This is a genomic window from Streptomyces sp. NPDC054834 (assembly GCF_053611185.1).
The window spans coordinates 113,101-170,771 of sequence record NZ_JBSGZV010000008.1; the positions used below are offsets into that span (position 1 = coordinate 113,101).

The window sequence follows — 57,671 nt, forward strand, 5'->3', positions numbered from 1 at the left end:
GCTCGTGCTGTCGCTGGGTACGCTCGGATTCAACGCCACGTTCGACCTTGCGTCGGGGTCCATGCCCAAGACCAAGGAGTCCATGGTCGTCCAGGACGAGATGCAGAAGGCGTACTCGGCGGGTGCCGCGGCGCCCACCGACGTCTATCTGTCCAGTGCCGACGGCAAGCCGCTGGACAAGACCGCCTTCGACGCGTACGCGAAGAAGCTCGGTGCCGTGGACGGCGTCGCGAGCGCCCGTATGGCCCAGGTCAACAAGGACGGCACCACGGCGGACTTCACCGTCACGCTCAAGTACGAGGCCTCGACGGACAAGGCGATCGATGCCGTCGGCAGGGTGCGCGACGTCGCGCACTCCGACGCCCCTGACGGCACCGAAGCCGTCGTCGGCGGAATGTCCTCCATCTACAAGGACATCGACACCGCGGTCAACCACGACTACCGGACGGTCTTCCCCGTAGCCGCCGTCCTCATCATGGTCATCCTCGGGCTGCTGCTGCGCAGCGTGGTCGCCCCCTGGTACCTGATCGCCTCCGTGGGTCTTGGCTTCGGTGCCACCCTGGGTGCCACCGTGTGGATCTTCCAGGAGGGACAGGGACACTCGGGTCTGATGTTCATGCTCCCGGTGATCATGTATCTGTTCGTGGTCGCCATCGGCACCGACTACAACATCCTCATGATCGCCCGGCTCCGCGAGGAGGCACGGGAAGGCCGAGAACCGCGTGAGGCGGCCGGCATGGCGCTGCGGCATGCCGGGCCGACCGTGGCCGCGGCCGGCTTCATCCTGGCGGCGACCTTCGCCACGATGATGCTGGCGGGCAACTCGCTGCTCACGGAGATGGGTTTCGCCGTCTCCTTCGGCATCGCGGTCGCCGCCTTCGTCATGGCGATGTTCTTCACTCCGAGCCTCACCGCGCTCATCGGCCACGCGGCGTGGTGGCCGGGGCACGGGGACCGCGCCGAGGAAGGGGCCTCCGGATCCATCGGTTCCGGACGGGATTCCGACGAAGACCGGGACGAGACCGCCCACGATCCGTCGGTGCGCCGCAGCTAGGAACGTCACCGGCGCGCGTGCCGGAATCGCGGGCGCCTGCGGTCCCACACGGGACCGCAGGCGCCCGCGGTGCGTGGAAGGTCAGGACTGGGCGACGAGCCAGTCGTGGACGGCGACAGCGGTCGTGGCGGCGTGGTCCTCCAGGACGGTGAAATGGTCACCGGGCACGGTGACTTCGGTGTGCGGCAGGCCCCACGGCGAGGGCGGCTCCGTGCCGGGCAGCCCGTCCCTCGCCCGGACGAAGAGCGTGGGAGCCGACACGGCGGCCGGTGCCCAGCCGGAGTAGAGCTCCAGGTATCCGGCCATCGCGGTGAGCCGGTCGGTGTCGGCGGAGGCGAACTGTGCCGCCCTGTCGAGCATTCCGGCTGTCATCGCGGTGAGAGCGGGCCCGTCGTCGCTGCCGGACGGATAGGTGTCGATCAGGACGACGGCGGCCGGGCCGGCACCCGCGCGTTCCAGGTGTTCGGCCACGGCGTGCGCCACCCAGCCGCCGGCCGAGCGGCCCAACAGGGCGAACCGCTCGCCGTCCGCGCAGGCGAGAACAGCGGCGGCCTGTGCGGCCACGAAGGCGTCCAGCGTGGCCGGCAGCGGTTCGCGCGGCAGGAATCCCGGATGCGGCAGTACCGAGACCGGCCGCAGTCCCTGGAGGTCCCGGCCGAAGCGTGAGTACTCATGCGGTCCGGAGAGCGCGCTGAGCGCCGGGAAGCAGATCAGCCGGGGTCCGGCGCCCTCGGCCGAGAGCGTGACGGCCCTGGGCGGTGCCCCGAGGGCCTCGGCGCTGTCGAAGCCCCTCCGCAAGCGGGAGGCGATCGTCAGCAGCGCCATGCCGTCCCACGTCCTGCCGGCGGCGCACGCGGCACGGAAGAGCGCGGACAGGGAGTCGGAGGGGTTGCCGTTCCCCGTCGGCGCCTCCTGCGGCACGCCTGCCGCTGCCGCGTGGGCCTGGGACCATCGTTCCTCGAGGTGGGTGGCGACCGCACGAGGCGTGGGGAAGTCGAACAGCAGGGTGGACGGCAGAGACAGTCCCGTCACTGTCTCGAGGCGGTTGCGCAGTTCGACCGCCGCCAGCGAGTCGAGGCCCAGTTCGGTCAGAGTACGGTCCGCGTCGATCGCGGACGGCCCCGCGCTGTGGCCGAGCACAGCGGCCGCTTCGGTGCGTACCGCCGTCAGCAGCAGGGATCCGTGTTCGTCCGCGGGTGCGGCGGCCAGCCGTCGGTGCAGCGAACCACGATCATCGGGTGCGGCGGGTGCGGCGGGTGCGGCGGGGTCCCGGCGGGCGGGCGTCCGGCCCGGTACGCGCGACAGAGGCGCACCCGCCCCGCCCGTGGCGACGGAGGATGCCGGGTCCAGGCGGGCTGCCACGAGCACCGCCTCGCGGCTGTCGACGGCGGTGTCGAAGAGGGCGAGGCCCTCCTCGGTGCTCAGCGGGATGAAACCGGAACGGGCGATCCGGCGCAGATCCACGCTGTTCAGGTGGGCGGTCATACCGTCGCTCTGCTGCCAGGGTCCCCACGCGAGAGAGGTGCCGGCGAGGCCGAGGCTCCTGCGGTGCTGTGCCAGAGCGTCCAGGGTGGAGTTCGCCGCCGCGTAGTTGCCCTGGCCACCGGAGCCGAACACCCCGGCCACCGAGGAGAACAGGGCGAAGACCGCCAGGTCGTGCTTCCTGGTCAGCTCGTGCAGTGCGAGGGCCGCGTCCACCTTCGGCCGCAGCACGCGCGCCAGTCGGTCCGGGGTGAGCGCGAGGATCACTCCGTCGTCCAGGACACCCGCGGTGTGCACCACGCCGGTCAGCGGATGCGCCTCCGGCACAGCGGCCAGCAGAGCGGCGAGCGCGGCGCGGTCGGCGACGTCGCACGCCGCCACCGTCACCTGGGCGCCCAGTTCGGTGAGTTCGGCACAGAGTTCGGTGTTTCCCGGGGCCTCGGCGCCGCGTCGTCCCGCGAGCAGCAGGTGCCGCACACCGTGCCTGACGACGAGGTGGCGCGCGAGCGCCCTGCCCAGCGAACCCGAGCCCCCGGTGATCAGGACGGTGCCGTCGGGGTTCAGCCGACGGCCGTGGCCCGCACCCGTCACCGTACCGGCGGCGCGGACCAGCCTCGGAACGTACGCGACTCCCCGGCGCACGGCCGTCTGCGGCTCCATGCTCGCCACCACCTGCGCCAACGCTCGCAGGGAAAGGGCGTGTTCGTCCACGTCGACGAGTGCGAAGCGGCCCGGATGCTCCGTCTGCGCCGAGCGGACCAGCCCCCACACCGGTGCGTGGGCGACAGCGGAGATGTCCGCATGCGGCCGTTCGGCGACCCTGATGCCGGCCGCCCCAGAGGTGACGATGACCAGGCGCGAGCCCGTAAGCCGGTCCTCGGCGAGCCAGTCCTGCACGAGCCGCAGCGCCCAGGCGGCCGTACGGTGTGCGGCAGCGGCCGGGTCGGCGTCATCCGCGACCTCGGCGAGGGGCGGACACGGGGCGAGGACGACGGCCGGTGCGGCGGCGCTCGCCGCGGCCAGGTCCGCGTACCGCGTCGTCGTGACGCCGGAGGGGACGAGAGCGTCGAGCAGCCGTGGATCGGCGTCGCCGAGCACGCCCCATGCGGACGGTCCGAGCGGCGCGGCGGCGGAGGAGTCCGCCGGCCGTGTCCAGTCGACCCGGAACAGGGAGTCTCCGTGCACGCCGGCGGTGCTCACCTGTTCGCGCGGAAGCGGCCGCAGAGCCAGGGAACGGACTGTGGCGAAAGGCCTCCCGGTGTCGTCGCTCAGCTCCAGTCCCGCCCGGTTCGCCGCCCCGGGTGACATACGCACCCGCAGCCGGCGGGCACCGGAGGCGTGCACGCGCACACCGCTCCAGGCGAACGGCAGCGACACCGCCCGGCCGGTGCCGTCGTCGGGCGTGGCCCCGCCGAGCATCATGGTGTGCAGCGCCGCGTCCAGCAGGGCCGGATGCACGGCGAACCGGGTGGCGTCGGCGTCCCCCTCTGCCGGCAACACGACCTCCGCGAGGACATCGTCGCCGAGGCGCCAGGCGGCTCGCAGCCCCTGGAACACCGGGCCGTAGCCCAGCCCGCCGCGCGCGAGACGCTCGTAGAAGCCGCCGTCGCCGTCCTGCTCGGGCCCGCCGTCGAGCGGCAGCGGTACGGCGCCCGCCGGAGGCCAGTCGGGCAGCACGGCCGGTGCGGTGGACCCGCCGCCCTCGGGCGTGCCCGACGGCTCTTCACAAGCCAGGAAACCGGAGGCGTGGCGGCGCCACGGCCCGTCGGACGCGGGCAGGTGCGGCCGAGAGTGGAAGACCACGGCCCGCCGCCCGTCACCGTCCGGTCCCGACACCTTCACCTGCAACTCGACGGTCTCGGTGGTGGGCAACGGCAGCGGTGCCGTGAGGGTCAGCTCGTCCAGGACCTCGGCTCCCACCAGGCCCCCGGCGTGCAGGGCCAGCTCGACGAACGCCGTCGCGGGCAGGAGCACCGTGCCCAGCACCGCGTGGTCGGCCAGCCAGGGCTGGTCGCGCAGCGAGAGCCGTCCGCTCAGCAGTAGGCCGTCGTCGTCCGCCGTGGACGTGGCGGACCGCAGGAACGGATGGAGTCCGGCGCCCGGTGACGTCGCGGAGTCCGCTCGTCGGTCGGCGTCCAGCCAGTACCGCCCGCGCTGGAACGCGTACGTGGGCAGTGTCGTCCGCCGTGCGCCGCGTCCGGCGAACACCTCCCGCCAGTCGACGCCCACGCCGTGGGCGTGCAGCGCGGCCACCGTGGTGAGCAGCGCCTCCGCCTCGGGACGGGAGCCGCGCAGGGTGGGGACGACCAGGGGTGCCGGCGTGTCGGGGAGACAGTCCTGTGCCAAGGCCGACAGCACACCGTCGGGGCCGAGTTCCACGTAGCGTGTCGCGCCCCGTTCCCGCAGATGGCGCATCGAGTCGGCGAAGCGGACCGGGCGTCGTACGTGATCCACCCAGTGCTCCGGCGAGCTCACCTCCTCGTCCGTGACGGCCCGGCCGGCCACGGCGGTCACGAGGGGCAGGCGCGGAGGGGAGTAGGTGAGTCCCCGGGCCACTTCGGCGAAGTCGGCGAGCATGGGGTCCATGTGCGGGGAGTGGAACGCGTGGCTCACCCGCAACCTCGACGTCTCGCGGCCTCGTTCCCGCCAGTGCGCGGCGATGTCCAGCACGGCAGCCTCGTCCCCCGAGACGACCACGGAGGAGGGGCCGTTGACGGCCGCGATGTCCACCTCCTGCTCCCGGCCGGCGAGGGCGAGGAACTCGACCATCTCGCTCTCGCCGGCCCGCACGGCGACCATGGCCCCTCCGGCGGGCAGCGCACCCATCAGCCGGCCCCGTGCCGCCACCAAGGTGCAGGCGTCCGAGAGGGTCAGCACCCCCGCGACGTGCGCCGCCGCCACCTCGCCGACCGAGTGCCCCGCCACCATGTCCGGACGCACGCCCCAGGACTCCAGCAGCCGGAACAGGGCGACTTCCAGGGCGAAGAGCGCCGGCTGCGCGAACCGGGTCGTGTGCAGACCGGCGCCCGCCTCCGAGCCGTCCGGCGCGAACACCACGTCCCGCAGCGGCCGGGGCAGGAGCGGGTCCAACAGCGCGCACGTCTCGTCGAAGGAACGGGCGTAGGCGGGGTGGGCGTCGTACAGTTCCCGCCCCATACCGGCCCGTTGGCTGCCCTGACCGGTGAACAGGAAGACGACGGGGCCCTTCTGGCGGGGCCCGCCGGTGACAACTCCCGGTCGCTGCTGCCCTTCGGCCACCGCCTTGAGGGAGGCGAGCAGTTCTTCGCGGTCCCCGGCCACCACCACCGCGCGGTGCTCGAAGGCGGCGCGGGTCGTGGCGAGGGAGAATCCGGTGTCCAGCAGGCTCGTTCCGGGCTGCGCGGCCACCGTGGCATGCAGGCGCGCGGCTTGGGCGCGGAGACCCGCGGCGCTTCTGGCCGAGACCGGGAACGGCACGGCTGCCGCCGGGGCCGAGGACGCGGAGGCGCCGTCCTCGGAGGTTGCCGCGGCGGACGGCTCCGGCGCGGGGGCTTGCTCGAGTATCACGTGGGCGTTCGTCCCGCTGATCCCGAAGGAGGACACGCCCGCCCGGCGCCGCCGGCCGGTGCGTGGCCATGGCACCGGCCGGGTCAGCAGCGACACCGCCCCCGACGACCAGTCCACCCTCGGTGTCGGCTCGTCGGCGTGCAGGGTGCGGGGCAGCTCACCGTGTGCCATCGCCTGGACCATCTTCATCACGCTCGCCATGCCCGCGGCGGCCTGCGTGTGACCGATGTTGGACTTGACGGAGCCCAGCAACAGCGGGCGCTCCCGGCGTCCGTCCTGCCCGTAGGCGGCGAGGAAGGCCTCCGCCTCGATGACGTCGCCGAGCCGGGTGCCGGTGCCGTGTGCCTCGACCGCGTCGATCTCCTCGGGCCGCAGTCGCGCGTCGGCCAGCGCCTGCCGGATCACCCGCTGCTGAGCCGGCCCGTGCGGGGCCGTCAGGCCGTTGCTCGCACCGTCCTGGTTGACGGCCGAGCCGCGCACCACGGCGAGTACGGGATATCCCGCACGCCGTGCCTCCGACAGCCGGGTCACCAGCAGCATGCCGGCGCCTTCGCCCCACGCGGTGCCGTCGGCGCCCGCACCGAACGCCTTGCAGCGGCCGTCGGGAGCGAGCGCGCGCTGTCTGCTGAACTCGACGAAGGAACCGGGCCCTGACATCACCGTGACGCCTCCGACGAGGGCGAGGGAGCACTCGCCGCTCCTGAGAGCCTGGGCCGCCAGATGCAGGGCCACCAAGGACGACGAGCACGCGGTGTCGACGGTGATGGCGGGCCCTTCGAGACCGAAGGTGTAGGCGATACGGCCGGAGGCGACGCTTCCCGCGTTGCCGATGCCGAGGTACCCCTCGATGTGCTCAGGCGTGACCGCGAGACGGCCTGCGTAGTCGCTGTACATGACCCCGGCGTACACACCCGTCGCCGTTCCGCGCAGGGCGGCTGGATCGACCCCGGCCCGCTCGAAGACCTCCCAGGCGACCTCCAGCAGCAGCCGGTGCTGCGGATCCATCGCCAGCGCCTCACGGGGCGAGATACCGAAGAACTCGGGGTCGAAGCGGTCCACACCGGACAGGAAGCCGCCTTCACGTACGTACGTCCGTCCGGCCCGCCCGGGATCCGGGTCGAACAGCCCCTCCAGGCCCCAGCCCCGGTCGGCGGGGAACGGGGTGATCGCGTCGACGCCGTCGGCGACCAGCCGCCACAACTCCTCGGGGGACTCCACACCACCGGGGAAGCGGCACGCCATCCCGACGATCACGACAGGGTCGTCGGCGCTGTCGGCCTCTCCGGGGCTCGTGTGCGTGGTGCCCGTCAACTCCCCGGTCAGCCGGGCCCGGAGATGAGCGGCCATCTCGGCCGCGGTCGGAAAGTCGAAGGCGACCGCTTCGGACAGGGCGAGGCCGGTCGCCGTCGACAGCCGTCCGCGCAGGACCGTCGACGACAACGAGTCCAGGCCCAGATCCCGGAAGGCGGTCCCCGGCTCCACCTCGTCGGCACCGCAGCCGAGTACGGCGGCGGCCTCCGCGCGGACCAGAGCCAGCAGATCCGCCGTCGTGGGCCCGGCCTGCGGAGCGGTCTCCGCCTCCAGGAGCCGCGCGGGCCCGTCGGCGAGCGCGTACCGCTTGGGCTTTCCCGAGGCCGTGCGCGGGACAGCGATCACCTCGTACAGGTCGGCGGGGACCTTGTACGGGGCGAGACGCGCCCGGCAGGCGGCGAGGATCCGTCTCCGGTCGAGCCCGCCGGCCCGCTCGGGGACCAGATAGGCGACCGGCACTTCACCGAGCACGTCGTGGGGACGGCCGGTCACCGCGGCGTCCGCGATCTCCGGCAGATCCAGCAGTGCCGCCTCCACCTCGGACGGGTGGATGTTCTCCCCACCCCGGATGATCAGCTCGCTGACCCGGCCCGTGATGGTGATCTCGCCGGAGGCATCGATCCGGGCGAGGTCACCGGTGCGGTACCACCCGTCGCGCAGAACCTCTGCGGTGTCCTCCGGCCGGTTGTGATAGCCGGCCATGACACCGGAGCCGCTGATCCACAACTCGCCCTCACCAATGGGCTCGCCGTCGCTGCCGCCCCCGACCCGGGCCCTGAGGCCCGGCACCACACGGCCGCACGAGCCGGGCGTCCGGTGGGCGCCCGGCGCCGTCATGGTGGCGGGCCCCGTCTCGGTGGCGCCGTAGTGTTCGAGGAACGGCACGCGGCAGATCTCCTCGAAGGACCGCTGGAAAGCGGGTGTGACCGCGGCACCCCCGCTGACGCAGCCACGCAGCGCGGGCGCCCTCAGCCCCTCGCCGCGAACGGCGTCGAGAAGCTTCGCGTACGTCGTCGGCACACCGGCGAGCAGCGTGTACGGGTCGTCCGTCCGCCGCAGTTCGCCGAGCACGTCGGCCACCGAGAACCGCGGCAGGATCCGGGCGCCCGCTCCGGTCGCGGTCACCCCGATGACGCACATCAGCTGGCTCATGGCGTGATGGAGGGGAAGCGGCCACAGCAGACGGTCGTCGGCCGACAGCCCGAGGACGCCGACGATGCCCGACGCGACCGACCACAGACGGCTGCGCTGGGTCGACAGCACACCCTTGGGCGTGCCGGTCGACCCGCTGGTGTAGAGCAGCCAGGCCACCTCGTCGAGTCCGAGGTCGTCCGGCGCGGGCACGCGAGGCTCGATGGCGGCCAATTCCTCGTAACCGGCCGAGCGGTCCGTTCCGGTGCCGTCCACCGGCACGACGGTCACCTGAGGGCGCTCGGCCAGCAGGTGCCGCAGCCGGACCGACTGCTCCCGGTCGGCGAAGACCACCCGGGCAGCGCTGTCGTCCAGCATGTGCGCCAACTCCCCGTCGGAGCTCCGAGGATCGATCGGCACGCCGACCGCACCCGCCCTCAGGACGGCGAGGAGGCACTCGACCACCTCGACGCGATTGCCGAGCAGAACCGCGACGCGCTCGCCGTGCCGCAGACCGAGTCCGGCCAGATGACCCGCCAGCCGTCCGGTCCTGAGCTCCAACTCCGCGTACGTCACGCTGGTACGGGAATCCTGGAACGCGATCTTGTCACCGAAGTGCCGGGCGTTCTCCCGAAGCAGTTCCGGAAGCGGTCTGATGAGGTCTGTGCGTGCCGTCACGTGGTTGCGCTCTTCCTTTGGGCAGGGGGAGTTGATGGTGCCACGCCGCCGCCGCACAACTCGCCCGCGCCACGGCTTCCGCCCTGCCCGGTGTCAGCCGGCGCGGCCGAGCAGTACCTGGACGGTGCCGCCGACCGCGCGCTCGCCCGCCGTGTCCGAGGGGTTGTTGAGGAGCACGCCGTGGACGGCCATCGCGGTGGAGCCGCCGCCGTCGAGGCGAATGATCCCAACGGGCGAGTGGTGCCGCAGCGGCGCGCACCGGTGACGACTCGGGTAACAGTAGGAGAATTGCCGCGGTGTGGGAGCGGGGTGCGGCCGTCTGCCACGGGAGGCCCGGCCGTCCCTCCGCTCCCACGAACCGTCACTGGGTGTAGACCTCCGCCCGGTCCACGCTCACGAACGCCGCCTGCGACGCGGCGTCGCGCTCGCCGGTCACCCGCACGCGCAGGGTATGGCGGCCGTACGGCAGTCGCGGGCTGATGTACTGAACGGTCTCGCCGGTGCGGATGGCGCCGTAGAAGTCGATGCGCTGCTCGGCGCCTCCGTCGACGCTCAGGGCCGCGATCCCGTTACCGGTGTCCCGCACGGACAGCAGGGCGATGCGGGTTCCGGTGAAGGTGAACGTCGCCGTGTTCCCGGCCTGGTCGTTCCAGTGGTCGTCGCCCCAGAAGCACTGGGTGCCGCAGCCGGTGCCGGAGTTCCACGCGCCGGTGTACGTCACCGTGCCGTCGCCGCTCGAACGGCCGTCGTCGTTGATCCAGTACGTGCCGGAACCCGGGTCGCCCGAGGGCAGGTCCTGCGTGGCGCCCATGGCGAGCGGGGTGCCGAGGTTCGGGCTGCCGTCCGCGTTCCACGTGATCTTCTGGGCGCGGGTGGTGCGGTTCGTGTAGGTGAACGTCGAGGTCGTCTTGGCGTGGTAGACGATCCAGTCCTCCGTGCCGTCGGGCGAGCGGAAGAAGGCGTGGTGGCCGGGGCCGTAGACGCCGTGGTCGTCGGCGCGGGAGAAGACCGGGCCGGAGTGCTGCTCCCAGTTGGCGGCCACCAGCGGGTCGGCGCCGTCGGGCAGGGACATCATCCAGACCTGGTAGTCGGGCTTGCCCGTGTCGCAGGTCGAATACGTCATCCACGTACGGCCGTTGCGGCTGAGGAACTCCGGCCCCTCGCGGACCTCGGGGCAGCCGCCGGCGGCGTCGATCGCGACGGAGTCGCCCGAGACGGTGTAGGGGTTCGACAGGGGCGCGATGTTGATGCCGTTGTGCTGGTACTGGTTGATGCCGGCGTACGCGAGGTAGAGACGCCCGTTGTGCTGGAAGACGCCGGGGTCGATCGCGAAGTCGGAGGCGTGGTTGGGCGGGGCGAGCTTCGCCTTGAAGTGGTAGGGGCCCGCCGGGTCGTCGCGGTCCGACTCCAGTACGTAGATGCGGTGGTGGTCGTCGACGCCGTCGTCGGCGGTGTAGTAGAGGTACCAGCGGTTGCCGAAGCGGTAGAACTCAGGGGCCCAGATGTCACGGTTGCGTGAGGTGTCGGTGTCCGTCCACACGGTGACGGGGTCGGCGGTCAGCAGCGTGCCCAGGGAGGGCGAACGCCACATGCGGATGCTGTCGCCCTGCGTCGTGGTCAGGTAGTAGGACCCGTTCCAGTACGTCATGTAGGGGTCCGGGCCGATGTTGAGCGGATTGCGGAAGGTGCGCGTCGCGGCCACGGTATTGGCCGGTTTGTGTGGCTTGGTCGGTTTGGCGTTGGCCGGCGGCGCGGCGACGAGACCGAGCAGGACGACCAGGAGTGAGAGAAGAGCTGTGAGGGGTGTGATGCGCGTTCCGGCGCGCATGGGCGTCTCCTTTACCTTGTTGTGGGGCCAAGTCGTTGTGGGGCCGCGTCGTTGTGGGGCAGGGCGCGGGACGAGAGTGCCCCGGCGTTCTCACTGGCCGCCCAGGCCGGTCGTCGCCACGGATTTCACGATGTGCCGCTGGAAGAACACGAAGACCACGACGAGCGGGAGGGCGGCCAGCGCGGCGGAGGCCATCGTCTGGGCGTACTGGATCCCGTAGGCGTCCTTCACCGACGTGATGCCGACCGGCAGAGTCATCAGCGCGGGATCGGAGGTCGAGACGAACGGCCACAGGAAGTTGTTCCACGCTCCGATGAACACGAAGATCGACACGGCCGCCAGCATCGGCCGGGACAGCGGCAGCAGCACCGACCAGAAGATCCGCCAGTGCCCGGCGCCGTCGATACGGGCCGCCTCCTCCAACTCGTGGGGCAGCGAGTCGAAGTGCTTCTTCAGGATGAACACCATCACAGGCGCCACGGTCTGCGGCAGGATCACCGCCGCGTAGGTGTCGAGCAGGTGAAGGGTGAGCATCTGCCGGAACCACGGCACGATCAGCAGCTGCGGCGGCACCAGCACGGCGGCCACGGAGAGCGTGAACAGCAGCCGGCGGCCGGCGAACCGGGTGCGGGAGAAGGCGTATCCGGCCATCGCGGACACCAGTACGGTGATCACGGAGACTGCCGCCGAGATCAGCAGGCTGTTGAGCATCCACAACGGCAGGTCGCCGCGTTCCCACACGGTGCTGAAGCCGTGCAGGGTGAAGCCGTGCCGGGGCCAGAACCAGTGCGCCGGATCGCTGGCGTCCGCCTCCGACTTGAACGCGGTCAGCAGGGCCCACGCCATGGGCAGCAGCCACACCACGGCGAGGAGCGCGAGTGCGGCGAGCGCGAGCACACGGGTGAGGCGGCTGTCGCCGAGGGTGAGGTTCGTACGTCCGCGCGGAGCGCTTCGGTGAGCTCTCAGCTCTCTTGTACGGCCGGGCGTTCCCGGCGCCGGTGCGGTCGTGCGGACGGGTAGTTCGGTGGAGGTCATGTCACTTCTCCCGGCGGCGGAGGGCGGCGTACTGGACGGCGGAGGCGATCAGGACGAGGGCGAAGAAGATGTAGCTGATCGCCGAGGCGTAACCGAGCCGGTAGCCGGTGAAGCCGACGTCGTAGACGTACTCGACGACCGGGCGCGTCGAGCCGTTCGGGCCGCCCTTGGTGAGCAGGTACACCTGGTCGAAGACCTTCAGTGAGGCCAGGACCTGAAGCACCGTGATCACGACCGTGATGCGGGACAGCTGGGGGAGCGTGATGGACCACAGGCGCCGCCAGGCACCCGCGCCGTCGATGGCGGCGGCCTCGTAGAGGTGGTCCGGGATGGACTGCAACGCGGCCAGGTAGAGCAGGAAGTTGAAGCCGGCCGTCCACCACAGCGTGGTCAGGGCGATGGCCCACATGGCGACCGACTCGTCGCTGAGCCAGGCGATCTGATCCAGGCCGAGGACGTCGAGGAGATGGTTGTACAGGCCGAGGTCCGGTTGGTAGAGCCAGAGCCACAGCAGGCTGACGACACCGACGGGCAGCAGATAGGGGGCGAAGAAGGCCAGCCGCCACACCCACTGGCCGGGCAGACCGGTGTGCACGAGCAGGGCCAGGCCGAGCGCGACCACGACCAGCGGCACGGTCGAGATCAGGGTGAACCACACCGTGTGGCCGAGCGAACGCCACATCTCGGCGTCCTTGAAGGCCTCGGTGAAGTTGTCGACGCCGACGAAGCTCGGGTCGTGGGCCGACAGCGAGGTGTCGGTCAGGCTCATCCACAGGCCCTCACCCAGCGGCCAGAGCATGAACACGGCGAACAGGGCGAGGAAGGGGAGGGCGAACAGCAGGCCGGGCGGGATCAGCCGGCGCACGGACGGGACCCCGGGGCGGGGAGCGGCTTGGGGAGAGGACATCGTTGTGCCTCCTGCGCGGGTGGTACGCGGCCGGATCAGGCCGGGCTGGGCTTGGAAAGGAAGGTGTTCAGGCGCCGCACCATGGCGCGCGCCGCACGATCGGGGGCGAGGCCGTCGAGGAGGGCCTGCTGGAGCACCTGGGACATGGCGTTCTGGAAGTCCGAACCGGCGCCGGCGAACCACACCGCGGGGTCGAGGACGACATGGTCCTGGGCCGGGGCGTAGTGGGACTGGGGCTGAAGGCGTGCGTAGGCGCGGGTGCGGGTGACGGGCCCGTAGGCGGGAATGTGCCCGGCGGTGGCCCAGATCTGGCCCGCCTTGAGCAGGGCGGCGACCGCCCGGTGCGTACGGCGGCGGCGCTCGGGGTCCGGGTCGGGGTGGCGGGGGAGCACGAAGGAGTGCGAGTCGGCGTACACGGCCGGGGTGCCGAAGACCGTGGGGAAGGGCGCCGCGCTCACGTTCTTGTCCGCGGCGCGGAAGGTGCCGAGCTCCCACTCGCCCGACAGGATCATCGCCGTCTGCCGGTTGGCGAAGGCGGCGATGGCTGCGGCGTAGTCGAGCCGCTTGGGGTTGACCTGGCCGTCGACCAGCTTGGCCATGAACGCGATGACCTCGGCCATGCGGTCCTCGTCGACCTCCGCGGGTCCGCCCTCGGGCAGCCGGAAGGTGCCGCCGGTCTGCCGGTACAGGCCGTAGAACAGCCGCCAGCCCTGGGCGGAGTCGGTGACGTAGCCGAAGGCGATGCCCTGCTTGCCGGAGGCCTTGGCGAGTTCCCGGCCGGCGGACAGGAACTTGTGAGGGGAGGAGAACGCGTCGGCGTCCAGACTGCCGTCCTTGGTCAACAGCCCTGCCTTGGCGGCCGGTTCGGGGTGGAAGAAGACGATGAAGGGGTGGGTGTCGAGCGGGATGGCGTACGTGTGTCCCTGGTACTGGGTGCGTGACCAGACCGCGTCGGTGAAGTCGTCGCGGCCGACGCCGTACTCGGCCAGCACGTCCAGGTCCCACGGGTCGAGCAGCCCGGTGGGCGCGTAACCGGCCAGCCGGGACATGTGGGCCACGGCGACATCGGGGCCGCGGCCGCCGGCGGAGGCCATGGCGAGCTTGGTGTAGTACGGCGTACCCCACTCCAGGACGGTGCGCTCGATGCGCGTGCCCGGCATGTCGGGGCGCGCTTGGCGCACCATGTCGTTGAGCAGGCCGCCGTCGGCGCCGCTGAACAGGTCCCACAGGCGCACGGTCGAGCTGTCGGCGGCCTGCGCGGACCCGCAGCCGCTGAGCGCTCCGGCGCCGAGGAGTGCGGCCCCGGAGGCGAGCGCGGTGCCAAGCACGCGGCGTCGGGTCAGGTCGGGGGGACCGACCGGGACGGGTATGCCGGTCATGGGGGCTCCTTTCCACGGGCGACGGTGCGTCGAGAGAGAGGACTCTCGGGTACCGTCGCCACACGGATCGTTCTTACATCGATGTAAATCCCGGGCAGTGTGGACTGCTTCCTCCCGGGCGGTACGGGGGAGGGCGCTACGGCGTGCCCTCGTAGGCGGCCGGGCGGCCCTGGGCCCGGCGCAGCCGTTCGGTGTCGACCTTCTCGGTGCGGTCGAAGCGGTAGACGCCGTTGCGCTCCTGGAAGACGTCGGTGAGCTGGGTGTAGCAGTAGCCGAACATGTCCGGGTCGTCGAGCAGCACGCCGGTCAGACCGGTGAAACGGTCGACGAACTCCTCGTCCGTGCGCGGACGTTCGCCGTATCCCCAAGACGTCTCCGGCTCGTCGCCGGCCGCCGCCGCTGCCTCCGGGTCCCACCAGATGCCGCCGAACTCGCTACAGAAGTACGGCTGTCCGCGATACGGCACCGACCAGGACCACCCGTCGGGCGCCGCGTTCACATACGGCCGGTCCTCCGCCAGGCCGGCCATCGTCTTGGCGAAGGTGTCCGGGTCCTGTTCGTAGCAGTGGGAGTCGTAGACGTCCGTCTCCGGAACCCGGTGGGCGTAGCCGGAGGCGTCGATGACGGGGCGGGTGGCATCGGCCTGCTTGGTGGCCAGGAACATGCCGCGGGTGACGTCGTCCAGCTGGGTGATGCGGTCGTGCAGGTGCTGGTACGTCTCGTTCAGCGGGCACCAGCCCACGATCGAGGGGTGCGAGTAGTCCCGTTCCACGGCCTCCAGCCACTGGGTGACGTACGAGGCGTCGGGCCGCTGGTTGTCGTCGCGGACGCCGACCTCGCAGCCCCAGTCGCCGAACTCGCCCCACACCAGGTAGCCGAGCCGGTCGGCGTGGTAGAGGAAACGCTCCTCGAAGACCTTCTGGTGCAGGCGGGCGCCGTTGAAGCCGGCCGCGAGGCCCAGTTCGATGTCGCGGACCAGATCGGCGTCGCTGGGGGCGGTCATCAGACCGTCGGGGTAGTAGCCCTGGTCGAGCACGAGCCGCTGGAAGAGCGGTTCGCCGTTGAGCAGCAGCCGCTTGCCGTGGACCGAGACCGAGCGCAGACCGGCGTAGGAGCCGACGGTGTCGACGGCTTCGCCGTCGGCGTCGAGCACTTCCAGGACGAGGTCGTACAGGTGCGGGTCGGAGGGCGACCAGACGCGGCGCCGGTCCTCGGGGACGGGCAGCACCAGCCGGGGCGCGAGGCCCAGGTCGGCCCGGGACTCGGCGGTCGCGACCGGGCCGGCCGCGTCGCTCAGCGTGGCCCGCACCCGGTGGCCGGGCAGGTTGGCGGTGAGCGGCAGCTCCAGGTGGAAGGAGCCGGACGCCAGGTCGGGGGTGATGCGGGGACGGCCGAGGGCGACGGAGCGGGGGACCGGCTCGAGCCACACCGTCTGCCAGATGCCCGTCGTGCGGGTGTAGTGGCAGTGGGAGTTGGCGTACCAGGTGGACTGCTTTCCGCGTGCCTGGACGCCGTGTCGGCTGTCCCGGGCGCGCACCACCACGGCCACCTCCCGGCCCGGGGCGGCCAGGTCGCCGAGGTCCGCGGTGAAGGGGGTGAAGCCGCCCCGGTGCCGGGCGACCTCCGTGCCGTCGACCCAGACCGTGGTGTCGTGGTCGACGGCGCCGAAGTGCAGCAGCACCCGCGAGTCGGTCCAGTCGTCCGGAATCGTCACCGTGCGCCGGTACCAGACCGCCTCCAGGAAGTCGGTCTCGCCGATGCCCGACAGCTCCGACTCCGGGCAGAACGGGACGACGATCCGGTCGGCGAGCTCGCGGTCCCTCAGGCCGCGGTCCAGGCCGGTGTCGGACCGGTCGATCTCGAACTGCCACTCGCCGTTGAGATTCAGCCATGCCTCGCGGACGAACTGCGGCCTGGGGTATTCGGGGCGGGGAGGGGCCGTGAGGTGCGGGACGGGCATGCTGCTCCTTGCGTCCAGGGTGCTGGTCGGTGGCCGGAACATGGCACCATGGGATTACATCGATGTAAATACGTCGGGCAGAAGTTGGCTTCCGGCAGGTTTCGGCCCATCGGATCGGCCCGGGGTTCGTTCGTGCCGATCGGTATGATCCCGGCAGGCGGAAGGGTGATCAGCGTGGCGGCCAGACCGAGGATCAAGGACGTGGCGGAGTACGCGGGTGTCTCGCCCAAGACCGTCTCCAATGTGATCAACAACTTCGAGCACGTCTCGGAACAGACCCGGACCGCGGTCCGCGAGGCCATCGACGCCCTGGGCTACCGGGTCAACGTCGCGGGACGCCAGCTGCGCCAGGGCCGCACCGGGATGATCACGCTCGCCGTCCCCGAACTGGATGTGGCCTACTTCGCCGAACTGGCCAAACATGTGATGGCCGAGGCGGATCGCCGCGGCCGCACCCTCCTGTTGCACCACACCGGGGGAGCGCGCGAGCGTGAACTCGCCGCGCTGCACGGCTTCGACGCGCATTTCTCCGACGGTGTCATCCTCAGCCCGCTGTCGCTGCTGCCCCGCGACCTCGCCACCCGCGACCGTCGGCTCCCCGTCGTCCTGCTGGGAGAACGCCCCGCGGCCGGCGCGACCGACCACGTCGGCATCGACAACGTCGCCGCCGCCCGCGACGCCACCGAGCACCTGCTCTCCCGCGGGCGCCGCCGCATCGCGGTCATCGGCGGGTCCGTCCGGGGCCGCCAGGGCACCGACCGGCTGCGCACCGACGGCTACCGCGAGGCCGTCGTCGCCGCCGGCCTGCCCTTCGAGGAGGACCTCGTGACACCGGTGCACGCGTACCACTGGCAGGACGGCGCCCGCGCGGCCGCCGCGCTGATCCACCAGGACACACCCCCCGACGCCCTGCTCTGCCTCAACGACCACCTGGCGCTGGGCGCACTGCGCGCACTCCACGAGGCCGGCCGGTCGGTGCCGGGGGATATCGACGTCATGGGCTTCGACGACATCGAGGCGTCCCGTTTCAGCGTCCCCTCCCTGACGACGGTCGCCCCGGACAAGGAGCAGATCGCCCGCAGCGCGGTCTCCCTGCTCCTGGACCGCATCGACGATCCCGAATCGGGCGCGGCGCAGCACCATGTCGTCGGGCACAAGGTGATGGTGCGGGAGAGCACCGGGGGCTGACCGGACCGTTGTCATGACCCTGGACAGCGGCGAGTACGGCGGTCTCGGCCTCGCGGAACCGGGCGACGCCAGCAGTCGTACGTCGAGGTCGACCCCACCACCTACACCGACGACTACCTGAAGAAGCTGAGCGAGGTGCGCGCGCTGGCGTGCCAGGGCGGCAACGGCGCGGTGTACACACAGATCACCGACGTCGAGGGCGAGCTCAACGGCCTGATGACGTACGACCGAAAGGTGACCAAGCCCGACGTGGCGCGGCTGAAGGCCGCCCAGGCCGCGCTGATCGACGACGCGTCACGGGCGATTCCGGCGGACTGCGCCTGACTTCGGCGACGCTCCGCGGCCCGGTCCGCCCACCGCCTCGGCGGCGGGCGGACCGGGCCCTGCCGCCCTGCCGTTTCAGCTCGCGCCGGTGAGCAGGGGGAGGTAGCCGAGCGACTGCCCGGATGCCGTGGGGTGGTAGGAGTCGGTGAGGTCCAGCCAGTCGACGCTGTGCAGCCAGGGGCTGGACGAGCAGATCTCGTGCCCGGCGAAGGCGGTCCGCACGTCGGCGAACGTGAACCCGTGGGCGGCGGCGCGTCGGGCGATCACGCGGTCGAGGTGGTCCACGGCCTCGTTGAGCGCGGACCTCTCGGTGTCCTGGAGGCCGTGCGAACAGGAGCCGTGGAGCTGGTAGAGGTGGGGGTAGCCGAGCACCACCACACGGGCGGCGGGTGCCTTGCTTGTGATGGCCGAGTAGAGACGGTCGAGGTCGCCCGGGAGAGTCGCGTCCATGAAGGAGTTCGCCGCGGCTACGGCGGACAGGCACGCGTCATGGCCGGGCAGCGCGCAGGTCGCCATGACCCGGACGAAGCCCGCGTCGCTGCCGCCGACCGTGAGGGTCACCAGGCCGGTGAGGGGGGTGAGCGGGCCGAGCTGGCCGGCCAGGACATCGCCGGTCCGCGCATGGTCGCACGCCGTGAAGTCGAAGGACGACGGCGCATGGGCGGTGGCCCACAGCGCGGGATAGGCGTGGCTGCTGCGCAGGCAGTCCGTGCCGGAGGAGAGGTAGCTGCCGGCGCCGACACCGGCGGCGTAGGAGTCACCGAGGGCCACGTAGGCCGTGGCCGTTGTGCTCGGCGCCGCTTCCCCGGCCGCGGGACCGGCGAAGGCGGAGGCGGCCGCGAGGAGAAACGAGGACGCGCCGGACGCTATTCGGGACTGTCTCATGACTCTCGTTTATCGCGGCCCGGCTCGCCCCCACCCCTCGTGGCCGTCCTGCCCGCTCGGCCCTGTTGACGGATCCCCGCAGCGATGCCGCCGCCGAAGCGCCTGGTACCGGCGGGGACGCCGGCCGGTCCGAGGGGCGCGGCGGCGTGCCGTGGCCTCGGCGGGATTCACCCGGAGAGCTGTCACCCGTCCGGCGGTACTCGGAAGCCCGCCGGGCTCCGCCCCGGCACAGCACGGCCTGCCACCTCGCCTGCCCGTGGAGCCGGGGCGCGTCAGGGACGGACCAGGACCTTGAGGGCTTCGCGCCGGTCCGTCGCGCGGTAGCCGTCGGGGACCTCGTCGAGGCCGACGGTGCGGTTGAAGACGCGGCCGGGGTCGACCGTGCCGTCGAGGACGCCGGGGAGGAGCTCCTCGATGTAGGCGCGGACCGGTGCGGGGCCGCCGGTGAAGGTGACGTTCGGGCCGAACAGGCTGGTGAAACCGACCGGTGCCTCCTCGTACTGCGGGACGCCGACGCGGCTGATCACACCACCCGGACGCACCACGCCGGCCGCCGTCTCGTACGCGCCCCCGCCAGCGATCAGTACCCGCGGCGCGGTGAGACCGACGGCGCCGGTCTCGGTCGCGGCGAAGGTCATCAGCCAGGTGAGCGACGACGGTCCCGTCAAGGGCCCGCTTCGCGGAGTCCGGGTACGCCTCGCGGATCAGGGCCGGCGAGGCGGGCACGATCACCGCCGCGCCCGCACCCCGCACCAGCCGGGCCGCGACCAGCATGCCCAGCCAGGGGCGAGGCCGCAGGCCACCGAGGCGGCGGTGAACAGGGCCAGTCCGGCGCCGAACGCCTGGCGGGCGCCGATAGGGTCGGCGATCGATCCGGCGGACAGCGGCAGCGCCGCGAACCTTTCACCACCCAGAGGCCGGCGACATCACACCCGGCTACCAGTCCATGCAGATCCAGGGCACCCCAGGGCAGCGGTTCATCGCCTGCTTCGCCGAGCCCGGCACCGCCGATCACGACAAACTGGTCCTGCTGGACATGGCGACCCCTCAGGACACCTCGGTGAGAAGCCGGCTCGCCGACTGACCGGGTTCAGTAGCAGGTAGCGGGTCCCACGAGCCACAGCCTGAGCAGGGCAGTGGCCGCGATCTGCGGCTCCGGGCCGTCCGGGTTCATCCGGGTGCGTCGGCCTTCGGCGCCGAATTCCACCCTGCCCGCCGTACTGAACGATCTCGACGAGGCCGGCAGGCTCCGCCCCCGAAGTACTCTCAAGCCCAAGGCCTAACACCGTGCCGGGTGACGGCCGTCGGCCCCGGTTCGCGCTGCGGCGACCGCCACCGTCGCGTAGGGCATCGTGAAGCTTCCCCCCATCGCGTCGATGGCGGCCCCGACGCCGTCCAGTACCTCCGCCAGCTTGTCCGGGGGGAGCCGGGTGAAGGCGCCCTGCGTGGGCATCTGGTCCAGCCAGGCGTCGCGGCTGTAAGTGCACTCCCAGTCGAATCGCCACTGCTCGGGTTCGCTGTACCCGCCCGTCTCACGGATCCCGTCGGCGGCCTTGCCGAGCAACGCCTGGCACGAGTTCAGGGCTCCCTTGGTCATCGCCCGGAAGTCGAACGGTGCGTCGGGCATCACCCGTTGGCAGACCTCGGCGACTGCTTCCGCCAGGCCGGGCGGAAACTGGATGACGTTCCAGAACACGGCCAGCCGGCCACCGGGCCGCAGCGACTCGGCCGCCTTCGCCGCGCCCGCGACGGGGTCTATCCAGTGCCAGGCCTGGCCGGAGACGACGGCATCGTAGGCCCGGCCGGCGGGATCCCAGACTTCGAACGCGGCCACCTCGACCTCGAGCCCGTGCTGTCGCGCCCGCTCGGCCATGCGCGTGTCGACCTCGACCCCAAGGACCCTGCATCCGGCTGCCTGGAACTGCCGGGCCGCGATGCCGGTACCCGTGCCGACGTCGAGCAGGTCGGGTCCGGGACTGGCGGCGACGACCGCCTCCACCAGGGCCTCGGGGTAGCTCGGGCGGGTGCGGTCGTAGCGTTCGGCGTCCGACCCGAACGACTGCGCCACCTGTCGCTGCCGATGGGGCTCATTCCCGGAAATCGGTAAAGTGGTCATGCGCCCACTATGAGTGGGCGCTTGCCCACTCGTCAACGGGTGGGACCGGCGAAGGAAGAAGGCGATGCACGATGCCGACAGGCGTGGCCATCCGTGACGCGCGCGAGCAGCTGTTCGACGCCGCCGAGCGCGTCCTGCTCCGGGACGGACCGAGCGCGCTGACCAGCCGGGCGGTCACCACGGAGGCAGGCTGCGCCAAGGGCGTTCTGCACCGGCACTTCGCCGACTTCGACGCCTTCCTCGCCGAACTCGTGCAGGACCGTATCGCCCGGATCGACAGCCGGACCGCGGCCCTGCGCGACTCCGCCGGGACCGGCACGGTCGTCGGCAATCTCGTCCAGGCGCTGACCGACTTGTTCGGGCCGGTCGCCGTGGCGATCGTCGCCCTCGTCACCTTCCGGGACGAGCTGCGCGCCCGGCTGCGTCAGACCGGGTCGGCCGGCATCCCGCTCCTGACAGAGGCCACGGCCATGATCGCCTCCTACCTCACCGCCGAGCGTGAACTGGGCCGGATCGCCGCCGACGCCGATGTCGACACGCTCGCTCCCACGCTGATCGGAGCCGCGCACCTGCTGTTCGCCGACCGGGGAGGCGCCCCGCCGGAGGCTGGAGTCGTCGGCAAGGTCGTGAGCACGGTCCTCGCGAGCGCTGCGCAGGATCCGCTGTGAGATCCTGACCGCGAATCCGAGCCGCCGCCAAACCCTGTTGAGAAGCCGCGCCGTGTCAAGCACGGTCTGTGCACATGGAGTTCTTCTGTCACCACCGTGACCGGCCCGGCTCCGTGGCACTGCGCCACGAACTGCTGGAGGAGCACTGGTCCTACATGGACCGGTACGCGAAGGAGCTGATCGCCCGCGGCCCGACCCTCGCCGCCGATGGCGAAACCCCCACCGGCAGCGTGCACATCGTCGACCTGCCCGATCCCGCCGCCGCCCGCGCGTTCGCCTTCGAGGAGCCCGGTTACCAGGCCGGCGCCTACCGGGACGTGCTGCTGCGCCGGTGGCGCAACATGCTGGGGCGCACGATGTGGGAATTCCCCGGCGGCCGCACCGGTGGCAACAGGTACCTGGTGCTCGGCCTCGGCGAGGGGCGGACCCCCGATCTCGCCGTACCGCCCGACCAGGACGAGCTGATCGCGTACGGGCCGCTGCTGTCCGACGACGCCACGACCTGGGTGGGCACGGCGGCGCTGGTCCGGGCACCGGACCCGGACGCGGCACGAGCCGTTCTGATCGCGGACCGGTACGCGGACATAGAGGTCCACGACTGGCAGTTCGGCGGCCGGCGGTGAGGAACCAAGGGCGCGCCGCGCTGATGGCTGCCCACGCGACCGGAAACCGATGACCGGCATCAGTTACCGGTCAGTCGCTGGATGGCCTTGAGTGCCTGGCCCGATCCGTCCTCGGTCGCCATGTGCTGCGCGGCCGTCGCGGCGGCTCGTGCGTATGCCTGCTGCTTCACGACGTGGCCGAGGGCGTCGGCGAGCCGTTCGGCGGTGAGGGACGGGAAGGGAATCGGATCGGTGGCGGCGCCGACGGCGGCAAGGCGTCGAGCCCAGAACGGCTGGTCGGCGGTCACCGGTACGGTGACCGCGGGCACACCGGCCCGCAACGCCGCGGCCGAGGTGCCGGCCCCGGCGTGGTGGACCACCGCGGCCAGACGTGGGAACAGCAGGGCGTGCGGTACGTCACCGATGGTGAGAACGTCTTCGCCGTCGGCCGCGAGCCCGGCACTGCCGGCCTGGAGGACGCCGCGCAGCCCGGCGCGACGCAGGGCTCGCACCGCGATCTCGCTCAGCCGTTCCCCGTCACCGGCCGCCATGCTTCCGAAGCCGATGAACACGGGCCGGGAGCCGGCACGAAGGAAGTCCTCCAGGTCCGCGGGCAGCCGTTCCGTCGTGTCGAGATGGGGCCACCAGGTGCCTACGACCTTCAGGCCGGAACGCCAGTCGGAGGGCCGGGGCACGAGTGCCGTACTGAAGCCGTGCAGGACGGGCCAGCTGGCCTGTTCCTGCCGTCGGCGCGCCGCGGAGGCGGAGGCCGGGGGCAGCTCGAGGCGGTGGCGCAACTCCACGACCGCCTGCTCGTAGAGGCGGTCGACCATACGCAGGGCGAAGCGTCCGGCCATGCGGTTCGCGGGCCGGCCCAGTGACCGGGAGCCGGTGACGACGGGCGGGAAGTCGCCGGTCGGCGCGGTGGGTTGGAGGTACACGCCGAGGCTCGGTATGCGCATGGCCTCCGCGAGGTGCCAGCCGAGCGGGGCCGTGGTGGCCGACAGCAGAAGCAGATCCGCGCCATCGGCCATGGCGTCGGCGAACCCCTGGCCCAGTTCGGTGACGAACGCGGCGGCGGAACGCATCAGTTCACGCCTGCCCGTGACGCCACCGCGCGCCCGCGGGTCGGCGGGAAGGTGCCGGAATTCCAGCCCGGCGTCTCGTACGAGGGGTGCGAACGTGTCCGTGGTGGCGAGGGCGACGTCGTACCCCGCCCGGCGCAGTTCGGCGCCCAGGCCCGTGTAGGGCGCGACGTCGCCACGCGATCCGGCCGCGGCGATCAGGACCCTCATCGCTCCTCCTCCGAGTCGGTACGGCCGCCCGCGTGGCGGGCCGCGTTGGCGTGGACCGCCTTGCACGTGTAGGCGGCCAGGCCCGGGCGTTGCTGTGACGGCGGCACGACCAGGGCGAAGGCGCGCGGGTCGGCGGCGAAGTCGTCCGCGATACGCCGGTGCATGTCGGGCGGGCAGGAGGTGAACCAGCGTGCGATGTGCAGCCGGTGCTCCTCGGCGAGGTCCATGGCCCGCTCGCCGTCGCTGGGCTCCCTCTCGTCGAAGGCCGCGAGCAGCTCCGCGCGCCAGGCGGCGGCCTCGCCCATGAGCTGCCGCCAGTCGTCCTTGGTGTGGGCAGCCGCGCGCGCCATCGCCTCGCGCTGTCCCTGCGTGTGCGCCCACTTCAGCTCTGCCTGTGTGGCATAGCTCAGATCGAAGGTGATCTCACCGAAGACCTCGAAGCGTTCCTGGGGGGTCAGGGACACCCCGGTCTGCTGGACCTCGATGGCCCGTTCGGCCACCTCGGCCAGCCGTTGCAGCCTGGCGATCTCCTCACTCAGCTGCCGCTGCCGACCGCGTAGTTGCTCCACCGCGTTGGCCTGCGGATCCTTGAGGATCTCGGCGATCTCATCCAGGGTGAAGCCGAGTTCGCGGTAGAAGAGGATCTGCTGGAGACGGGCCAGGTCGGCGTCACTGTAGAGCCGGTAACCGCTGCGACTGCGGCCACTTGGCGAGAGCAGCCCCGCCTTGTCGTAGTGGTGCAGCGTACGCACCGTCACCCCGGCGAACCTCGAGACCTCACCCACGGAGTAGCTCATCCACCTGCCCTTTCGTCGGCATACAGCGTCGAGCCTGACGCAAGGGGAGGGTCAACTCGCTCCCGGGACGTCGAACGGTCCGGCCGGGCCGGTTGTGGGACGGTCCGGCGGTCCCCTGATGCTGCCCGCCGGCACTCCGCCCCCGACGGCCACCTGCTGCGCCGGCTGTCTTCTGGGAGTCCTGACCCACATCGGATGCGATGAGTTCGGTCGGCGAGCGCGGTCAGCACTACCGGGGGACCATGTGACGACCGAGGCCAAGAGGAGTCCGTGATGCCGGCACACGCGCAGACGCAGGAACCGCGAACAGATCTGGACACGCGCTACAGCTCTCCGGGCGCCACCGCCACGCCCTGGGCCGAGGCCGTCTCCCGTCTGGAGAAGGCCGAGATCTTCTGGCTGTCGACGGTCCGTCCGGACGGCCGCCCCCACGTCACCCCGCTGATGGCGGTCTGGATGGACGGGGCGCTCCACTTCGCCACCGGTGCGCGGGAGCGCAAGGGGTTCAACCTCGCGGCCAACCCCCATGTCGTCCTCACCACCGGCACCAACGCCTACGGCGAGGGCTGGGACCTGGTGGTCGAGGGTGAGGCGGTCCGGGTCACCGACGAGAAGCGGCTGGCCGAGCTGGCCGCGGCGTGGGAGGCGAAATACGGCCCGGGCTGGCACTTCGAGGTGCGGGACGGGGCCTTCAGCACCGCCAGGACGACGGCAGCCCCGCCGCCGACCGAGGAGGCCGACGACGCGGGCCGCGCCCTGGTGTTCGGGGTGTCACCCCGCACCGCCTTCGGATTCGGCAGGGGTGAGGCCTTCAGCCAGACCCGCTGGCGCTTCACTTCCTGAGAGTCGGCGTCATCCGCCGCCGTCGAGGTCGCTGCGCCGGCGGAGCACCCGTAGTTCATTGCCGAGGAGCCTGCCGCCGCGAACAGGCCGAAGGCCATGCGCGATGTATGCGCCGAGGGCCGCAAGGCAGCCGGGTCCACCGTGCCGGGCCGCCCGACCCTGGGCACGCAGGCCGACTGGCGGTCCCACCGGACCGCATGCGCGGCCACGCTCCAGAGGAGCACCGCCCCGTTGGACTTCGGCTCCGTGGACGCCCTCGTCACGCACGCCTTCAAGCACCCGCGACGGGACAAGCCTCCGACGCAGGAGCCGAATGCGGCGAACAACCTGATCGACGCATACCTGAAGGCCGCCCGGGACCAGATCGAGGACGCCACGGACATCAGCAGCGCACTGGGCACAACTGGGCACCACCCGCACGTACTACTACGGCCCCCGGGCGGGGCGCGCCACGGTCGCCGTCGACGAATCCAGTGCGGCGTGGATCACCACGTACTTCGCGCCCGGCGGGATCTGACGGCTCCACGCCGTTGGCAACCTGCTCCTTTCCGGCTCAGGGAAGCAACTCGTCGAAGCCGACGTTCAGATGGCGCGGACCGCGCAGCACGGCGTTCGGGCGGTAGGGCGGCGGATCTTCGAGCAGGCTGGCGTTGCCGAGGCGGCGGGCCAGTTCGGACAGCGCGATCTGGGCCTCGAGGCGGGCCAGTGGCGCGCCGAAGCAACTGTGGATGCCGCTGCCGAAGCCGAGGTGCTGGATGTCCTCGCGGTCCGGGTCGAACCGGTCGGGGTCCGGGAAGCGCTCCGGATCCCGGTTGCCCGCCGCGAGGACGAGCCAGATGCGTGACCCCTTGGGGATGGTGAGCCCGCGCACCTCGATATCGGCGATGCAGGTGCGCTGCGGCACGAGCTGCACCGGAGGTTCGTAGCGCAGGAGTTCCTCGACGATCTTCACGGACAGGCCCGGGTCGTCGCGCAGCCGGCGGAGGTACTCCGGATGGCGAAGCAGGGTGAGCATGCCGTTGGTGATCAGGTTGACGGTCGTCTCGTGGCCGGCGATGAGCAGCAGCACCGCCGTGCTGAGCACTTCCATCGTGCTCATGGCGCCGTCCGGACCATGGCTGTTCACCAGGTCGGACAGCATGTCGTCGCGCGGCTCCCTGGCGCGCTGCTCCACCAGCCCGTTCAGGTACATGCCGAGCTGCAACCGTGCCTCCTGAGCGGCCCGCTCGGAGTCGGCGCTGGTACGGGTGTCCGGGTCCAGGCCGGCGACGATCGGGTCGACCCAGGCACGGAAGCGGGGCTCGTCCTCGCGTGGCACACCGAGCAGCCGGCAGATCACGGTCACCGGGAAGGGGTACGCGAACTGGTCGACCACGTCGATCTGCCGAGCGTCCCCGAATCCGTCGATCAGGCCGGAGACGATCCGGGCGAGTTCACCACGCATGGAGTCGATGCGGGTGGGCCGGTGCGGAGGGCCGAAGGAACTGTTGGCGATCCGCCGCAGCCGGTCGTGCTCCGGCGGGTCGAGCCGGATGAAGCTCGGCGGCAGCCCCGTGGTCTCCGGCCGGGACAGCTCGTCGCCGGCCGCGACGCTGAGGTTGGTGAAGTCGGAGCTGATCCGCGGGTCGTGGAGCAGACCCTTGATGTCCCAGTACGAGCTGATGACATACGGACCGTCCTCCTCCTCGTGCAGCACCGGGGTCTTGCGGAGCTCCTCGTACAGCGGATACGGGTCGGCGCGGTTCGCGAAGTCGGTGATCTGGCGCAGGAGCGGGGCGTGCGTCATGCGGGGTCCTTGGGGCGTGAAGGTCCGTGGGGGTGGGGCCGGGCCCGGTCAGTGGGCCGGGGTGAAGACCAGTTGCCGGTCGGCCGGTGAGTATCCGCTGAGGGTCACGGTCGGGCCGTGCGTCGGCAGGGACGGGTCGGGGAAGCCGGCCGGGACGGGCCGGCGGCCCTCGGGACGGCGGTCGACCGTCGGGAAGTCCACCGGGAACGGCGCGCCCGTCTCGATCTTCCGCTGGTAGAACTCCAGCCACCGCGTGTTGTCGAAGGTCACGGCGGCGATGACGCGGCCCTGGTAGCCGTACACCCCGACGAACCGGCGCTCGGTGAGCGAGCCCTGCGTGATCATGATCTCTTCGCCCATGGGCGGGACGCCGACGGACTTGATGTTCACGCCGAACTGCGACGACCAGAAGGCGGGCACCCACAGGTGCGGGCGCCGCTCGGCGCCGGGGCTGATCATGTTGTGCGCGGCGACCTCGGCCTGGGCGACGGCGTTGCCCCAGTGTTCGAGAGAGAGGAACTGATAGCCGAACAGCGCGTGCGGGGACCGTGCGACGTCGCCCGCGACGAAGACGTCGTCGGTGACGATGCCCCGGAAGTCGAAGGCCCGGCAGCCCGCGTCGCAGGCGATGCCCCGAGGGCCCGCGCCGAGGCCCGAGCCGGCCAGCCATTCGGTGTTGCGCGTCGCCCCGAGCGAGACGATCACGACGTCCGTCTCGACGATGCTCTCGTCGGACAGATGGGCGGCACGGACCCGGCCCACGGAGTCGCCTTCCAAGGCGGTGACCATGACGCCGGTGCGCAGATCCACACCGTTGTCCTGGTGCAGTTGTGCGGCCACCGCGCCGATCACTCCGCCCAGGGCACCCGCCAGGGGCGCACCCGCGCGCTCCGCCACCGTGACCGCGATGCCCATCTCCCGGCAGGCCGAGGCGATCTCGCAACCGGTGAACCCGGCACCGATGACGAACACCCGGCGCGGCCCGGCCCGCAACCGCCGGTACAGGGCGGCCGCGTCGTCCCGGGTGCGCAGCACGAAGACGCCGTCCAGCCCGGCCTCCGACTCCTTCGGCCAGGGCCGCGCGCGGACGCCGGTCGCGATCAGCAGCCGGTCGTACTCGACCTCGTCCGCGTCGGCCAGCCGCACCCGCTTGGCCGCCAGGTCAAGACCGGTCGCCGCGACGCCGAGGCGCCACTTCGCGTCGATCTCGAGGCGCCGGGGCAGCTCGGTGTGCTGCGGGGACGCCTTGCCCAACAGCACCGCCTTGGACAGCGGCGGCCGGTCGTACGGCTCGTACGGCTCGTCCCCGATCATGGTGAGGGAACCGGTGAAACCCTCGGCGCGCAGTGTCTCGGCGGCCCGCAGACCCGCGAGCGAGGCACCCACGATCACGATCCGGCCCTCGCGCCTGAGCCAGTCCAGGTAGTCAGCGGGCATCGGACGGCACCCCGGCGGATGCGACGGGCGCCTCGCCGGGGCCCTCCAGACCGTCGGCCGTGATCGCCTGTACGGGGCAGGCGGCGACGGCACGCGCGAGTCCCTCGCGCTGTTCGCCCACGGGATGCGGGTCGTAGACGAGCGACTCCTCGCCGTGCATGGCGAAGACGTCCGGCGCGAGGAACGCGCACTGTGCGTATCCCTGACACCTGTTGAGATCTACGACAAGCCTCATGAGCGCTGTGCCCCTTCGCGGCCGGGTCCATCGCGTACCACCCGCTCGGCGGCCACTGCGGACGGCGGTCATCTCCCGCACGCCAGCATGGATGCCGAGCCGGACCGGCGCTCGCCGGTGACCACCGATCGGGTGAGGACGTCCGCCTCCGAGGTGCCGCCTCCGAGGTCCCGCCCGCTACCCCTTGGCCGCGGACGACCTGCGGGTCGGCCTGCCCAGCGCCCAGAAGAGCACGCCGAAGAGCATGAACCCGACGAGCGGGACGGCCTCCGTCAGCAGGTACTTCCAGCGCTCGCCGTGACTCCAGCCGTCCGGCGCGTAGGCGGAGCCGAACCAGTGGTCGCCGAGGCCGGGCGCGACCAGCTGCACACTGGCGAACAGGATGAGCAGGGTGAGCACCGCGCTGATGGTGCGGGGGAAGGGTGCCTTGTAGGGACGGGAGGTGTCCGGGGCCTTGCGACGCAGCACCGCGAGCGCCGGGAAGATCCCCAGGTAGCTGACGAGGGTGGTGGAGACGGCGAGGCCGAGGACGGCGCCGAAGAGTTTGGCGGCGCTGCCGCCGGTCAGTTCATGGGCCAGGACGAGGACGACGGTGGAGACCAGCCCGCTGAGGATGTTGACCCGCACCGGGGTGCCGAACCGGCTCGAGATGACGCCGAGGAAGCGCGGCGCGGCGCCGTCGTAACCGGAGACGGCGAGTGCGCGGTCGGAACCCATGACCCAGGTGACGCCGGAGGAGAGCACCGTCAGGATGAACATGATCGCGGCGAGGTCCCCGAGCACGCTGCCGGCACCGCTGAGCGTGGCGGTGCCGTCGGCGGCGACGTGACCGCCGTACACGGTGAAGACCTGCCGGATCGCGTCGATGAATCCACCGAGACCGGTGACGGCCTTGACCGGCAGGACGAGCAGGATGCCGAGGATCGGCAGCGCGTACAACAGCACGGAGAGAACGGCGCTGCGGAAGATCGCGAAGGGCACGTCCCGCTGGGCGTCGGTCATCTCGTCGCCGGCCGTGTTGGGCAGCTCGAAGCCGACGTAGTTGAACATCAGGACGGGCACCAGGCCGACGAAGCCCGCGTAGGTGGGGGAGAAGTCGCCGACCCCGAATCCGTGCAGGCCGTGCTCGATGCCGTACACCACGACGGTGACGGTGAACAGGCCGAGCAGGACGAAACGGCTCCAGGCGCCGACGGTGGGAATCCACTTGCCGATGTCGAAGGACAGGATCGCGGCGAGCACCCCCACCCAGACGAACACGAGGGTGAAGACGTAGAAGGCCGGGGTGCTCAGGTCCTTGCCGTCATTGAAGAAGGTGGTGTACGCCGTGACGGCGGAGACGGAGAGCGTGCCGCCGAGCCACACCGGGTTGGTGATCCAGTACAGGAAATTGTTGACGGCACCGGTGAGCCGCCCGAAGGCCCGGCTGGTCCAGATGTAGGGACCGCCCTCGTCGGGGAACGCGGCCCCGAGCTCGGCGGTCAGCAGCGCCGAGGGTACGAAGAAGACGACGGCCAGCACGATCAGCCAGGTGAACGCCTCGGCACCGGACGAGGCCACGGTACCGATGGTGTCCACCCCGACGATGGTGCAGAGGAGGAAGAAAAGGATGTCGAAGCGGCCGAAGTGCTTGCGTAGCTTCTGCCGCTCCGCCTGGGCCGAGGCCGGCGTGTCGGCCGGCTCGGAGATCATCTGACCAGCGGCCACCGGGGACTCCTGCGTGCTCGTGGGACAGGGGTTGGATTCGGCCAATGATCCGCCGCTACCGCAAAAGCCCACAAGCGGTCATGTGTATTTCTTGACCCTCACTTCTTCTCTGTGGACGCAACAGCGACACCGTGTGGACCGTGTCGTCCGGGAAGAGGATCTGTGGAGCGTGCAGCCCGGGTGCTCCGCGGTGAGGAGCGGCGTGGCCGAATACCGGCCAAGGCGTTGTGTCCAGTGCCACGGCCGGCTTCGCCCCTGCGGTCGCTCGGGACCCCGGGCCGGCCGAGCAGGTCGACCAGCGCGCTGGTGAGGCCGTCGGCACGGATTGTCACCGCCCATCCGGGTCCGGCCGTCGCAGCCGGCCGGGCGGTGTCGCTCGCGATCGCCCAGCCCCCTCCCGCACGATGGTTCCGGCCGGAGCCTCGATGCGGTGCAGGCGTCTTCGTAGGCGACTTGGGCTTTCAGTAACCCATCGGGCGGTAGTACCCCAGCACCGCGGCCAGTTGCGCGAACCACTGCCCCAGCCGTTCGCGAGGCTTCGCCTGCACGACGCACTCATAGACCTGGCCGTCGAGGTGGACGACGGCCATCATCAGGTCCTTGCCCGACGGGCTCGCTTTGTAGTGGACGCTGCGGACCTCCTGCCAGGGGAACTCGGCGGTGACGTCGTTGATCTCGAAGGCGACGCCTTCCACGTCGACCACGATCGAGCTGTGCCGGTCGACGGCCATGAACTCCGGGCCCGCCGGTGCCGATTGGGGCGGCAACGGCGGCACCGGTGGCATCGGTGGCCGGGGGTACTGCTGTGGCGCCGGGGCGTACTGCGGCGGCATCGCGGCGTACTGCGGCGGCGGGGGGCCAAAACCCTGTGGCTGTTGGTGGCCGTACGGCGGCTGGTTCGTCATGGGTCCCCCGGTCCCTCGCACTTCGTCGACTCCCACGGAAACTTACCCGCCGTGGGCTGTGAAACATTTCCGGGGCCCGCCGCATCAGTGAAGTGAGAACGGTCCGAGCGGCCACGGTGACAGGGGGAGCCACGCATGACACAGGTCCGCGCGGACGACTACGCCGAGTTCGCGGCGGCACGCGCCGGGCATCTGTACCGGTCCGCGTGTCTGCTCACCGCGGGCGACACACATCTCGCGGAAGACCTGGTGCGGGAGACGCTGGGGCGGCTGTACGTCCGGTGGGGCCGGGTGTCGAGGGTCGGCAATCCGGCCGGGTACGCGCAGACCGTCCTGACCCGGACCTTTCTCGCGCATCAGCGGCGCCGCAGCAGTACTGAGCGGGCGACGGACGTACTGCCGGACGTGCCGTACACCGCCGCCGGTGACACATCGCGCGAAGTGGGAGTAGGGGACGTTCAGCGGAGGGCGCCGCATTATGGCGGTCAGCTGCAATGTTCGCCCGTATCCGGGTGTGGGACGCTCGCGGTGTGGTGCGTTGCCTCATCGTCGACGACTGCCTCCACTTCCTGACCGCCGCCCGCGATCTGCTCGAGCGCGAGGGTGTCGACGTGGTGGGGGTGGCGTCGACGGGTGCCGAAGCGGCCGAGCGGGTCGAGGAGCTACGGCCGGACGTCGTCCTGCTGGACATCGAGCTCGGCGCGGAGAACGGCGTCGAACTCGCGGATCGTCTCCATCGGGACGCCACGGGCGAACCGCCGCCCACCATCCTGATCTCCGCGCGCGCCGAGCAGGACTGCGCGCATCTGATCGCGGCCTGCTCGGCGGTCGGCTTCCTGTCCAAGATCTGCCTGTCCGCCGCCGCGATCCGCGCCCTGCTCGACGAGGGGCGCAGCAGCCGACCCGGCGAAGGGTGAGGACCGGGTCACGGGGCCTGGAGAAAGGTCAGAACGGCTCGCACCCGCCGGTGGTCGTCGTCGGTCTCGGACAGGCCCAGTTTGCCGAGGATGCTGTGCACGTGCTTCTCGACGGTGCCCTCGGTGACCCAGAGACGGCGCGCGATCCCGACGTTCGACCGGCCCTCCGCCATCAGGGCCAGCACCTCGCGCTCGCGGTCGCTCAGCACGTCAAGAGGATCCTCACGCCGTCGTACCGACACCAATTCCTGAATCAGGGCGGGATCCACGACGGCGCCGCCCCTGGCGACCCTTCTGACCGCCTCCAGGAACTCCTCCACATCGGCGATCCGGCTCTTGAGCAGATACCCGATCCGCCGACCGCCCGCCAACAGCTCCATGGCGTGCTCGACCTCGACGTGCGCGGACAGGACCAGGATGCCGACATCCGGCAGCTCACCGCGGATGACGCGGGCGGCCTCCAGCCCCTCCGTGGTGTTGGTCGGCGGCATGCGGATGTCGACCACCACCAGGTCGGGCACCGTTTCCCTCGCGAGTCGCAGCAAGGCCTGGCCGTCCCCGACCTGGCCCACGACGGACACGTCGGTCCGTTCGAGCAGGCTGGCGAGGCCCTGGCGGAGCAGGACGTCGTCGTCCGCCAGGATCACCCGCAACTCGGCCATACCGCGCCTCCCACCGTCATGTGGGACATGGCCGGCCTCCCGACCCATGTCCGGAAGGCCTGCCTACCTGGAGGCTCTCACGGGCGTCGGCACCGAGTCGACCGCTGAACCGCCAGGTGGCGCAGCGGGCGCGGGCCGGCGCCACGACCCGCCGTGCGGGCCATGACTCTGTCACACTTGACTGAGGAGACCTGAAGGCCGGGCAAGGGAAGCGACGCGATGACGCATCGCCGGGTGAACGTGCTCAGCCGGCGCTACGTCAACGGGCTGCTCGCCGGTACGGCGATGGTGGCTGCGGCGACGGGCCTCCTGAACGCCCTCGAACCGTACGACGTGCCCCTGCATCTCTTTGCGCTCTACCTGCTCGTCGTCCTGGCCGTGGCCGTGGTGTGGGGGACCGTACTCGCCGTCGTCACTTCGGTACTGAGCGTCGCCGCGTACTGTTGCCTGTTCGCCAGGCCGCACGGATTCGTGATCGCCGACTCGGAGTCCGTCGTCGCCGTGGCCACCTTCCTCCTCACGGCGTCGGTCGTCGCACAGCTCGCGGCCCGGTTGCGGCGCACCGTGCGGGTGTCGGAGCGGTTGTCGCGGGAGCAGTCCGCGTTGCGCGAGGTCGCGATGCTCGTCGCACGGTCGGCCGAGTCGGCGACGGTGTTCGAGACCGTCACCCGTGAGGCGGCCCTCCTCTGCGGCGCCGATCTGGCCTTCATGGAGCGCTACGAGACGCCTGACACCGTGAGCGGCGTCGCTGTCTGGAGCGGCCGGGGCGGGCCGAACGTGCCGGCCGTCTCCACTTGCTTCGCCCTCGACGGGCTCAGCGTCTCCCGTGAGGTCCGCAAGTCGTGCGAACCGGTCCGCGTCGAAGACTACGTGGGGGTGACGGGTTCGGTCGCGCAGGCGGCGCGTGCGGTGGGCGTCCGTTCGTCGGTCGGGTGCCCGATCGTCGTGGCCGGGCGCCTGTGGGGGGTGATCATCGTGTCGAAGACGAGCGAAGATGCCTTTCCGGCGAACACCGAGTCGCAGATCTGCGCGTTCACGGACCTCGTCGCCATCGCCATCGAGAACGCCAAGGCCAGTGCGGAACTGACCGCCTCACGAGCCCGCATCGTCACCGCCGCCGACGGGGCACGCCGCCGCCTCGAGCGTGATCTGCACGACGGCGTCCAGCAGCGGCTCGTCTCGCTGCTCATCCTGCTCAACAACGCGAAGATGACGGTTCCGTCCGGTCTGGAAGAACTTCACGCGGAACTCCGCCACGTCGCCACCGGGCTCACGGACGTGTTCGACGAGCTCCGTGAGGTGGCGCGCGGTATCCATCCCGCGATCCTGGCTCAGGGCGGGCTTGCTCCCGCGCTCAAGGCGCTCGCCCGGCGATCGGCCGTCCCGGTCGATCTCGCCGTGCACGTCGAGGACAGACTGCCCGAGCGGATCGAAGTCAGCGCGTACTACGTCGTCTCCGAGGCGCTGACGAACACCGCCAAGCACGCGCAGGCCTCGTCCGTGACCGTCACCGTGGACTCCGACTCCGACGTGCTGCGTGTCCGGGTGCAGGACGACGGCGTAGGCGGCGCCGACCTTGCCGCCGGCACCGGGCTCGTGGGCCTCAAGGACCGTGTGGAGGCGTTGGACGGCAGGATGTCTCTCGAGAGTCCGCGCACCGTGGGGACCACCCTCAGCGCGGAGCTGCCGTTCGCGCCGACCGACCGCGCCGGATCCGACTGAGTGCCGGCCGGGCGCGAAAGGGGGCCGGCTGTGAACCGGCCCCCTGAGCGATGGAACTACGATCCCCAGTCGTCGTTGTTGTCGAAGCGGCCGTGGTCACCGTGGTCGCCATTGTCGCCGTGGTCACCGTGGTCGCCGTGATCGCCATTGTCACCGTGGTCACCGTGGTCGCCGTGATCGCCATTGTCACCGTGATCGCCGTGGTCACCATGGTCACCATGGTCGCCGCCGTGGTCGCCGCCATGGTCGTAATGGGCAGCGGCCACCACCGAGGCCGGCGCGGCGACGGCCGACGTAACGGCACCTCCCAGGGCCAGGGCGAGACCCGCAAGGGCAGCGATGAGCCATTTGACGTTGCGCATGATATATCTCCCGAAATGCATTGAACCTGACGGTACGTCAATATCCATTTGGTACCTTTTCTGTGGGTTCTACGCTGCTCTCGGGAGAGCGCTCGGACAACCCTGGGAGCTGGAATCACCTCTACCAGCCAGCAGTAATCGCCCGGGCGTATGGCTACTCGACGGCTGCCCCCGGCTCGCTGATCCGGCGGGCGGCCTCGACGACCGCCGCGCGGTGCGGGGCCAGTCGCTGCGGTGACCAGGACTGGCCGCTGATGCCGGGCAACATCGCCGACACGTCCCTCGCCCGGCACATGGACATGCGGCAGGTGGCCGACTTCATCGCCTCGGGCGAACTCGCACTGCCACCGCAGAAGACCGTGGAGCAGGGAGCCGCGACCTCCGTTCTGGTGGCTGCCTCGCCGACCGTGGAGGGCATCACCGGTCGCTATTTCGAGGACTGCGCGCAGGCCGAGCCGGTCACCCAGCGGGCCGGCGTCGCGCCGTACGCCCTGGACCCGGAGAACGCCGCCCGGCTGTGGGCCGTGTCCGAGGCCCTCGTCCGCTGAGGCCCTACGCTGCCGAGACGACCTCGTGACCCGAGCTGTCGGCCCGCGAACTGTTCAACGCCTGGATCACGCGCGCTGAGACCGGCGCCGACATTCCCAGCCTCCGCGAGATCAACCTCGCAGCCTTTCCCACCGCGCGGGAGGCCGACCTCGTCGACGCCCTGCGCGCCGACTCGACCGCGTGGATCGAGGGTCTCTCCCTCGTCGCTGCGGACCGGAACGGCACCCTCGCCGGCCACGCGCTTGTGACCCGTTGCCACATCGACGACACCCCGGCTCTGTGCCTGGGCCCGGTCGCCGTGCGACCCGAGAAGCAGAACACCGGCGCCGGGACAGCGGCCGTCCGAGCCGCCGTGACGGCGGCCAAGGACCTCGGGGAGCACTACGTCGTCGTCCTGGGGCACCCGTCCTACAACCCCCGGTTCGGCTTCACCCGCGCCTCCACGCACGGCATCGGCCTGACCATCGACGTCCCGGACGAGGCCCTGATGGCCCTCACCCTGGACGCCGGCCACGGGCTGCCCAGCGGCACCGTCCGATACGCCGCACCGTTCGGCATCTGACCCGCCCGGCTGCGCGGGGGCGCTCCAACGTTTCCGCGCAGCTCCCCCCGCCTCCTGCTGGACCGGCAGGTCGAAGCACCCGAACCGCTTCCGTCACGGGGTCAGGACGGCGAGGTGGAGTCGCCGCAGGCGTGCGGGGTCGGCGATCACTTCGTACGAGGTGATCCTGTCCTCCTCGATGGTGAAGGTGAGTGCGACCAGCAGCCGACCACGCGGAGCCACGACGAGTCCCACTGTGCCGTCGACCAGAGCCAGTTCGGCGAGGCGCGACCGGCCGGCGAGAAGCACTGTCCCCTCGGCCACGGCCCGCGCGCCGCGTACCTCGGCGGCCGCGCCTGGCGGCAGGACCGCGGGATCGCTGCGGCGCAGCACGTCGGGGGCCAGCACCGCCAGGATCGCGTTGAGGTCACCGGCCCGCGCGGCGGACAGGAACGCGGAGACGACCTGCCGGTGGCGGGCGAGTTCGTCCGCCGGGACCACAGGAGTGCCCCGTACCTTGCGGCGAGCGCGGCTGGCGAGCTTCTTGGTGGAGACAGGTGTGCGCTCCACGATGGGTGCGATCTGGTCGAAGGGCACGGCGAACATGTCGTGCAGCACGAAGGCGACGCGTTCGGCGGGCTCCAGCGTGTCCAGAACCACGAGCAGCGCGCGGCTCACGGAGTCGGCCAGCACGGCCTCGTCCTCGGGCCGGCTTTCCCGGGATGGCTCCGAGAGCTGGTCGAGTATCCGCTGCTCGGTGAGAACCTCCCGGCGTGCTCCGCGGGCGCGCAGCATGTCCAGGCAGATACGGGTCACCACCGTCCGCAGCCAGCCCGCCAGGTTGTCCACGCCGCTGACATCGGTCCGGCCCAGACGCAGCCATGTCTCCTGCACGGCATCTTCGGCCTCGCTCCGTGAGCCGAGCATCCGGTAGGCAACCGCCTCGAGCCGGCCTCGCTGCGCCTCGAATCGTTCCGCCAAGCCCTCACGGTCGTCCACCGGTCACCTTTCCTCGTCCTGGGCCGTCAGCTCCATGACGAACGAAACCCGGCCGAAGTGACAGGAGAACCGATGACATCCTTGCTGCATCTGGATTCCAGTGCCAACCGATCCAGTGAATCGGTCAGCAGGCAGCTGACCGCGCTGTTCGCGCAGACCTGGCGGGACCTGCACGGACCAGCCGGATACCGCTACCGGGACCTCGCCGCCGACCCGGTGCCGCCGCTGGACACCGCCTACTGCACGCTGGGACGGCGGCTGGAACGGAATGGCCTGGCCCCAGTGACCGGTGTCGCCGACTGGATCCGGAGTCCGGCGGAGGAACGGGAATGGGCGCTGACCCGCTCGCTGATCACCGAACTCCTGGCCGCCGACACCGTGCTGATCGGTGCCCCGATGTACAACTACTCGGTGTCCGCCCTGCTGAAGGCCTGGATCGACCGGGTGACCTTCCCCGGCGCGTTCACCGACCCGGACACCGGAGACAGACTGCTGAGCGGCATGAGGGTGGTGGTGATCGCCACGCGGGGCGGCGCCTACGGCCCGGGCACTCCGCGGGAGGCGTGGGACTTCCAAACGCCCTACCTTCGTGCCTACTTCCACAAGCAGGGTGTCGCTGAGCAGAACATGAGTTTCGTCCGCGCCGAGATGACCGTGGCCGGGCTCGTCCCGTACCTGGCGCACCAGCGCCCGCTGGCGGCGAACTCCCTGGCCTCGGCACGAGCGGAGGTGACCGCGCTGGCCAAGGAGCCCGGGTGTCACCAGCGCGCGTGTACGGCGTGACATTCCCGAGCTGTGGGAAGACCCGGACGTCATGGCGTCGCAGAACATCGCCCAGAAACGGGAGGCCCGTCAGCGCCAGACCTACCCGGTCCGATCTCCACCCGACCGCGTCCTGTCGGAACCGGTGTCGGAGTCCGCGACGAGTTCGGTGAGGCGGCGCAGGAGCGTGACGAGCAGGACGCGCTCGGTCGGCGTGAACGCTTCATAGGCACGGGTCTGGCGCTCCCGCAGCAGGGACCGGAGCAGGGCGAGCCGCTCGGCTCGCTGTGGGCCGAGCTCGACGCCTGTGGCGCGGTCGCTTCCGCTGCGACCCGGCCCGGCCCGCCGAGCGAACACGGCGCGGTCCCACCCGGAACCTCGGCCGAACTCGCCGACCCCAACGGCGTCTACAAGCCGCTGGGCGAATCGGCGCTCGCGGCCTGCCTGCTGCTGCGCACCCCGGCCTCCACCCCGGCGGACCGGCGACTGGCCGGCAGCCTCCTCTCCTTCGCCTGGGCACAGCTCGGCAACGGCGCTCTGCTGTACGAGCGGCAGCCGCGCCGCACAACACCCCACTGCGCACCGCGTCGCACAAGGTCCTCACCCCACGGCCCACCGCCCCCGGCACCCGCCCCTGTGCCTGGCCTGGACCCACCGCACCCTGCCCACCCACACCGTCTACTTCCACTCCGGCGGCACCGGCGGCTTCACCGCCTTCACCGGCCTCACCACCGACCCGCCCACAGCCCTCGCCGCCGTCACCAACCCGGGCCCCACGATCCGGGGCACCTTCATCCAGTCCGCCTACGACCTCCTGCACCACCTCATCCGCCAAACACGCTGAAGGACGCTGCACGCCACCCGTCCGACGAGCCACCGAGCGCCGATTGGCCCGCGACCCGGACACGGCGCACCTGGGAAACTGCGCTTCCAGTGCCGTACTTCGAGGCTACGAGGAGATGCGATGCAGGTAGCCGTGGTCACCTTCGACGGATTCAACGAGCTCGACAGCTTCATCGCCTCCGCGCTGATCAACCGGTGCCGGAAGGACGGCTTGGAGGCACTCATCACGACACCGACGCCGGTGGTCACGTCCATGAACGGCGTCGAGGTGACCGGGCAGCGCCCGATGGAGTTCGTGACCGAAGCCGATGTCGTGCTGATCGGCAGCGGGGTGAAGACGCGAGACGTGGTCGCCGACGACCGGCTGATCGCCAGGCTGCCGCTCGACCCCACGCGGCAGCTGATCGGTGCGCAGTGCTCCGGCGCGCTGGTGCTCGCCCGGCTCGGGTTGCTGGACGGCATGCCCGCCTGCACGGACGTGAGGAGCCGGCCCTTCGTCGAGGCCTGCGACGTCACCGTGCTGGACGCGCCGTTCCACGCCGAGGGGAACATCGCCACGGCGGGCGGCTGCCTGGCGTCCCAGTACCTCGCCACCTGGGTGATCACCCGGACGCTCGGGGAAGCCGCCGCACGCGACGTCATCGAGTATGTGGCTCCGGTCGGCGAGAACCAGGAAACCGTCGAGCGCGCCATGCGTGCCGTCCACGAGGGCGAGGCGGCACTGCGCTGAGGTCCCGCTAATCAGCCCCCGGCTATGCGAAGCCTGATCGTGCGGGATTCGGGGCGCAGCGCGAACTCGGGCCACACATCCGGTCCGCAGGCCCGTGAGCCGAGCCCGTGCTGGGCCGCATCGATGATCAGGTGACTGGTCGTCGAAGCGGGAAGCTCGAAGGGGTGTGCGGCCCGGTCGATCTGCTGGGGCGTGTGACGGCTGAGCGTGAAGCCGGGGCGGCGCCCGTACGTGTCGGGGACGGCCGTGATGCGCAGTGCCTCGTTGCCGTCACTCGTCAGCGTCAGTTGGCGCAGTCGGGAGCGGTGCCCGGTTTCCTGGGGGCGCGCGTAGCCGGCCGAGAGGTCATGGATGGTGGAGGAGAAACGCCCTGTGCGTGCCGCGCGGAGACTGTCGGGGTAGGACTCGAGCGGGCCCAGTCCGAACCACTCGGCACCGTCGACGGGGGCCGTGCCATCGGGCAGGTCGAAGCGAACCCCGATCCGCGGCCACACCGTCCGCCAGCCGCGCGAAGGCTCGATCTCCACACGCAGCTCCAGTTCGCCGTCCTCCAGTGACCAGACGGACTCCACCATCACCGACAAGGCGGAGTTCGCCGCGGAGACCTTGTCGAGGACGCGCAGTGCGTCCGGGGCGCGTTCCACGGATATGCGTCGCGTGGTCAGCCGGTGCAGACCGTCCCGCCGCCACAGGTCGGCATTGGACACCCCGGCGACACTGGCGGCGCTCTCCTCGACTCCGTCGGAGGGGCTTTCGTCGTTGTCCGTCGGCGCGCGGAACAGTTCCAGCCGAGGGCCTGTCACGGTGCGCCCGGCGAGGCGGACGAGGGATCCGTCGACGAACTCGGCGATGCCGAGCGTCAGCGTTTCCCCGCTCGGCCGCCAGGCGGTCCGGGGCGGGACAGCAGAGACAGGGCGACGAACCGAGCGGTCCAGCTGGGCGGTTGCGACCACATGCCCTTCGGGTGCCCAAGCGGTCCCCGCAACGAGCACCGCGTCGACCGTGAGCCAAGTCTCGGCGTCCGGGGACACCGTGATCCGTGGCAGAGACACCCGCCCCGACTCTCCCGCCGCGACGACGGGAACCTCCAGGTCGCCGGAATCCACGAGCGTCCCGTCGTGCTCGACGCGCCAGCGGAAGCGCAGGTCCGATGTGTCGGCCGAGTGCCGCAGGTTCGTGATCGCGACGTGGCCGCCGTCGAAGGTGAAGCGGACCGGCTGTACGACCGCCTTGTACTCGTGGAGGCTGGGTGTCGGCACGTCGTTGCTCAACAGCATGCCGTCCATCACGAAGTTGCCGTCGTGCACGACCTCTCCGAAGTCGCCGCCGTAGGCGTAGTACGGCGTCCCGTCCGGGGCCGCGGCCAGGATGCCGTGATCCCGCCACTCCCAGACGAAGCCGCCGTGCAGCCGCGGATGCTCGTGCACCAGTGCCTCGTACTGGTCGAACGCTCCCGGCCCGTTGCCCATCGCATGGGCGTACTCGCAGAGCAGGAACGGTTTGGTGCGCTGCCGGGCGCCCTGCGCGGGAGTGCAGTCGAGCAGCGGCGAGCGCGAACCGTCGGTGCCGATCTGCTCGGTCTCCGGCACCGACGCGTACATGCGCGAGTAGATGTCGGTGTACTCGCCGGTGTGGTCCCCTTCGTAGTGCACGGGGCGTTCGGTGTCGCGGGCATGGACCCATGCCGCCATGGCGGCGAGGTTGCCGCCGGTTCCCGCCTCGTTGCCGAGAGACCAGATCACGATGCTGGGATGGTTCTTGTCCCGCTCGACGGTGCGCTGGATGCGGTCCAGACAGGCTCCGCGCCATGCCGGGTCGTCGCTCGGATTGCCGACCCAGTCGACCTTGTCGAAGCCGTGCGTCTCCAGATCGCATTCGAGGACGACCCAGAAACCGAGTTCGTCGGCGAGGTCGAGCAGCCGTGGATGCGGTGGGTAGTGGCTGGTGCGGATGGCGTTGACGTTGAACCGCTTCATGAGGGCCAGGTCCTCGCGGGCGTGCTCCTCGTCGAAGACACGGCCGCGCTCGGGATGGGTCTCGTGACGGTTCACCCCGTGGAACACGACGCGGCGCCCGTTGACCAGGAACTGGTCGCCGCGGATCTCGACCGTACGGAAACCCACCCGCAGAGCGATGCTCTCCGCGGCCGAGGACACGGTGGCGTCGTACAGGCGTGGCCGCTCGGCCGACCAGGGCTCCACGCCGGCGACATCGAGTGGTGCCACGTCGGCCGCTGTGGCCCAGAGGTGTTCGACGCCGAGTTCGGGGATGCGCAGGGTGACGGGGAACGCCGTCGGGTCGGCGGTGACCTCCGGGCCGATACGGCCGTTCCCGTCGTCGTAACCGGTGCGCAGCCAGACGTCCTCGATGCCCCCGGCCGGCCGGGCGAGCAACGTGACGTCCCGGAAGATGCCCGGCAGCCACCACTGGTCCTGGTCCTCCAGGTAGCTGGCGGCCGACCACTGGTGCACTCGCACGGCGACGACGTTGTCACCCGGGCGTACCGCGGATGTCACATCGAACTCGTGGGCCAGCCGGCTGCCACTGGCGCTGCCGATCTCGACGCCGTTCACCCACACCCGGAAGAGCGACTCGACTCCGTCGAACCGCAGCAGGACACGGTCGGCGTCCGACCAGCCGGCGGGGAGGCCGAAGTGGCGGCGGTAGTCGCCGGTGGGGTTCTCGTCCGGGACGTGGGGCGGGTCGATCGGGAACGGGAACTGGATGTTCGTGTAGATCGGCCGGCCGTAGGCTCCGTCGCCCTGGAGCACCCAGTGCGAGGGCACCGGGATGCCGTCCCAGCCGTGGTCGTCGAAGTCCTCGGCCGCGAAATCCTCCGCCACCGACGCCGTGGGCGACAGACGGAAACGCCAAGGCCCGTTCAGCGAAAGGGAGGGGGCGTCGGAGTGCAGCCACGAGCGCGCCGGGCGCAGCGCGCCACGCCAAGGTGCGGTGTCCGACACGTGCGCGGAGAGCTCGGAGGACAAGGAATCACAACTTTCCTGGTGACGGGGCGTGTTGTCGGCTAGCGGAGAACGACGGTGCGGATCTCCCAGGGATCGAGGACGAGTTCGAACCCGTCCCGCACCGGCACTGGGGAGAGCGGCCGGCCGAGCAGGTCGACCGTGGTTGCCTCGGTGAAGCCGCCGGTCACGCGGACGGCCGACGCGGTGCCGCTCATCGCGACCAGCCGGACCTCGGTACCGGGCCCTCGCTCGTCGTCGGTGACGCGGCGGATGCTCGACACGTGGACGTTCCGGCCGTCGGCCCGCACACCGGTCGCGTCCGGGGGGAGGTGGCCGCCGCCGGGCGCGGTACCGCGGGCGACGAGTACGTCGCCCCGGAACTCCTCGGCGAGGGCGACCGCGTTCGCGTCCTGCCAGCCGGCCGCCCAGGGCAGGACGGCGAACCGGTTCTCGATGCGCATGCCCAGGTCCTGTGCGCCCGGAGCAGGGATCTCGCCGGCCGCCGGTTCGTCGCGCAGGGGGTGGATGTTGACGCTGATCGAGCCGACGGCGCGCAGCAGGGTTAGGGCGAGTGCGGAGCCGCCGTCGACGAGTTCGTACTCGACGGAGTGGTCGAGCAGGACGGTGGCGGGGCCCGCCGACACGAAGGAACTCGCGGGGAAGGTCGGGATCGGGTACTCGCCCCAGCCGCCCTCGGCGGTCAGGCCGCGCTCGGTGACGGCGAACTGCCCGGCCGACGCGGATGCGGTGACGGGCCGGGGCAGCGGCACGTGGAACCGCAGCCGGTGGTCGGCGCTCTGGTTCAGGAACGCGGTGGAGACCCGCACGAACGGCTCACCCGCCCGCACTTCCACCAGCATCTGCACCGGCGTCGGGACGGTACGGCCGCTGCGCCGGTCGCGGTCGCCGGGGGAGAGCGCCTCGGGCCAGTCGTAGACGCGGGTGACGCGCAACCGGGAACGCAGCGGACCGTGTTCGAGGACTTCGACGCCGACCTGGGCCGGCTCGGACACGAGCACGTCCTGGGCCGGCGGAGCGTAGTTGTAGCTGTCGCCGCGGTCACCGCCGTCAACAAGGCGGCCGACGCCCGACAGGAGGGTACCGTCGGCCCCGGTCACGTCCAGGGTGCCGTCGGCGGCGACGGCTACCGTGACCAGTCCGTTGGACAGCGTGCCGGCCGTCGCAGTCGCCGGAGCGAGCCGCGGTGCCGGGGCGGCGGGCCGGTCGCTCGCCTCGACCCGGAAGGCGGCCAGCCCGGAGGCGGGGACGGGCACGGGCACCAGTGCGGTGGCCCGGGCTTCCGCCAGCGTCCGCACCCGCCATTCCCCCGGATGTGCCGCCGCCGCGGCGGCGCACTCGCCGCGCAGGGTCATCAGGTCGACGGGGCCGCCGGCCGGCACCTCGGCGAGGTGGAAGACTAGCGAGTTCGGCGTCAGCTCGTAGCGGTCGATCAGCAGGCCGAACAGCTCTCGGCGATGGATACGGCGCAGCACCCGTTCGAGCTGCGTGGCGTCCAGCCGCTCGTCGCTGAGGACGGTCGGGGCCTGGGAGACCAGTTGCACGGGCTGCGCCGACCCGTCGGCGGTGGTCGCGATCAGCGCGCCCCCCTCCGGCGGGGCCACGACGTCCACCTCGACGAGCGCCGTACGAGGTGACGGCAGCGGGTTGGCGACGAGGTGTCCGTCGCTGGGCACCAGGGCGGCGGGCTCGGCGAGGGCCGAGTCCCGGACGGCGCGGGCGGTCTGCGCGGCTTCGGCGAGGCGTGCCGCGACCTGGTCGCAGGTCTCGTCGGTGCCGGAGCCGACCACCGAGTCATGGGCGGTCGACTCGATGATCTTGTGCCAGGCGAGGGAGAGGAAGTTCGAGTCGTCGCGCCGGGACCACAGGGCGTTCATGCGCTCGGCGTGGTCGACGGTGCGCTCGGCGACGGCCATCCGCTGCTTGAGCCCGAGCCGCACGGACAGTACGCCCGGCAGGATGTTCCCCCGCACATGGCTGCGCAGTTCACCGGTGACGACCGCGGTCACCTCGTCCCGCACCTGCCCCCGGATGTACTCGTCGAGTGTGGCGATGGTGATGGGCCGCTCCTCGCTGGAGGCTTTCCTCAGCCAGGCCGCCAGCCGTGGATCGGGCGCGTTGTGGTCTGTGCCGGCCATGGCGAGGACCGGGTCACCGCCCCACCGGTCAGCGGTCGACTCGGCGTACTCGCCGAGTGCACGCCGGATCCGGTCGGGCACCAGCAGGACGTCGAGGCCGTTGTCGTAACCGTCGAAGAGGAACTCGGTGCGCACCTCGGAGCCGTCGGGCGCGCGCCAGCGGAAGGCGTGACCGCCGACGGAACCGGGCACACCGCGCCACAGCGCCGCATGCTCGATCCCGGCGCGCGCCAGGATCTGCGGCATCTGCGCGATGTGGCCGAACATGTCCGGCAGATAACCGATGGGCATCGCGCCGCCGAGACTCTCCGCGGCCGCCCACCCCATCTGGAGGTTGCGCACGATGGTCTCACCGGAGCAGAGGAACTCGTCGAGCAGGATCAGCCACGGCCCGATGGCGAGCCGGCCCTCCCGGACCAGGGACGCGACACGGTCGCGGTTCTCGGGTCGCATCTCCAGGTAGTCCTCGACCGCGGCCATCTGCCCGTCGACGGTGAACCGGAAGTCAGGGTTCGCCTCGGCCGTCTCCAGCACGGTGTCCAGGGCGGTGACCAGCCGGTGCCGGAAGACCTGGAACGGCTCGTACCACTCCCGGTCCCAGTGGAAGTGGGGTACGAACACGGCGGAGTCGGTCATGACGCAAGACGCCTTCTGTGCGGGGTCACTTGAGGGAGCCGGCGGCGAGCCCGGTCCGCCAGAACCGCTGGAGGAGGACGAACACGATGATCACGGGAACGATCGACACCAGGGAGCCGGTGATCACGGACTCCTGGAGCAACGGGGCCCGGGCGGTCTGGCCGTTCCACTCGTACAGGCCGAGTGTGATCGGGAACAGCGACTCCTTCTGAAGCATCACCATCGGCAGGAAGAAGTTGTTCCAGATGGTCACGAACTGGAACAGGAAGATGGTCACCAGGGCCGGCGTCATCAGCTTGAAGGCCACCGAGAAGAACGTGCGGAATTCGCCCGCACCGTCCAGCCGCGCCGACTCGATCAGTTCCTGTGGGACGGCGGCGTTGGCGAAGATGCGCGCGAGGTAGACACCGAACGGGCTGACGATGCTGGGCAGGAAGACCGCGAGGTAGGTGTTGACGAGCCCGGTCGCCGAGAACAGCAGGAACAGCGGCAGGGCGAGCGCGGTGGTGGGCACGAGGACACCGCCGAGGATCACGGAGAACAGGAACTCGCGGCCGCGGAACCGGAACTTGGCGAGGGCGTAGCCGCACAGCGCGGACACCAGGGTCCCCACGGCTGCGCCGAGCACCGCGTAGATCACCGTGTTCAGCGCCCACCGCCCGAAAATGCCGTCGCTGCGGGTGAACAGGACGCGCAGGTTCTCGAACAGGTTGAAGTGCGAGAACACCAGCCCGTTGGTGGCGGCGAGGTCGCCCTGCGGCTTCGTCGCCGCGACGACCAGGAAGTAGACCGGCAGCAGGAAGTAGACGGCCAGCAGAAGCATCAGGGCCGTGGCGGCCGTACGGCTGCCCTTGCTTTCACGGATGACGGATGGGTTGCTCACAGTCCGGCCTTCTTCGAGGTCAGTCGCATGAACCCGAAGCTCAAGACGAAGGTGATGACGGCGATGACCACGGAAATGGCCGCGGCCTGCTGGTAGTTGTTCCCGGAGGCCACCGTGTACGCCAGCATGTTCGGGGTGAACGTGCTGGAGATGTTCGAGGAGATCTGACGCAGCACGGCCGGTTCGGCGTACAGCTGAAGTGTGCCGATGATCGAGAACACCGTGGTCAGGACGATCGACGGGGCGATGATCGGGACCTTGACCCGCCAGGCGATCGTCCAGTTGTTCGCGCCGTCGATCTTCGCGGCCTCGTACAGCTCCTGTGGGATCGACTGGAGCGCCGAGAACATGATCAGCATGTTGTAGCCGGTCCACAGCCAGGTGGAGACGTTCGCGGCCGACCACAGCACCGCGCCCGGGCCGAGGAAGTCGGGCTTGAGGCCGAGGCCGGTCAACAGGTCGACGACGGGGCTGAGTTGCGGCGAGTAGAGGTACGACCACATGATCGCGGCGATGACACCGGGTACCGCGTACGGCATGAACGCGGTGATGCGGAAGAAGCCCTTGATCTTCAGCAGGGGAGTGTCCAGCAGCAGCGCCATGATCAGGGCGACGAACAACATGACCGGTACCTGCACGATGCCGAACAGCCCGATGCGCCCGATGCTGGCCCAGAACTCGCTGTTCTGGAACACCTGCACGTACTGCTCGAAACCGCCGAAGGTCGTGTACGACGTCCCGTACTGGCCTCCGGTGCGGCGTACGACGCGGAAGCTCTGCCAGAGCGCGTAGCCGACCGGCGCCAGGTAGAACAGCGCGAACGGGAGGCAGAACGGGGTGAGGAACGCGAGGACGGTGGCCGCGCGGGGGCCGCCGCCGTCGAGACGGCGGCGGCCGCGGGGCGACTCCACCACACGGGTGGCGCGGGTCGCGCGGGTCGTGATGTCGGTCATGCTGCGGTCACTTGCCCGCCGCGGCCGGGATCGCCTGGTCCTTCATGGACTTCCGCGCGGTCGCCTGGGCCTTCGAGAGCGCGTCGTCGAGCGTGCCGTCGCCGGCGGCCGCCTTGGCCATCGCGTCCTGGAGCGCCAGGTTCACCGTCTTCTGGGTGGGGCCCCAGGCGAAGTCGGTGTCTATCTTCTTGGACGAGTCGGCGAAGACGTCGAAGATCTTCTCGTTGTCGTAGTACGGAACGCCCTGCTTCAGCGCGGGAAGTTCCAGGCCGGCGTTGGCGGCCGGGTAGAGCCCGCCCAGCTCGTTCTCCATCTTCAGCGCCTCCGGGTCGGTGTTCAGCCAGGTGTTGAACTTCACCGACTCGTACAGGTGCTTGCTGCCCTTCATGAACGCGACGGTCGATCCGCCCCAGTCACCGGACGCACCGTTCGCGCCCCACGTCGGCATCGGGACGACCGTCCACTTGCCGGCCTGCTTGGGGAGGTTGTCGCGGAACATGCTGTAGCCCCAGGCGGCGCCGACGTAGCTGGCGATCTGGTTCTTCTGGTACGCGGCGTACATCTGCGTCGAACCGTTGGCCAGGTCGGTGCGCACGAGCTTGTCGGAGATCAGCTTCTGCCAGTACTCCGCGACCTGCTTGCTCTGCTCCGACTCGACGGTGACGTGCCACTTGTCGCCGGAGTAGCCGTACATCTTGGCGCTGTTCTGCCAGAGGAGCCCGTTGAACCACTCGGCATTGTTCGGGTCGAAGAAGGTGATGGTGAGGCCGGAGTCCGACTTGTGCAGCTTCTGCGCGGCCGCCGCGTACTCGTCCCAGGTCTTGGGGATCGCGATGCCGTGCTTCTTGAAGATGTCGCTGCGCACGAAGAGGGCCATCGGGCCGGTGTCCTGCGGGAGGGCGAACACGCCGGTGTCGCCGAAGCTGGTCTGCGACCAGGTCCACGGTACGAACTTCGACTTGGCCGCGGTGGCCGCCGAGCAGGCCGAGGCGTTCACGAAGGCGCTCTGGGTGCGCAGGTTGGGGAGCTCGTCGTAGCCGACCTGCGCGAGGTCCGGTGCCTTCCCCGCCTTGAGGGCGTTGCCGAGGATGCCGTACTGGTCGTTGGAGATGTTCTTCGTCTGCACCTGGATGTTCGGGTTCTGCTTGTTCCACAGGGCGACGACCTTGTCCATGCCGGGAACGGTGTTCCAGTACTGGAGAGTTACCTTGCCCTTCGCGGGCGAGCAGGCCGGTGCGGATGCCTTGTCCGACGAGGCGGGCGAGGAGCACCCGGCGAGTACGGCGATACCGGTTGCCGCGGCGAGGGCTGCGACGCGAGTGCGCGTGACTGTGTTGCTCATGTTTTCCGATCCCGGGAAACGACTTGCGGCGGATGCTGGGCGGCTTGGAACACGAGGCCGTGAGCGGTAACGTGAGCGCTCACGGGAGCGAAGTGATTCGGAGTCTGCGCCTGGGCGCGGACGAGTGTCAAGGCTCTGGAGTCACACCCATAAGTGGAGGTGAGCGATGGCGTCGTCGGTGACCGGCCCTCGCAGGGTGACGATCGAGGACGTGGCCCGGGCCGCCGGAGTGTCCCGGCAAACCGTGTCGCGGGCGCTCAACGACAAGGGCGAGATCGACGCCTCCACCAAGCAGCGTGTCCTCGACGCCGCCCTCGAACTGGGCTACCGGCCGAGCCGGTTCGCCAGGGGACTCGTCCGGCAGGACACGATCAGCGTCGGGCTCGTGATCCCCGATCTGCTCAACCCGTTCTTCACCGAAGTCGCCGCCGCCGCGCTGGACGCGGCGCGGGCGCGTGGCTGGCACGTCGTCGTGTACGACACCGGTGATCGCATCGAGGAGGAGCGGGGCACGCTCGAGGTCATCGCCTCCCAGGTGGACGCCGTGGTGGGTTACCTGAGCCGGCCGGAGGACGAGATCGACAGGCTGACCCGGGGGCTCCCCGTGGTGCTCATCGACCGGGAGCACCACGCCGAGCGGTTCAGTGCGATCCGGATCGACGGCGAAGCGGGCGTGCACGCCGCGATCAGACATCTGGTCGAGTCGGGCCACCGGCGCATCGGCATGCTCGATCACGCGGCCCGGTCCGAGCCGAGCATCCGCCACAGCTGGTTCCTCGGCGCGATGACCGCCTGCGGTCTCGACGCCGGATCGGTCAGCCGTGCGGACCAGAGCGTCGAGGGCGGCGAGAACGCACTGGAGGAACTCGTCGCCGCCCACCCCGAGGTGACCGCCGTGTTCGCGTTCAACGACATCATCGCCATCGGAGCACTGCGCGCCGCGCGCCGGCTCGGACGGCAGGTCCCCCGGGACCTCGCCGTGATCGGCTTCGACGGCCTCCGGCTCGGAACCCTCGTCGAGCCGCCGCTGTCCACCGTGGCTCTGGACACGCGTGCGCTGGGTGCGCTCGCCGTCGAACAGACCGCCCGGCTGCTGACCGGAAGCGGTCCGCTCAGTCGCGACGAACTGGTGGTCGGGGCTGAACTGCTGCTGCGCGAATCGGCGTAGGCGGCGACGGGAAACCGTCGCCGTCGCCGCTCGATAAGTGTGTGACGAGCGTCACGGTCCTTGGTGCGAACTTCGGTCATCGCCATGCATCTAGTCGGAGTCTGTCACTGGGCGGCTCCGGAGGATCAGGTTTCCGCGGCCACCCATTCCACTTCACCAAGGAATGCTCAATGGGTTATCTGCGCGGATTCATCCCCTGGATCGTCTCCGGCGTCGTGTCGTCCTTCGACTGGCGCTGGGGCGCGACAGGAGGTCTCGTCTCGGGGCTGCTGCTCCTGTTGCAGGACCGCCGTCGCGGGGTGGACCTGGACGCTCTGATCCTGGAGATCAGCACCATCGTGTACTTCGTCGTGGTCGGCACGGTGGCCGTCGCCGACCCGCACTCGGGCCTGGCGGACCACACCGACGTCCTCTCCTTCGCCTGGCTGGCCGTCACGGCCTGGGGGACCCTGGCGATCCGTCGCCCCTTCACGCTGGGCATCGCCAAGCGCCAGACACCCCGCGAGTACTGGGGCATGCCGGAGTTCATCCGGGTCAACAACCACATCACCAGTGCCTGGGGCGCCGGCTTCACCTTCATCGGCGTCAGCCTGGCCGTCGCAGGCGCGGTGGACGCCCCGGTCTGGGTGGGCATCGCAGCCCATGTCGCGGGCCTGGCCGGCCCCGCCGTCTTCACGAAGGTGTACCCCGAGCGGGCCCAGCGGCGCCTTCAGCAGGCCCAGGGCCTGACGTCCGTACCCCAGTAGCCCTGCCCCCTCCTGTGCGACTTCCGCGAGCTCGCACGGCCAAGGACTCACAGTACGAAGGAGCCGGCACATCATGAACACCATCCCCGAAGCAAAGAACGTCGTTCTCGTCCACGGCGGATTCGTCGACGGATCGGGCTGGAAGGGGGTCTACGACCTGCTGCGTGCGGACGGCTACACCGTCACCGTCGTGCAGAATCCCACCCTCTCGCTGGCAGGCGACGTCGCCGCGACGAAGCTGGTCCTCGACGCCCAGGACGGCCCGACCGTACTGGTCGGGCACTCCTACGGCGGCGCGGTGATCTCCGAGGCGGGCAACCACGACAAGGTGACCGCGCTCGTGTACATCGCGGCGTTCGCGCCCGACAAGGGCGAGTCCGTTCTGACCCTCACCTCCAACCCGGCGCCCGGCGCTCCCGTCCCGCCGATCCTGCCCCCCAGCGAAGGGTTCCTCTTCCTGGACAAGGAGAAGTTCGCCGCGTCCTTCGCCGGGGACCTGCCCGTCGGCGAAGCCCAGTTCCTGGCCGACGCCCAGGTGCCCTGGGGCATGGAGGCCCTGGAGGGGACGGTCACCCGGCCCGCCTGGCGCAGCAAGCCGAGCTTCTACCTGGTCGCCACCGACGACCGCATGATCCCGCCGCCGGTCCAGCGCACCATGGCCGAGCGGGCCGGCGCGACGGTGGCCGAGACCGGCGGCAGCCACGCCGTGTACGTGTCCGAGCCCGGCGAGGTCGCCGCGCTCGTCACGAAGGCCGCTTCGGGAGCCACCGCGTGAGCGACCCGGGCAAGGAAAGCACCATGACCGAAGAGACGACTCTCCCCCTGTACCTCCGGGGCCGCTTCGCCCCGGTCCCCGAGGAGCACTGCGCGTCCGGTCTCACCGTGCGCGGCTCCCTTCCGCCGGAGCTGGACGGCCGCTATCTGCGCAACGGCCCCAACCCGCTGCCCGGCGAGGACAAGGGCCACTGGTTCACCGGCCCCGGCATGCTCCACGGCATCCGGCTGCGCGACGGGCGCGCCGAGTGGTACCGCAACCGGTGGGTCCGCACCAGGGAGTTGGAGGGACATCCCTTCATCCGCGAGGACCTCACCGTCGACCTGGCCGCGACGCCCGCCAACACGCACGTGATCCGGCACGCCGACCTTGTGCTGGCCCTGTGCGAGGCCGGCCTTCCCTACTGGGTCACCCCGTCACTGGAGACGGTCGGACCGTACGACTTCGAGGGACGGCTGACCACGTCGATGACCGCCCACCCCAAGGAGGACCCGGTCACCGGCGAACTACACCTGTTCGGGACCGGTTTCGCCCCGCCCTACCTCACCTACCACCGGGTCACCGCCGAGGGACGACTGCTCGACAGCCGGCCGATCGAGGTGCCGGGCACGACGATGATGCACGACTTCGCCATCACCGAGCACCACATCGTCTGGATGGACCTGCCCGTCGTGTTCGCCCCCGGACTGGCCGGACACGGCGGCATGCCCTACGGGTGGGACGAAGGGTACGGCGCACGGCTCGGCATCATGTCCCGCACGCCCGGCAGCACCGATGTGCGCTGGTACGAGATCGACCCCTGCTACGTCTTCCACGTCGGCAACGCCTACGAGGACACACAGGGACGCATCGTGCTGGACGCGGTGCGCTACGACCACCTCGGCTTCCGGCACGCCTGGGGCGACATCGGCGGGCCCAACGGCCCGAACGGCCCGGCCGGCGTGCTGGAGCCCGGCCACTCCGAGGCACCCGCCGTCCTGCACCGCTGGACCCTGGACCCGGCCATCGGCCGCGTCACCGAGTGCGAACTGGACGACCGCGCCGCCGAGTTCCCCACGCACAACGAGACCCTCACCGGGCGCGAGAACCGCTACCTGTACACGGTGTCCGGTGACGGCATCGCCAAGCACGACCTCACGCGCCGGACCAGTCACGTCCATGAGACGCCCGGCAGCCGCCATGCCGGCGAGGCGGTCTTCGTACCGGCGGCGGACGGCACCGGCGAGGACGAGGGCTGGCTCCTGTCGCTCATCTCGAACGACGACGGTGAGGCCGGGGAACTGCTCGTCCTCGACGCCGCGGAACTCTCCGTCCAAGCAGTGGTGGAACTGCCGTATTCCGTCCCGGCCGGCTTCCACGGCAGCTGGCTGCCGGAACGCGCCGACGACGCCTAGAGGATAGTTTTCCCAAAGGTACGCCGGGGTCCTCCCCGGCGTACCTTCCTCTCTGCGAGAGTCCCCCCACACGGTTCGCGATGCGTGGCACGGAGGCGTTCCAACCATGGTGTCCCCCGTTCCTCCCACGGATGAGGAACTCACCCGCAGGGCCCAGTCCGGTGAGACTGCGGCCCTCGGGCTGTTGCTGGCCCGCCATCAGGCACCGATGCGGGCCGTGGCGCTGAGCCTGCTCGGCTACGGCCCCGACGCGGAGGACGCGGTGCAGGACGCCGCGCTGACCGCGCTTCAGCGCATCGGCGATGTACGCGATCCAGCGGCCGTGGGAGCGTGGCTGCGGGCGATCGTGCGCAACACCTCCCGCATGCGCCTGCGCGCCACTCGGGAGACGCCCGGCCTGGACGGTCTCGACGGCCGTCACCTGCGCGACCAGGGGGCGTCGCACCCGGAGCAGTGCATCGAGCAGCACGCGATGCGGGACTGGATCTGGCACGCGGTGGAGGCGCTGCCCCCGCATCTCCGGCTGGTCACGATGCTCCGCCACTTCAGCGGCATCAGGTCCTACCAGGAGATCGCCGCCGCCTGCGAGATACCGGTCGGCACGGTACGCAGCCGCCTGAACCAGGCCAAGGGAAAGATGGCTCAGGCACTGCTGTCGACGGCCACGCACGCGCACGACGACGTCTCGGTTCTCACCGAGGACAGCCGGCACGAGGCCGTGGCGACCTTGGAGGCGTCCGAGCGCGGCCCGCTGCCCCAGGACATATCCGAGTTGTGGCCGAAGGAGAGCAAACTCGTCGGCCGGCTCAGCACGCCCGGGGAACACACCCATCCCACCCCCGTCCTGCGACAGACCCTGGAAAAGGGCGTGCGTCATAACCTGCGGCACGTGGTGGCCAGCCGCGACATCACCATCTGGGAAATGAATCTCACCAACCCCGTCGGCACCACCGACCCCTGTCCGTCGACCCTCGCCTGGCTCATGTTCCGCGAGAAGAGAAGAGTCAGGGAACTCCGGCTGATCTGGCCCGAGCCGCCGCGGTGAGCCGCATGGACGGGGACGGTCCCGTCAGGTCCGGTCCGTTGTGTCACGGCGTCGCAGTTCGAGCAGCAGGGCCTGCTCGGGGTTCAGATTCGGCATGGGCAGGCCTGCGACCGTGAGGACCGAGCCGGGCAGGGTCAGCCGGCCGTCGAGCGCTGCGGACAGCCAGGCGGGGCCGGATGTCTGGTGGAAGGACGGCAGGCCCAGCTCGGTGCGCACCCGCACCCGATAGGTCGCCTCGTGAGCGAGACCGGGCAGCTGTACTCGCCCGTACTGGCCCTCGGGCGAGGTGGCCACCCGGGCCCAGCAGTAGAGCGCCGCCGACTGGTCCTCGGCCACGACTCCGTACAGCAGCGTCGACTCGCCGGCGAGGTCGGCGCGGACGGTACGGCCGCCGTGGAGCAGGGGACGCAGTTCGCGGTGGAGCGCGGTCCAGGCGGTGAGCCGGGCGAGTTCCTCGGAGGAACAGCGGGTGAGGTCCTGCTCGATGCCGGCGTGCCCGAACAGGGCGGTGGTCAGCCGCAGCATGTCGGAGCTGACACGGGCGGTCGTGTGACTGGTGCCGGGGCCCACGTGGGTGCCGATCAGTTCGGGCGGCAGCAGTTGTGCGGTCCAGCGCTGGATGGCCTGGCGCTCCACCGGGTCGTTGCAGTCCGAGGCCCATATCCGGTCGGTGTGCGCCAGGATGCCCAGGTCCACCCGGCCGCCCCCGGCGGCGCAGCTCTCGATCTCGAGCGCGGGGTGACGTTGCTTGAGGGCGTCGATCAGGCGATAGAGGGCGCGTACCTGTGCGTGCGCCACGGGGCGGTCGGTCGTGCCGTGCACGGTCTCGTGGAGTTCCCGGTTGTGGTCCCACTTGAGGTAGGCGATGCCGTACTTGTCCACCAGGGCGTCGAGTGAGTTCAGCAGGTAGTCCCAGGCATCGGGGTTGGACAGATCCAGTACGTGCTGATGACGGGCGGACGGGCCGATCCCGCGGGCCGGGCCGAGCACCCAGTCGGGATGGTCGCGGGCCAGATCGGAGTCGAGGTTGACCATCTCCGGTTCGACCCACAGCCCGAACTCCATGCCCAGCGACCGCACATGGTCCACCAGCGGGGTCAGCCCCTCGGGCCACACCACGGGGTCGACGGTCCAGTCTCCCAGCCCGGCGTCGTCCGAGCGGCGCCCGCGAAACCAGCCGTCGTCCAGCACGAAGCGCTCGACACCGACCTCGGCGGCCTTGTCGGCCAGCCGCAGCAGCCGGTCCAGGTCGTGGTCGAAGTACACCGCCTCCCAGCTGTTGAGGATGACCGGGCGGGGACGGCGCGGGTGGGTGGGCCGGGCCCGCAGCAGGGCGTGGAAGCGGTCGGCGAGGCCGTCGAGCCCCTGGTCGGACCAGCCGAAGTGACACACCGGCGTGGTGTAGGACTCGCCGGGACGGAGCCGGATCTCCCCGGCCCGCAACAGTTCGCCGCCGCCCAGCACCGCGGCGTGGGCTCCGGCGCCCTCCGGCAACTGCTCGACCAGATACCGCTGGTCGCCGCTCCAGGCCACGTGCACGGCCCAGACCTCCCCGGTACGGAAGCCGAACCCGGGCACGCCGACCGTCACGAGGTAGGGCGAGTCCAGGCCGGGCTTTCCCCGGCGAACCTCCCGGTTGTGGGTGCCGAAGCCCAGCGGGCGCCGTTGGGGGGAGCGTTCCCGGCTCCATTTGCCGGTGAAGTCCAGGATCTCCGCGGCCCGCCGGGGCAGCGGCAGCATCGTCGTGACCTGCGCCAGGTCGTACGGTGCCGGGTCGGCGTCCGGTCGGCGGCCGACCGTCGTCCGCACGCCCAGCACCCCGGAGGGCTCCAGCACGTGGGTGACGGTGATGTCCAGGCCGGCTCCGGGGTCGGTGAGACGCAGGGACAGCTCCCCGCCCTCGGCCTGCGGGCGGTACGAGGTCTCGGCCAGGCTCAGCCTGGGCGCGGTGAAGGCGCCGGCCAGATGACCCTCGTGGGCCGGTGTGCCGGACCAGCCGTCCGCCTCGGTGGGCCAGACGGTGAACCGGCGCGGGATGTCGATGGAGTTGTTGAGCACGGCGGGTTCGCCGGTCAGGGCGAGCGCCGCCAGGGCGTCCTGCGACAGGTCGCCCGGATCGGCCCCCCAGTGCAGGACTCTGGGCACCGGCTCGGTGAGCTCCACGACGAGTGCGGTGCCTGCCGCGCGCAGGATGTGGATCCGCGCCGTGGTGTCCGACATGCAGAGTCCTTTCCTTTCGCCCGGCCCGCCGGACGGACCCGGTTCAGGCGGGCCCGTCCGGCGGACCGGGCTGGGGTTGCGGAGGGGCAGGGTCACTTCTTGGCGAGCAGTTGCTTGCTCTGATTCTGCATCTCGGTGAAGACGGAGTTGTTCTTCTGGCCGGCGAAGTAGGCCTGGAACAGGGGCTGAAGCGTGTCCTGGAGGGCGGCGCCGTTGCCGTAGACGGGGGCCGGGTAGAGGACCTTGTCCTTCATCATGTCCGTGAAGACGGACAGGTTCACGCCCGTCTTGGCCAGCGCCTTGGCCGAGGCGTCCATGGCGGCCGGGATCGACGGGAAGAAGGTGCCGGTCAGCGACGCCTTGGACTGGCAGGCCTCGCTGCCCATGTACGAGACCCACTTCCACGCCAGGTCGGGGTTCTTGGTGCCGGCCCAGATGTTGTTCCCGTTGGAGTTGCTCAGCACGGCCCGGGTCTTGCCGTCGGGGCCGTAGGGGGTGGGAGCGATGCCGACCTTGAGGCCGGGGATCTTCACGAAGGTCGCGGCCTCCCACGAACCGGCGGTCTCCATGGCGACCTTGCCGGAGGAGAGCAGGTCGACGTCACTGACGCTGTCGGTGAACTGCCCGATCTTGGGCGCGTAGCCCTTGTCGGTCAGGGAGCGGATCCAGTCCATGGTCTTCACGAACCGCGGGTCGCTGTAGTTGAACACCGTCGGCCAGGTGGGCTTGTCGGGCAGACGCCAGCCCGTGGTGTTCACCAGCGGACTCCAGGTGAACTGGCCGGTGAAGTCCTTGGACGCGATCTGCCCGTACCCGTAGGTCTTGACGTGGGACTTGTCGAAGGCCTTCTCGTCGCCGCGGCGTCCCTTTGTGTCGATCGTCAGGTGGGCGATCATCTTGCCCAGCGTGCCGCCGTTGTCGGGGTTCCAGTTCAGCGAGTCGACGTCCTTCTCGGTGTACCCGGCCTTCTTCAGGGCGTCCTCGTTGAAGTAGACGCCGGTCGCCGCCCAGTCCAGGGGCAGGGCGTACTGCTTGCCGTCGGTGTACTTCCAGGCGCCCACGCCGACCGAGAACCGGGACAGGTCGAACTTGTCCTTGGCGATGAAGTCGTCCATCGCCAGCAACTGGTGCTGGGAGGCGTACGCCTGGAAGAACTGGACGCTGTTCTGGAAGGCGTCCGGTGCGTTGCCGGCCACGAACCCGGCGGTCAGCTTGGTGAAGTAGTCGTTCACGTTGTACTGCGTGATCTTCACCTGGACGCCGGGGTTGGCCTTCTCGAAGTCCGTGGCGCACACCTTGTACGCGGCGGCCTGCTTGTCGTCCCAGGTCCACCAGTTGACGGCCTTGGAGGAACCACCGCCGGAGGAGGAGCCGTTGCAGGCGGAGAGGACCGCCGCCAGGGTGAGCGTGGCACCCAGGGCCACCGTCTTTCGAACTCCCTTGATTCTTCTCATCGTTCCTTCTTTCGGGATGACGCGGTGGGTGCGGGGGACGGCAGCACCGCCGGATGGGACGACGTCTTGAGCAGCGCGCCGAACGCGCTGAGAGCGATGGCCAGGTCTTCGGGACCGCCGGCGTCGTGGCCGTTGAACTCCCACAGGCGCAGTTCCTTGGGGCCGGCGTACGCGTGGTACGCGGCGATGGCGGTGACCGGCGGGCAGACCTCGTCGCGCAGCCCGGCGGAGAACCAGGCCGGGGCGGTCGCACGGCGGGCGAAAGCGAGCCCGTCGAAGTAGCTCAGGGTGTCGAAGGTCTGCTCCACCCGGTCCCGGCGGGCGGCCAGATAGCCGACGATCTCGGCGTAGGGATCCGCGTCGGCGAGGCGGGTGGCCTGCCGGATGTCGCACAGGAACGGCGCCTGGAAGTGCGCGGCCCCCAGGCCCGGGACCAGTCCGGCGACCGCGAGGGCGATGCCGCCGCCCTGGCTGGGACCGACGACGGCGACCCTGGCCGGGTCGACGAGGTCGGTGCGGCCGCGCAGGGCCTCGACGGCGCGTACGGCGTCGGTGAACACCCGCCGGTAGACGTAGGTGTCCTTGTCCTCGATGCCGCGGGTGAGGAAGCCGGGATGGGCGGGCCCGCTGCCGACCGGGTCGGGCGTGGCGCCCCCGCCGGCCCAGGCGCCGCCCTGCCCACGGGCGTCCACCAGCAGGTGGGCGTATCCGGCGGACGCCCACAGCAGATCCTCGACGGGAGCGCCG

General features: G+C 70.7%; 45 protein-coding genes and 2 pseudogenes (2 of these 47 only partly in view). 20 read left to right on the top strand and 27 right to left on the bottom strand.

The genetic code is table 11. From position 1 onward, the window contains the following. Positions 1-1,054, top strand: partial view of an MMPL family transporter gene (locus ACWGJM_RS13730; protein WP_453411865.1) — the 3' end only. It extends 1,127 nt beyond the left edge of the window; 1,054 of the gene's 2,181 nt are visible here — the last part of the coding sequence; its start codon lies off the left edge, out of view; it ends in the stop codon at positions 1,052-1,054. Positions 1,055-1,135: 81 nt separating this feature from the next. Here the strand turns inward: ACWGJM_RS13730 and ACWGJM_RS13735 are convergent, their stop codons facing one another. The 6 genes from ACWGJM_RS13735 to ACWGJM_RS13760 form a co-directional block, all read right to left on the bottom strand. Further along, positions 1,136-9,202 carry a type I polyketide synthase gene (locus tag ACWGJM_RS13735; protein WP_453411866.1) on the bottom strand — a complete coding sequence of 2,689 codons (8,067 nt, stop codon included), beginning with the start codon at positions 9,200-9,202 and terminating at the stop codon, positions 1,136-1,138. Positions 9,203-9,563: 361 nt separating this feature from the next. Further along, a complete protein-coding gene (locus tag ACWGJM_RS13740; RefSeq protein ID WP_453411867.1) occupies positions 9,564-11,030 on the bottom strand; it encodes a glycoside hydrolase family 43 protein in 1,467 nt (488 codons plus the stop codon). A gap of 90 nt (positions 11,031-11,120) precedes the next feature. After that, complete coding sequence (locus tag ACWGJM_RS13745) at positions 11,121-12,065, bottom strand: carbohydrate ABC transporter permease (RefSeq protein ID WP_453411868.1); 945 nt, start codon at positions 12,063-12,065, stop codon at positions 11,121-11,123. A 1-nt stretch (position 12,066) separates the two neighbouring features. Next, positions 12,067-12,972 (bottom strand): carbohydrate ABC transporter permease, encoded by a 906-nt coding sequence (locus ACWGJM_RS13750; protein ID WP_453411869.1) that lies wholly within the window; start codon positions 12,970-12,972, stop codon positions 12,067-12,069. A gap of 35 nt (positions 12,973-13,007) precedes the next feature. Next, positions 13,008-14,351 (bottom strand): extracellular solute-binding protein, encoded by a 1,344-nt coding sequence (locus ACWGJM_RS13755; RefSeq protein ID WP_453411870.1) that lies wholly within the window; start codon positions 14,349-14,351, stop codon positions 13,008-13,010. Positions 14,352-14,487: 136 nt separating this feature from the next. Beyond that, the gene (locus ACWGJM_RS13760; protein WP_453411871.1) at positions 14,488-16,311 is read right to left on the bottom strand and encodes a glycoside hydrolase family 2 protein; all 1,824 of its coding nucleotides are present in this window, start codon (positions 16,309-16,311) and stop codon (positions 14,488-14,490) included. Between the two features lie 144 nt (positions 16,312-16,455). On the opposite strand from ACWGJM_RS13760, the gene ACWGJM_RS13765 reads away from it, so the two are divergent. Then, positions 16,456-17,499, top strand: coding sequence for a LacI family DNA-binding transcriptional regulator (locus ACWGJM_RS13765; RefSeq protein ID WP_453412005.1), 1,044 nt, complete (start codon positions 16,456-16,458; stop codon positions 17,497-17,499). A 19-nt stretch (positions 17,500-17,518) separates the two neighbouring features. Next, positions 17,519-17,823: pseudogene (locus tag ACWGJM_RS13770) on the top strand (glycoside hydrolase family 2); the annotation flags it as partial. Positions 17,824-17,898: 75 nt separating this feature from the next. Here the strand turns inward: ACWGJM_RS13770 and ACWGJM_RS13775 are convergent. Both ACWGJM_RS13775 and ACWGJM_RS13780 read right to left on the bottom strand, forming a co-directional pair. After that, positions 17,899-18,708 (bottom strand): SGNH/GDSL hydrolase family protein, encoded by an 810-nt coding sequence (locus ACWGJM_RS13775; RefSeq protein ID WP_453411872.1) that lies wholly within the window; start codon positions 18,706-18,708, stop codon positions 17,899-17,901. 272 nt (positions 18,709-18,980) lie between these two features. Then, positions 18,981-19,376, bottom strand: a complete 396-nt coding sequence (locus tag ACWGJM_RS13780) for a hypothetical protein (protein ID WP_453411873.1) — start codon at positions 19,374-19,376, stop codon at positions 18,981-18,983. 203 nt (positions 19,377-19,579) lie between these two features. On the opposite strand from ACWGJM_RS13780, the gene ACWGJM_RS13785 reads away from it, so the two are divergent. Continuing rightward, positions 19,580-19,792, top strand: a complete 213-nt coding sequence (locus ACWGJM_RS13785) for an MmyB family transcriptional regulator (RefSeq protein WP_453412006.1) — start codon at positions 19,580-19,582, stop codon at positions 19,790-19,792. 195 nt (positions 19,793-19,987) lie between these two features. Here ACWGJM_RS13785 and ACWGJM_RS13790 read toward each other — a convergent pair whose 3' ends face one another. Continuing rightward, positions 19,988-20,824: a class I SAM-dependent methyltransferase gene (locus ACWGJM_RS13790; protein ID WP_453411874.1), complete on the bottom strand. Its 837-nt coding sequence runs from the start codon at positions 20,822-20,824 to the stop codon at positions 19,988-19,990. A 71-nt stretch (positions 20,825-20,895) separates the two neighbouring features. Between ACWGJM_RS13790 and ACWGJM_RS13795 the strand changes: the two genes are divergently transcribed. Further along, complete coding sequence (locus ACWGJM_RS13795; RefSeq protein ID WP_453411875.1) at positions 20,896-21,492, top strand: TetR/AcrR family transcriptional regulator; 597 nt, start codon at positions 20,896-20,898, stop codon at positions 21,490-21,492. Positions 21,493-21,566: 74 nt separating this feature from the next. Then, positions 21,567-22,115, top strand: a complete 549-nt coding sequence (locus tag ACWGJM_RS13800; protein WP_453411876.1) for a YciI family protein — start codon at positions 21,567-21,569, stop codon at positions 22,113-22,115. Positions 22,116-22,174: 59 nt separating this feature from the next. Here ACWGJM_RS13800 and ACWGJM_RS13805 read toward each other — a convergent pair whose 3' ends face one another. Together ACWGJM_RS13805 and ACWGJM_RS13810 are read right to left on the bottom strand one after the other, a co-directional pair. After that, positions 22,175-23,389, bottom strand: coding sequence for a glycosyltransferase (locus tag ACWGJM_RS13805; protein WP_453411877.1), 1,215 nt, complete (start codon positions 23,387-23,389; stop codon positions 22,175-22,177). Further along, positions 23,386-24,186: a MerR family transcriptional regulator gene (locus ACWGJM_RS13810; RefSeq protein ID WP_453411878.1), complete on the bottom strand. Its 801-nt coding sequence runs from the start codon at positions 24,184-24,186 to the stop codon at positions 23,386-23,388. Before ACWGJM_RS13810 ends, ACWGJM_RS13805 begins: the two co-directional genes overlap by 4 nt. A 273-nt stretch (positions 24,187-24,459) precedes the next feature. Between ACWGJM_RS13810 and ACWGJM_RS13815 the strand changes: the two genes are divergently transcribed. Next, entirely contained in the window at positions 24,460-25,029 is a 570-nt protein-coding gene (locus tag ACWGJM_RS13815) for a pyridoxamine 5'-phosphate oxidase family protein (RefSeq protein WP_453411879.1), read from the top strand. 553 nt (positions 25,030-25,582) lie between these two features. On the opposite strand, the gene ACWGJM_RS13820 is transcribed toward ACWGJM_RS13815, so the two are convergent. The 5 genes from ACWGJM_RS13820 to ACWGJM_RS13840 all read right to left on the bottom strand — a co-directional run bounded on the left by ACWGJM_RS13820 (position 25,583) and on the right by ACWGJM_RS13840 (position 31,099). After that, positions 25,583-26,815, bottom strand: a complete 1,233-nt coding sequence (locus ACWGJM_RS13820) for a cytochrome P450 (protein WP_453411880.1) — start codon at positions 26,813-26,815, stop codon at positions 25,583-25,585. Between the two features lie 48 nt (positions 26,816-26,863). Next, on the bottom strand, positions 26,864-28,252 hold the full coding sequence (locus ACWGJM_RS13825) for an NAD(P)/FAD-dependent oxidoreductase (protein ID WP_453411881.1): 1,389 nt from the start codon (positions 28,250-28,252) through the stop codon (positions 26,864-26,866). Further along, the gene (locus tag ACWGJM_RS13830; protein WP_453411882.1) at positions 28,242-28,487 is read right to left on the bottom strand and encodes a ferredoxin; all 246 of its coding nucleotides are present in this window, start codon (positions 28,485-28,487) and stop codon (positions 28,242-28,244) included. The genes ACWGJM_RS13825 and ACWGJM_RS13830 overlap by 11 nt, the downstream gene beginning before the upstream one ends. A gap of 177 nt (positions 28,488-28,664) precedes the next feature. Beyond that, positions 28,665-30,194 (bottom strand): APC family permease, encoded by a 1,530-nt coding sequence (locus tag ACWGJM_RS13835; protein WP_453411883.1) that lies wholly within the window; start codon positions 30,192-30,194, stop codon positions 28,665-28,667. A 461-nt stretch (positions 30,195-30,655) separates the two neighbouring features. Continuing rightward, complete coding sequence (locus ACWGJM_RS13840; RefSeq protein ID WP_453411884.1) at positions 30,656-31,099, bottom strand: hypothetical protein; 444 nt, start codon at positions 31,097-31,099, stop codon at positions 30,656-30,658. Between the two features lie 135 nt (positions 31,100-31,234). On the opposite strand from ACWGJM_RS13840, the pseudogene ACWGJM_RS13845 reads away from it, so the two are divergent. Together ACWGJM_RS13845 and ACWGJM_RS13850 are read left to right on the top strand one after the other, a co-directional pair. Continuing rightward, positions 31,235-31,525, top strand: a pseudogene (locus tag ACWGJM_RS13845) (sigma factor); the annotation flags it as partial. Positions 31,526-31,629: 104 nt separating this feature from the next. Then, on the top strand, positions 31,630-32,016 hold the full coding sequence (locus tag ACWGJM_RS13850) for a LytR/AlgR family response regulator transcription factor (protein WP_453411885.1): 387 nt from the start codon (positions 31,630-31,632) through the stop codon (positions 32,014-32,016). A gap of 8 nt (positions 32,017-32,024) precedes the next feature. On the opposite strand, the gene ACWGJM_RS13855 is transcribed toward ACWGJM_RS13850, so the two are convergent. Next, on the bottom strand, positions 32,025-32,678 hold the full coding sequence (locus tag ACWGJM_RS13855) for a response regulator transcription factor (protein WP_453411886.1): 654 nt from the start codon (positions 32,676-32,678) through the stop codon (positions 32,025-32,027). A gap of 219 nt (positions 32,679-32,897) precedes the next feature. Here ACWGJM_RS13855 and ACWGJM_RS13860 point away from each other — a divergent pair, with 219 nt between their 5' ends. The 4 genes from ACWGJM_RS13860 to ACWGJM_RS13875 all read left to right on the top strand — a co-directional run bounded on the left by ACWGJM_RS13860 (position 32,898) and on the right by ACWGJM_RS13875 (position 35,873). Further along, complete coding sequence (locus ACWGJM_RS13860) at positions 32,898-34,400, top strand: sensor histidine kinase (RefSeq protein WP_453411887.1); 1,503 nt, start codon at positions 32,898-32,900, stop codon at positions 34,398-34,400. A 50-nt stretch (positions 34,401-34,450) separates the two neighbouring features. Further along, the gene (locus ACWGJM_RS13865) at positions 34,451-34,786 is read left to right on the top strand and encodes a hypothetical protein (protein ID WP_453411888.1); all 336 of its coding nucleotides are present in this window, start codon (positions 34,451-34,453) and stop codon (positions 34,784-34,786) included. 230 nt (positions 34,787-35,016) lie between these two features. After that, positions 35,017-35,310, top strand: a complete 294-nt coding sequence (locus ACWGJM_RS13870) for a hypothetical protein (protein WP_453411889.1) — start codon at positions 35,017-35,019, stop codon at positions 35,308-35,310. A gap of 50 nt (positions 35,311-35,360) precedes the next feature. Then, entirely contained in the window at positions 35,361-35,873 is a 513-nt protein-coding gene (locus ACWGJM_RS13875) for a GNAT family N-acetyltransferase (RefSeq protein WP_453412007.1), read from the top strand. Positions 35,874-35,966: 93 nt separating this feature from the next. Here ACWGJM_RS13875 and ACWGJM_RS13880 read toward each other — a convergent pair whose 3' ends face one another. Beyond that, positions 35,967-36,851, bottom strand: coding sequence for a sigma-70 family RNA polymerase sigma factor (locus tag ACWGJM_RS13880; protein ID WP_453411890.1), 885 nt, complete (start codon positions 36,849-36,851; stop codon positions 35,967-35,969). A gap of 72 nt (positions 36,852-36,923) precedes the next feature. On the opposite strand from ACWGJM_RS13880, the gene ACWGJM_RS13885 reads away from it, so the two are divergent. Next, a complete protein-coding gene (locus tag ACWGJM_RS13885; protein WP_453411891.1) occupies positions 36,924-37,634 on the top strand; it encodes an FMN-dependent NADH-azoreductase in 711 nt (236 codons plus the stop codon). 81 nt (positions 37,635-37,715) lie between these two features. On the opposite strand, the gene ACWGJM_RS13890 is transcribed toward ACWGJM_RS13885, so the two are convergent. After that, a complete protein-coding gene (locus ACWGJM_RS13890) occupies positions 37,716-37,970 on the bottom strand; it encodes a hypothetical protein (RefSeq protein ID WP_453411892.1) in 255 nt (84 codons plus the stop codon). A gap of 607 nt (positions 37,971-38,577) precedes the next feature. Here ACWGJM_RS13890 and ACWGJM_RS13895 point away from each other — a divergent pair. Next, positions 38,578-39,186 carry a DJ-1/PfpI family protein gene (locus ACWGJM_RS13895; RefSeq protein ID WP_453411893.1) on the top strand — a complete coding sequence of 203 codons (609 nt, stop codon included), beginning with the start codon at positions 38,578-38,580 and terminating at the stop codon, positions 39,184-39,186. Between the two features lie 11 nt (positions 39,187-39,197). Here the strand turns inward: ACWGJM_RS13895 and ACWGJM_RS13900 are convergent, their stop codons facing one another. The 5 genes from ACWGJM_RS13900 to ACWGJM_RS13920 are packed head-to-tail and all read right to left on the bottom strand — an operon-like array spanning position 39,198 to position 48,122. Continuing rightward, entirely contained in the window at positions 39,198-42,173 is a 2,976-nt protein-coding gene (locus ACWGJM_RS13900; RefSeq protein ID WP_453411894.1) for a glycoside hydrolase family 2 TIM barrel-domain containing protein, read from the bottom strand. A 38-nt stretch (positions 42,174-42,211) separates the two neighbouring features. Then, a complete protein-coding gene (locus ACWGJM_RS13905; RefSeq protein ID WP_453411895.1) occupies positions 42,212-44,944 on the bottom strand; it encodes a glycoside hydrolase family 38 N-terminal domain-containing protein in 2,733 nt (910 codons plus the stop codon). A gap of 25 nt (positions 44,945-44,969) precedes the next feature. Further along, positions 44,970-45,827 carry a carbohydrate ABC transporter permease gene (locus ACWGJM_RS13910; protein ID WP_453411896.1) on the bottom strand — a complete coding sequence of 286 codons (858 nt, stop codon included), beginning with the start codon at positions 45,825-45,827 and terminating at the stop codon, positions 44,970-44,972. After that, positions 45,824-46,771 (bottom strand): carbohydrate ABC transporter permease, encoded by a 948-nt coding sequence (locus ACWGJM_RS13915; protein ID WP_453412008.1) that lies wholly within the window; start codon positions 46,769-46,771, stop codon positions 45,824-45,826. Before ACWGJM_RS13915 ends, ACWGJM_RS13910 begins: the two co-directional genes overlap by 4 nt. Positions 46,772-46,787: 16 nt before the next feature. Next, complete coding sequence (locus ACWGJM_RS13920; RefSeq protein WP_453411897.1) at positions 46,788-48,122, bottom strand: ABC transporter substrate-binding protein; 1,335 nt, start codon at positions 48,120-48,122, stop codon at positions 46,788-46,790. Between the two features lie 166 nt (positions 48,123-48,288). Here ACWGJM_RS13920 and ACWGJM_RS13925 point away from each other — a divergent pair, with 166 nt between their 5' ends. From ACWGJM_RS13925 to ACWGJM_RS13945, 5 genes are all read left to right on the top strand, one after another. Continuing rightward, positions 48,289-49,290, top strand: a complete 1,002-nt coding sequence (locus ACWGJM_RS13925; protein ID WP_453411898.1) for a LacI family DNA-binding transcriptional regulator — start codon at positions 48,289-48,291, stop codon at positions 49,288-49,290. A 170-nt stretch (positions 49,291-49,460) separates the two neighbouring features. Further along, a complete protein-coding gene (locus tag ACWGJM_RS13930; protein ID WP_453411899.1) occupies positions 49,461-50,036 on the top strand; it encodes a hypothetical protein in 576 nt (191 codons plus the stop codon). Positions 50,037-50,109: 73 nt separating this feature from the next. Next, positions 50,110-50,811, top strand: a complete 702-nt coding sequence (locus ACWGJM_RS13935; RefSeq protein ID WP_453411900.1) for an alpha/beta hydrolase — start codon at positions 50,110-50,112, stop codon at positions 50,809-50,811. 23 nt (positions 50,812-50,834) lie between these two features. Further along, complete coding sequence (locus ACWGJM_RS13940; protein WP_453411901.1) at positions 50,835-52,205, top strand: carotenoid oxygenase family protein; 1,371 nt, start codon at positions 50,835-50,837, stop codon at positions 52,203-52,205. A 106-nt stretch (positions 52,206-52,311) separates the two neighbouring features. Further along, positions 52,312-53,250 carry an RNA polymerase sigma factor gene (locus tag ACWGJM_RS13945; RefSeq protein WP_453411902.1) on the top strand — a complete coding sequence of 313 codons (939 nt, stop codon included), beginning with the start codon at positions 52,312-52,314 and terminating at the stop codon, positions 53,248-53,250. 24 nt (positions 53,251-53,274) lie between these two features. On the opposite strand, the gene ACWGJM_RS13950 is transcribed toward ACWGJM_RS13945, so the two are convergent. From ACWGJM_RS13950 to ACWGJM_RS13960, 3 genes are all read right to left on the bottom strand, one after another. Then, the gene (locus ACWGJM_RS13950; RefSeq protein WP_453411903.1) at positions 53,275-55,470 is read right to left on the bottom strand and encodes an alpha-galactosidase; all 2,196 of its coding nucleotides are present in this window, start codon (positions 55,468-55,470) and stop codon (positions 53,275-53,277) included. Between the two features lie 92 nt (positions 55,471-55,562). Continuing rightward, positions 55,563-56,924: an ABC transporter substrate-binding protein gene (locus tag ACWGJM_RS13955; protein WP_453411904.1), complete on the bottom strand. Its 1,362-nt coding sequence runs from the start codon at positions 56,922-56,924 to the stop codon at positions 55,563-55,565. Next, positions 56,921-57,671, bottom strand: the 3' portion of a protein-coding gene (locus tag ACWGJM_RS13960; protein WP_453411905.1) for an acetylxylan esterase. 287 nt of this gene lie beyond the right edge of the window; the window shows 751 of its 1,038 coding nt (coding positions 288-1,038); its start codon lies off the right edge, out of view — the gene reads right to left on this strand; it ends in the stop codon at positions 56,921-56,923. The genes ACWGJM_RS13955 and ACWGJM_RS13960 overlap by 4 nt, the downstream gene beginning before the upstream one ends.

Bases quoted from the DNA above. Each gene is read 5' to 3' on its own strand.
- ACWGJM_RS13925 (WP_453411898.1), top strand. From the start codon at position 48,289: ATGGCGTCGTCGGTGACCGGCCCTCGCAGGGTGACGATCGAGGACGTG.
- ACWGJM_RS13840 (WP_453411884.1), bottom strand. From the start codon at position 31,099: ATGACGAACCAGCCGCCGTACGGCCACCAACAGCCACAGGGTTTTGGC.
- ACWGJM_RS13750 (WP_453411869.1), bottom strand. From the start codon at position 12,972: ATGTCCTCTCCCCAAGCCGCTCCCCGCCCCGGGGTCCCGTCCGTGCGC.
- ACWGJM_RS13940 (WP_453411901.1), top strand. From the start codon at position 50,835: ATGACCGAAGAGACGACTCTCCCCCTGTACCTCCGGGGCCGCTTCGCC.
- ACWGJM_RS13945 (WP_453411902.1), top strand. From the start codon at position 52,312: ATGGTGTCCCCCGTTCCTCCCACGGATGAGGAACTCACCCGCAGGGCC.
- ACWGJM_RS13820 (WP_453411880.1), bottom strand. From the start codon at position 26,815: ATGACGCACGCCCCGCTCCTGCGCCAGATCACCGACTTCGCGAACCGC.
- ACWGJM_RS13930 (WP_453411899.1), top strand. From the start codon at position 49,461: ATGGGTTATCTGCGCGGATTCATCCCCTGGATCGTCTCCGGCGTCGTG.
- ACWGJM_RS13865 (WP_453411888.1), top strand. From the start codon at position 34,451: ATGGAACTACGATCCCCAGTCGTCGTTGTTGTCGAAGCGGCCGTGGTC.
- ACWGJM_RS13895 (WP_453411893.1), top strand. From the start codon at position 38,578: ATGCAGGTAGCCGTGGTCACCTTCGACGGATTCAACGAGCTCGACAGC.
- ACWGJM_RS13810 (WP_453411878.1), bottom strand. From the start codon at position 24,186: ATGAGCTACTCCGTGGGTGAGGTCTCGAGGTTCGCCGGGGTGACGGTG.
- ACWGJM_RS13815 (WP_453411879.1), top strand. From the start codon at position 24,460: ATGCCGGCACACGCGCAGACGCAGGAACCGCGAACAGATCTGGACACG.
- ACWGJM_RS13740 (WP_453411867.1), bottom strand. From the start codon at position 11,030: ATGCGCGCCGGAACGCGCATCACACCCCTCACAGCTCTTCTCTCACTC.
- ACWGJM_RS13920 (WP_453411897.1), bottom strand. From the start codon at position 48,122: ATGAGCAACACAGTCACGCGCACTCGCGTCGCAGCCCTCGCCGCGGCA.
- ACWGJM_RS13800 (WP_453411876.1), top strand. From the start codon at position 21,567: ATGGAGTTCTTCTGTCACCACCGTGACCGGCCCGGCTCCGTGGCACTG.
- ACWGJM_RS13755 (WP_453411870.1), bottom strand. From the start codon at position 14,351: ATGACCGGCATACCCGTCCCGGTCGGTCCCCCCGACCTGACCCGACGC.
- ACWGJM_RS13905 (WP_453411895.1), bottom strand. From the start codon at position 44,944: ATGACCGACTCCGCCGTGTTCGTACCCCACTTCCACTGGGACCGGGAG.
- ACWGJM_RS13825 (WP_453411881.1), bottom strand. From the start codon at position 28,252: ATGCCCGCTGACTACCTGGACTGGCTCAGGCGCGAGGGCCGGATCGTG.
- ACWGJM_RS13765 (WP_453412005.1), top strand. From the start codon at position 16,456: ATGATCCCGGCAGGCGGAAGGGTGATCAGCGTGGCGGCCAGACCGAGG.
- ACWGJM_RS13955 (WP_453411904.1), bottom strand. From the start codon at position 56,924: ATGAGAAGAATCAAGGGAGTTCGAAAGACGGTGGCCCTGGGTGCCACG.
- ACWGJM_RS13790 (WP_453411874.1), bottom strand. From the start codon at position 20,824: ATGACCACTTTACCGATTTCCGGGAATGAGCCCCATCGGCAGCGACAG.
- ACWGJM_RS13745 (WP_453411868.1), bottom strand. From the start codon at position 12,065: ATGACCTCCACCGAACTACCCGTCCGCACGACCGCACCGGCGCCGGGA.
- ACWGJM_RS13870 (WP_453411889.1), top strand. From the start codon at position 35,017: ATGCCGGGCAACATCGCCGACACGTCCCTCGCCCGGCACATGGACATG.
- ACWGJM_RS13935 (WP_453411900.1), top strand. From the start codon at position 50,110: ATGAACACCATCCCCGAAGCAAAGAACGTCGTTCTCGTCCACGGCGGA.
- ACWGJM_RS13805 (WP_453411877.1), bottom strand. From the start codon at position 23,389: ATGAGGGTCCTGATCGCCGCGGCCGGATCGCGTGGCGACGTCGCGCCC.
- ACWGJM_RS13950 (WP_453411903.1), bottom strand. From the start codon at position 55,470: ATGTCGGACACCACGGCGCGGATCCACATCCTGCGCGCGGCAGGCACC.
- ACWGJM_RS13860 (WP_453411887.1), top strand. From the start codon at position 32,898: ATGACGCATCGCCGGGTGAACGTGCTCAGCCGGCGCTACGTCAACGGG.
- ACWGJM_RS13855 (WP_453411886.1), bottom strand. From the start codon at position 32,678: ATGGCCGAGTTGCGGGTGATCCTGGCGGACGACGACGTCCTGCTCCGC.
- ACWGJM_RS13885 (WP_453411891.1), top strand. From the start codon at position 36,924: ATGACATCCTTGCTGCATCTGGATTCCAGTGCCAACCGATCCAGTGAA.
- ACWGJM_RS13830 (WP_453411882.1), bottom strand. From the start codon at position 28,487: ATGAGGCTTGTCGTAGATCTCAACAGGTGTCAGGGATACGCACAGTGC.
- ACWGJM_RS13775 (WP_453411872.1), bottom strand. From the start codon at position 18,708: ATGAGACAGTCCCGAATAGCGTCCGGCGCGTCCTCGTTTCTCCTCGCG.
- ACWGJM_RS13760 (WP_453411871.1), bottom strand. From the start codon at position 16,311: ATGCCCGTCCCGCACCTCACGGCCCCTCCCCGCCCCGAATACCCCAGG.
- ACWGJM_RS13795 (WP_453411875.1), top strand. From the start codon at position 20,896: ATGCCGACAGGCGTGGCCATCCGTGACGCGCGCGAGCAGCTGTTCGAC.